At 69.1% G+C, this 55283-nt stretch carries 53 protein-coding genes; 26 read left to right on the top strand and 27 right to left on the bottom strand.

Features of this window, described 5'->3' with window-relative positions:
• The first annotated feature begins 199 nt into the window (after positions 1–199).
• Positions 200–898 (top strand): chloramphenicol phosphotransferase CPT family protein, encoded by a 699-nt coding sequence (locus HWX00_RS31395; protein WP_226194305.1) that lies wholly within the window; start codon positions 200–202, stop codon positions 896–898.
• A 139-nt stretch (positions 899–1037) separates the two neighbouring features.
• Here HWX00_RS31395 and HWX00_RS31400 read toward each other — a convergent pair whose 3' ends face one another.
• Positions 1038–2414: a nucleobase:cation symporter-2 family protein gene (locus HWX00_RS31400; RefSeq protein ID WP_034190516.1), complete on the bottom strand. Its 1377-nt coding sequence runs from the start codon at positions 2412–2414 to the stop codon at positions 1038–1040.
• 439 nt (positions 2415–2853) lie between these two features.
• Here HWX00_RS31400 and HWX00_RS31405 point away from each other — a divergent pair, with 439 nt between their 5' ends.
• The 3 genes from HWX00_RS31405 to fghA all read left to right on the top strand — a co-directional run bounded on the left by HWX00_RS31405 (position 2854) and on the right by fghA (position 6517).
• A complete protein-coding gene (locus tag HWX00_RS31405; protein ID WP_175868173.1) occupies positions 2854–4320 on the top strand; it encodes a xylulokinase in 1467 nt (488 codons plus the stop codon).
• Positions 4321–4545: 225 nt separating this feature from the next.
• Complete coding sequence (locus HWX00_RS31410) at positions 4546–5652, top strand: S-(hydroxymethyl)glutathione dehydrogenase/class III alcohol dehydrogenase (protein WP_124609875.1); 1107 nt, start codon at positions 4546–4548, stop codon at positions 5650–5652.
• Between the two features lie 16 nt (positions 5653–5668).
• Complete coding sequence (gene fghA / locus HWX00_RS31415; protein ID WP_034190518.1) at positions 5669–6517, top strand: S-formylglutathione hydrolase; 849 nt, start codon at positions 5669–5671, stop codon at positions 6515–6517.
• Positions 6518–6630: 113 nt separating this feature from the next.
• On the opposite strand, the gene HWX00_RS31420 is transcribed toward fghA, so the two are convergent.
• Genes HWX00_RS31420 through HWX00_RS31435 form a run of 4 tightly spaced genes read right to left on the bottom strand, consistent with a single transcriptional unit; the run spans position 6631 to position 9739 of the window.
• Entirely contained in the window at positions 6631–7413 is a 783-nt protein-coding gene (locus HWX00_RS31420) for a metal ABC transporter permease (RefSeq protein ID WP_034190519.1), read from the bottom strand.
• Entirely contained in the window at positions 7406–8290 is an 885-nt protein-coding gene (locus HWX00_RS31425) for an ABC transporter ATP-binding protein (protein ID WP_049033512.1), read from the bottom strand. The genes HWX00_RS31420 and HWX00_RS31425 overlap by 8 nt, the downstream gene beginning before the upstream one ends.
• A 14-nt stretch (positions 8291–8304) precedes the next feature.
• Positions 8305–9231 carry a metal ABC transporter solute-binding protein gene (locus HWX00_RS31430; protein WP_175029260.1) on the bottom strand — a complete coding sequence of 309 codons (927 nt, stop codon included), beginning with the start codon at positions 9229–9231 and terminating at the stop codon, positions 8305–8307.
• 46 nt (positions 9232–9277) lie between these two features.
• The gene (locus tag HWX00_RS31435) at positions 9278–9739 is read right to left on the bottom strand and encodes a Fur family transcriptional regulator (RefSeq protein ID WP_011546084.1); all 462 of its coding nucleotides are present in this window, start codon (positions 9737–9739) and stop codon (positions 9278–9280) included.
• 330 nt (positions 9740–10069) lie between these two features.
• On the opposite strand from HWX00_RS31435, the gene HWX00_RS31440 reads away from it, so the two are divergent.
• The 8 genes from HWX00_RS31440 (at position 10070) to HWX00_RS31475 (ending at position 18413) form a co-directional block, all read left to right on the top strand.
• Positions 10070–10846, top strand: coding sequence for an L-iditol 2-dehydrogenase (locus tag HWX00_RS31440; protein WP_034190522.1), 777 nt, complete (start codon positions 10070–10072; stop codon positions 10844–10846).
• A gap of 78 nt (positions 10847–10924) precedes the next feature.
• Positions 10925–11881, top strand: a complete 957-nt coding sequence (locus HWX00_RS31445) for a sugar kinase (protein ID WP_175029259.1) — start codon at positions 10925–10927, stop codon at positions 11879–11881.
• Positions 11869–13230 (top strand): D-tagatose-bisphosphate aldolase, class II, non-catalytic subunit, encoded by a 1362-nt coding sequence (locus tag HWX00_RS31450; protein ID WP_175029258.1) that lies wholly within the window; start codon positions 11869–11871, stop codon positions 13228–13230. Before HWX00_RS31445 ends, HWX00_RS31450 begins: the two co-directional genes overlap by 13 nt.
• A gap of 68 nt (positions 13231–13298) precedes the next feature.
• Entirely contained in the window at positions 13299–14624 is a 1326-nt protein-coding gene (locus HWX00_RS31455; RefSeq protein WP_034190525.1) for an ABC transporter substrate-binding protein, read from the top strand.
• Positions 14625–14736: 112 nt separating this feature from the next.
• Complete coding sequence (locus HWX00_RS31460; protein ID WP_006496497.1) at positions 14737–15690, top strand: carbohydrate ABC transporter permease; 954 nt, start codon at positions 14737–14739, stop codon at positions 15688–15690.
• On the top strand, positions 15687–16538 hold the full coding sequence (locus tag HWX00_RS31465) for a carbohydrate ABC transporter permease (RefSeq protein ID WP_034190527.1): 852 nt from the start codon (positions 15687–15689) through the stop codon (positions 16536–16538). Before HWX00_RS31460 ends, HWX00_RS31465 begins: the two co-directional genes overlap by 4 nt.
• A complete protein-coding gene (locus HWX00_RS31470) occupies positions 16535–17248 on the top strand; it encodes an HAD family hydrolase (protein WP_059560232.1) in 714 nt (237 codons plus the stop codon). Before HWX00_RS31465 ends, HWX00_RS31470 begins: the two co-directional genes overlap by 4 nt.
• A gap of 55 nt (positions 17249–17303) precedes the next feature.
• Positions 17304–18413, top strand: a complete 1110-nt coding sequence (locus HWX00_RS31475) for an ABC transporter ATP-binding protein (protein ID WP_034190529.1) — start codon at positions 17304–17306, stop codon at positions 18411–18413.
• Positions 18414–18432: 19 nt separating this feature from the next.
• Here HWX00_RS31475 and HWX00_RS31480 read toward each other — a convergent pair whose 3' ends face one another.
• Positions 18433–19317, bottom strand: a complete 885-nt coding sequence (locus HWX00_RS31480) for a LysR family transcriptional regulator (RefSeq protein WP_034190530.1) — start codon at positions 19315–19317, stop codon at positions 18433–18435.
• Between the two features lie 163 nt (positions 19318–19480).
• On the opposite strand from HWX00_RS31480, the gene HWX00_RS31485 reads away from it, so the two are divergent.
• Positions 19481–20692, top strand: coding sequence for an MFS transporter (locus tag HWX00_RS31485; protein WP_175868174.1), 1212 nt, complete (start codon positions 19481–19483; stop codon positions 20690–20692).
• Between the two features lie 19 nt (positions 20693–20711).
• Here HWX00_RS31485 and HWX00_RS31490 read toward each other — a convergent pair whose 3' ends face one another.
• From HWX00_RS31490 to kynB, 6 genes are all read right to left on the bottom strand, one after another.
• A complete protein-coding gene (locus HWX00_RS31490; RefSeq protein ID WP_175028952.1) occupies positions 20712–21725 on the bottom strand; it encodes a sugar-binding transcriptional regulator in 1014 nt (337 codons plus the stop codon).
• Between the two features lie 47 nt (positions 21726–21772).
• Entirely contained in the window at positions 21773–23254 is a 1482-nt protein-coding gene (xylB, locus tag HWX00_RS31495; RefSeq protein WP_175028950.1) for a xylulokinase, read from the bottom strand.
• Positions 23255–23337: 83 nt separating this feature from the next.
• Complete coding sequence (dalD, locus tag HWX00_RS31500; protein ID WP_175028949.1) at positions 23338–24732, bottom strand: D-arabinitol 4-dehydrogenase; 1395 nt, start codon at positions 24730–24732, stop codon at positions 23338–23340.
• A 255-nt stretch (positions 24733–24987) separates the two neighbouring features.
• A complete protein-coding gene (gene kynA, locus HWX00_RS31505) occupies positions 24988–25911 on the bottom strand; it encodes a tryptophan 2,3-dioxygenase (protein WP_034190535.1) in 924 nt (307 codons plus the stop codon).
• Between the two features lie 68 nt (positions 25912–25979).
• Positions 25980–27233, bottom strand: a complete 1254-nt coding sequence (gene kynU, locus HWX00_RS31510; RefSeq protein ID WP_034190536.1) for a kynureninase — start codon at positions 27231–27233, stop codon at positions 25980–25982.
• 25 nt (positions 27234–27258) lie between these two features.
• A complete protein-coding gene (gene kynB, locus HWX00_RS31515; protein WP_034190537.1) occupies positions 27259–27900 on the bottom strand; it encodes an arylformamidase in 642 nt (213 codons plus the stop codon).
• Between the two features lie 130 nt (positions 27901–28030).
• Between kynB and HWX00_RS31520 the strand changes: the two genes are divergently transcribed.
• Positions 28031–28531, top strand: coding sequence for an Lrp/AsnC family transcriptional regulator (locus tag HWX00_RS31520; RefSeq protein ID WP_006477992.1), 501 nt, complete (start codon positions 28031–28033; stop codon positions 28529–28531).
• Here HWX00_RS31520 and HWX00_RS31525 read toward each other — a convergent pair.
• From HWX00_RS31525 to HWX00_RS31535, 3 genes are all read right to left on the bottom strand, one after another.
• The gene (locus HWX00_RS31525) at positions 28518–29027 is read right to left on the bottom strand and encodes a flavin reductase family protein (RefSeq protein ID WP_069707051.1); all 510 of its coding nucleotides are present in this window, start codon (positions 29025–29027) and stop codon (positions 28518–28520) included. The two genes, HWX00_RS31520 and HWX00_RS31525, sit on opposite strands and share 14 nt — an antisense overlap.
• Before the next feature lie 281 nt (positions 29028–29308).
• Positions 29309–29974, bottom strand: coding sequence for a hypothetical protein (locus HWX00_RS31530; RefSeq protein WP_034190539.1), 666 nt, complete (start codon positions 29972–29974; stop codon positions 29309–29311).
• A complete protein-coding gene (locus HWX00_RS31535) occupies positions 29971–31377 on the bottom strand; it encodes a selenium-binding protein SBP56-related protein (protein ID WP_124609882.1) in 1407 nt (468 codons plus the stop codon). Before HWX00_RS31535 ends, HWX00_RS31530 begins: the two co-directional genes overlap by 4 nt.
• A gap of 589 nt (positions 31378–31966) precedes the next feature.
• Between HWX00_RS31535 and msrA the strand changes: the two genes are divergently transcribed.
• Positions 31967–32527 carry a peptide-methionine (S)-S-oxide reductase MsrA gene (gene msrA / locus HWX00_RS31540; RefSeq protein ID WP_175028948.1) on the top strand — a complete coding sequence of 187 codons (561 nt, stop codon included), beginning with the start codon at positions 31967–31969 and terminating at the stop codon, positions 32525–32527.
• A 38-nt stretch (positions 32528–32565) separates the two neighbouring features.
• Here the strand turns inward: msrA and HWX00_RS31545 are convergent, their stop codons facing one another.
• From HWX00_RS31545 to pdxH, 3 genes are all read right to left on the bottom strand, one after another.
• Entirely contained in the window at positions 32566–33867 is a 1302-nt protein-coding gene (locus tag HWX00_RS31545; protein WP_049029782.1) for a DUF72 domain-containing protein, read from the bottom strand.
• A gap of 23 nt (positions 33868–33890) precedes the next feature.
• Positions 33891–35111, bottom strand: coding sequence for an SAM-dependent methyltransferase (locus HWX00_RS31550; protein WP_034190543.1), 1221 nt, complete (start codon positions 35109–35111; stop codon positions 33891–33893).
• 121 nt (positions 35112–35232) lie between these two features.
• Positions 35233–35877, bottom strand: coding sequence for a pyridoxamine 5'-phosphate oxidase (gene pdxH, locus HWX00_RS31555; protein WP_124670948.1), 645 nt, complete (start codon positions 35875–35877; stop codon positions 35233–35235).
• A gap of 128 nt (positions 35878–36005) precedes the next feature.
• On the opposite strand from pdxH, the gene HWX00_RS31560 reads away from it, so the two are divergent.
• Entirely contained in the window at positions 36006–36863 is an 858-nt protein-coding gene (locus HWX00_RS31560) for a tRNA threonylcarbamoyladenosine dehydratase (protein WP_034190545.1), read from the top strand.
• Between the two features lie 109 nt (positions 36864–36972).
• On the opposite strand, the gene trxA is transcribed toward HWX00_RS31560, so the two are convergent.
• Positions 36973–37821 carry a thioredoxin gene (gene trxA, locus HWX00_RS31565; protein ID WP_034190546.1) on the bottom strand — a complete coding sequence of 283 codons (849 nt, stop codon included), beginning with the start codon at positions 37819–37821 and terminating at the stop codon, positions 36973–36975.
• Positions 37822–37873: 52 nt separating this feature from the next.
• Positions 37874–38755: a pirin family protein gene (locus HWX00_RS31570; RefSeq protein ID WP_175028947.1), complete on the bottom strand. Its 882-nt coding sequence runs from the start codon at positions 38753–38755 to the stop codon at positions 37874–37876.
• A gap of 227 nt (positions 38756–38982) precedes the next feature.
• Here HWX00_RS31570 and HWX00_RS31575 point away from each other — a divergent pair, with 227 nt between their 5' ends.
• Positions 38983–39861: an EamA family transporter gene (locus tag HWX00_RS31575; protein WP_175028951.1), complete on the top strand. Its 879-nt coding sequence runs from the start codon at positions 38983–38985 to the stop codon at positions 39859–39861.
• Between the two features lie 45 nt (positions 39862–39906).
• On the opposite strand, the gene HWX00_RS31580 is transcribed toward HWX00_RS31575, so the two are convergent.
• Together HWX00_RS31580 and tsaE are read right to left on the bottom strand one after the other, a co-directional pair.
• Positions 39907–41430: an N-acetylmuramoyl-L-alanine amidase gene (locus HWX00_RS31580; protein WP_034190549.1), complete on the bottom strand. Its 1524-nt coding sequence runs from the start codon at positions 41428–41430 to the stop codon at positions 39907–39909.
• Complete coding sequence (gene tsaE, locus HWX00_RS31585) at positions 41412–41963, bottom strand: tRNA (adenosine(37)-N6)-threonylcarbamoyltransferase complex ATPase subunit type 1 TsaE (protein ID WP_175028946.1); 552 nt, start codon at positions 41961–41963, stop codon at positions 41412–41414. Before tsaE ends, HWX00_RS31580 begins: the two co-directional genes overlap by 19 nt.
• 17 nt (positions 41964–41980) lie before the next feature.
• On the opposite strand from tsaE, the gene queG reads away from it, so the two are divergent.
• The 3 genes from queG to xerD all read left to right on the top strand — a co-directional run bounded on the left by queG (position 41981) and on the right by xerD (position 44698).
• Positions 41981–43216: a tRNA epoxyqueuosine(34) reductase QueG gene (queG, locus tag HWX00_RS31590; protein WP_034190551.1), complete on the top strand. Its 1236-nt coding sequence runs from the start codon at positions 41981–41983 to the stop codon at positions 43214–43216.
• Positions 43217–43280: 64 nt separating this feature from the next.
• A complete protein-coding gene (locus HWX00_RS31595) occupies positions 43281–43748 on the top strand; it encodes a methylated-DNA--[protein]-cysteine S-methyltransferase (RefSeq protein ID WP_034190552.1) in 468 nt (155 codons plus the stop codon).
• Positions 43748–44698: a site-specific tyrosine recombinase XerD gene (gene xerD, locus HWX00_RS31600; RefSeq protein WP_034190553.1), complete on the top strand. Its 951-nt coding sequence runs from the start codon at positions 43748–43750 to the stop codon at positions 44696–44698. The genes HWX00_RS31595 and xerD overlap by 1 nt, the downstream gene beginning before the upstream one ends.
• 35 nt (positions 44699–44733) lie before the next feature.
• On the opposite strand, the gene HWX00_RS31605 is transcribed toward xerD, so the two are convergent.
• Positions 44734–46296 (bottom strand): class I adenylate-forming enzyme family protein, encoded by a 1563-nt coding sequence (locus HWX00_RS31605; RefSeq protein ID WP_175028945.1) that lies wholly within the window; start codon positions 46294–46296, stop codon positions 44734–44736.
• A 237-nt stretch (positions 46297–46533) separates the two neighbouring features.
• On the opposite strand from HWX00_RS31605, the gene ybaK reads away from it, so the two are divergent.
• A complete protein-coding gene (ybaK, locus tag HWX00_RS31610) occupies positions 46534–47025 on the top strand; it encodes a Cys-tRNA(Pro) deacylase (protein WP_034190555.1) in 492 nt (163 codons plus the stop codon).
• A 116-nt stretch (positions 47026–47141) separates the two neighbouring features.
• On the top strand, positions 47142–47780 hold the full coding sequence (gene plsY, locus HWX00_RS31615) for a glycerol-3-phosphate 1-O-acyltransferase PlsY (protein ID WP_034190556.1): 639 nt from the start codon (positions 47142–47144) through the stop codon (positions 47778–47780).
• Positions 47781–47859: 79 nt separating this feature from the next.
• Here plsY and HWX00_RS31620 read toward each other — a convergent pair whose 3' ends face one another.
• Positions 47860–48345, bottom strand: a complete 486-nt coding sequence (locus tag HWX00_RS31620) for a YajQ family cyclic di-GMP-binding protein (RefSeq protein WP_011885818.1) — start codon at positions 48343–48345, stop codon at positions 47860–47862.
• Positions 48346–48482: 137 nt separating this feature from the next.
• On the opposite strand from HWX00_RS31620, the gene murB reads away from it, so the two are divergent.
• Complete coding sequence (gene murB, locus HWX00_RS31625; protein ID WP_175028944.1) at positions 48483–49532, top strand: UDP-N-acetylmuramate dehydrogenase; 1050 nt, start codon at positions 48483–48485, stop codon at positions 49530–49532.
• A 93-nt stretch (positions 49533–49625) separates the two neighbouring features.
• Here the strand turns inward: murB and argF are convergent, their stop codons facing one another.
• Entirely contained in the window at positions 49626–50555 is a 930-nt protein-coding gene (gene argF / locus HWX00_RS31630; RefSeq protein ID WP_034190558.1) for an ornithine carbamoyltransferase, read from the bottom strand.
• Positions 50556–50968: 413 nt separating this feature from the next.
• Between argF and HWX00_RS31635 the strand changes: the two genes are divergently transcribed.
• Entirely contained in the window at positions 50969–51289 is a 321-nt protein-coding gene (locus tag HWX00_RS31635) for a DUF3579 domain-containing protein (protein WP_011546046.1), read from the top strand.
• Between the two features lie 152 nt (positions 51290–51441).
• Here the strand turns inward: HWX00_RS31635 and rpsT are convergent, their stop codons facing one another.
• Positions 51442–51714, bottom strand: coding sequence for a 30S ribosomal protein S20 (rpsT, locus tag HWX00_RS31640; RefSeq protein WP_006482211.1), 273 nt, complete (start codon positions 51712–51714; stop codon positions 51442–51444).
• A gap of 304 nt (positions 51715–52018) precedes the next feature.
• On the opposite strand from rpsT, the gene murJ reads away from it, so the two are divergent.
• Both murJ and HWX00_RS31650 read left to right on the top strand, forming a co-directional pair.
• A complete protein-coding gene (murJ, locus tag HWX00_RS31645; protein ID WP_034190559.1) occupies positions 52019–53569 on the top strand; it encodes a murein biosynthesis integral membrane protein MurJ in 1551 nt (516 codons plus the stop codon).
• An 8-nt stretch (positions 53570–53577) separates the two neighbouring features.
• Complete coding sequence (locus HWX00_RS31650) at positions 53578–54420, top strand: SirB1 family protein (protein WP_034190561.1); 843 nt, start codon at positions 53578–53580, stop codon at positions 54418–54420.
• Between the two features lie 65 nt (positions 54421–54485).
• Here HWX00_RS31650 and HWX00_RS31655 read toward each other — a convergent pair whose 3' ends face one another.
• Complete coding sequence (locus HWX00_RS31655) at positions 54486–55244, bottom strand: SDR family NAD(P)-dependent oxidoreductase (RefSeq protein ID WP_059560268.1); 759 nt, start codon at positions 55242–55244, stop codon at positions 54486–54488.
• Between the last annotated feature and the right edge of the window lie 39 nt (positions 55245–55283).

A 55283-nucleotide genomic window follows, 5' to 3' on the forward strand; every position in this document is an offset into this window, starting at 1 on the left:
TGGACGAACCTGGTCGACCTGTACCGCGCGTTGGGCGGCGGCTGGATCCAGCACGCAGGCGAAACGCCGCGCGCGCCGGATGCGCCGGTCGACTACGACAAGGCGGCTGCTCCGGCCGCTGCGTCGGCGGCCGCGACGAACGGGTAAGTGCAACGAAGGGCAGGGGCGGCCAGCCGCGCCTGTCCCTGGAACCGGCTGTATGCGGAAACGAGAACGCCACGGGCCACAATCCGTGGCGTTTTCTTTTTTGTGTCCGCGCCGACGTGCCGGCAATCGCATCGGCGTTCCGCCCACCCGTCCGGCGTCGTTCAACACGCGCAGGTACACTCGCTGCATGAAAACGACCCGGATCATCCTGCTCAACGGCGCGGGCAGTTCAGGCAAGACGTCGCTCGCGCATGCGCTCCAGGCGCTGCTGGCCAGCCCGTACCTGCACGTCCGGATGGATGCGTTTCTCGACATGCTGCCCGCGCGCTATCTGAACGACGCGGCCGGATTCACGTTTTCGTCGTTCGTCGAGGACGGCAGGAACGTGGTGTCGATCAGCAGCGGGCCGGTTGCCCGGCGAGCGATGCAGGGGATGCGCCACGCGATCGTCGCGCTGGCGGAGCAGGGCAACAATCTGATCGTCGACGAGGTGCTGCTGGGCGACGAGAAGGCCGAGTACGCCCGTTTGCTGGCGCCGTTTACGGTCAGCCTGGTCGGCGTCCACTGTCCGCTGGAGGTGCTCGAGGAACGGGAGCGGCGACGGGGCGATCGTCTCGCGGGGCTCGCGCGCTGGCAGTACGACAGGGTGCATGCGGGCATGACCTGCGATGTGAGCGTCGATACCAGCACGGCCACGCCGGAGGCCTGCGCGCGAAACATCATGCGGGCGCTGGCGTTGCACGGAGGCTGACGCGCGGCGCCTCGCGGGGGCGCGTACGTGGCGTCCACGGCGCCACGGCCGCGTGGGCCCAGCCGGGAACAAGCAAAACGCCACGGCATGCCGTGGCGTCTTGCGTTATCGCGTCGCGCCGTCGTCCGGCGCGGGGCGATCAGTGGTGCACGTCGGCGGGACGTCCGTCGAAGTCGTGTCCGGCGCGGCGGATCTCGCAGCGCGCATCCTTCTCGCCTTTCACGCCGTTGAACACGATGTTCAGGATCACGGCCGATGCCGACGCCAGCAGGATGCCGCTGTGCAGGATCGGCGCGAGCGCGGGCGGCAGCTTCGAGAAGAAGTGCGGCGACACGACCGGCACGAGGCCCATGCCGACGCTCACGGCGACGATGAACAGGTTGTGCGCGTTGTTCACGAAGTCGACCTTGGACAGTACCTTGATGCCGTTCGCGGCCACCATCCCGAACATCACGATGCCCGCGCCGCCGAGCACGAACGGCGGCACCGACGCGACGACCTGCGCCATCTTCGGGAACAGGCCGAGCAGCACGAGGATCACGCCGCCCGTCGCACACACGAACCGGCTCTTCACGCCCGTCACGCCGATCAGGCCGACGTTCTGCGAGAACGACGTATGCGGGAACGAGTTGAAGATGCCGCCGATCAGCGTGCCGAGGCCGTCGACGCGCAGGCCGCGCACCAGGCGCTCCTGGTTGACCGGGCGGTCGACCATGTCGCCGACCGCGAGGAACATGCCGGTCGATTCGATGAACGTGACGAACATCACCGTGACCATCGTCACGATCGACAGCGGGTCGAAGTGCGGCAGGCCGAAGTGGAACGGCATCACGAAGCCGACCCACGGCGCGTGTGCGACGCCGTCGGTATTCACGCGGCCGATCGCGAACGCGATCGCGAAGCCGGCGACGATGCCGAGCAGCACCGAGATGTTCGCGACGAAGCCGCGGCCGTACTTGTTGATCAGCAGGATCAGCGTCAACACGAGCAGCGACAGGCCGAGATAGACCGGGCTGCCGTACTCCGGGTTGCCGACGCCGCCGGCCGCCCAGTTGATGCCGACTTCCATCAGCGACAGCCCGATCACCGCGATCACGGTGCCGACGACCACCGGCGGGAAGAACCGCAACAGCTTGCCGATCATCGGCGCGAGCACGATGCCGATGATGCCGGCCGCGATCGTCGAACCGAAGATGTCGAGAATGCCGAGGCCGGGGTTCGTGCCGATCGCGATCATCGGGCCGACCGCCGCGAACGTGCAGCCCATGATGACGGGCAGGCGGATCCCGAAGATCCACAGGCCCAGCGTCTGGATCAGCGTGGCGATACCGCACGAAAACAGGTCGGCGCTGATCAGGAACGCGATCTGGTCTTTCGGCAGCTTGAGTGCGGCGCCAACGATAAGCGGCACGGCAACGGCGCCGGCGTACATGACGAGGACGTGCTGCAGGCCAAGCGTTACCAGCTTGCCGGTCGGCAGCACCTCATCGCACGGATGGACCGTGTTCGATTGCATCTGTCTCACTCCATGATCTTGTTTTCGGGGTGATACGAAGTTATGCGGAATGAATCCACGCAACAAGAGCGCTGGGTACTATTCCGTTCTTTGCTGGTTCGATATGCCGTTTCGGCATGGAGCAGGGTGTCGATCATCGGGAAACTGCCGCAGGAGTGAGGTTCCCCGGTTTTATAGCCCTTCAAAATAGCGCTGACCCCCGTGCCAAATATGCGCTGCTTTATGGTCTGTATCGGGCGGGCCGCATAGTGGCAAAAAGGACCGATGCAAATTCGTGCCGGGTTAACCCGCTAACGCCCGCTTTTGCGTGCGGGTTGCGGCCCGGTGAAACCGGTCGGCCGGCCGCATGTCCGGCGCGCCGGCGTGGCGGCAAAAGCCGGGGCGCACATCGCGATCCCGTTATCATCGACATCCGTTCATTCGAATTCGCCTACCCGTCATGCGCCTGCTCGGAATCGACCTCGGCACCGGCTCCATCAAACTTGTCACGCTCGATGCAGATGGCGTCGAGCGGGCAGTCGCGAGCGAACCTTATGCGCTGTCGTCGCCGCAGCCCGGCTGGGCCGAGATCGCGCCCGATACGTGGTGGCAGGCGCTCGTGCGCGCGGCCGCGCGGCTGCCGGCCGGCGAGCGTGCGCAGGTCGCGGCGATCGGCTTCTCGGGCCAGATGCACGGCGTCGTGCTGATCGACGCGGCCGGACAACCGGTGCGGCCCGCGCTGCTGTGGCCCGACACGCGCGCGGCGCGCGAAGCGGACGCGGCCGGCTGGCCCGTCGCCGGAGTGCCCGTCGCCGGATTGCCCGTCGCCCCGAACCCCGTCGCGCCCGGCATGGCCGGCCCGCTGCTGCGCTGGCTGGCCGCGCACGAACCCGATGCGCTGCGCGCCGCCCGTCGGGCCGTGCAGCCGAAGGACTGGCTGCGCATCGCGCTGGGCGGCGACGTCGCGGCCGACCCGAGCGACGCGTGCGCGACCGCGCTCGCGACGCCCGATGGCGCGTGGGATCGGGCATTGATCGAGGCGCTCGGCTTGCCGGCCGACTGCCTCGCGCCGGTGCGCGCGTCGACCGCGCGCGGCGGCACGCTCGGCGCGCAGGCCGCCGCGGCGCTCGGCCTGCCCGCCGGCGTGCCGCTGGCGACGGGCGCGGCCGACACGGCGTGCGCGGCGCTCGGCAGCGGATTGGTTGCCGCGGGCGACGCGCTGCTGACGACCGGCAGCGGCGGCCAGATCGTCGTGCTCGCGGATACGCTGCCGCCCGCGCGGCGCGGGCTGCACCGCTATCGCACCGCGGCCGGCGGCGGCTACTACACGATGGCCGCGATGCAGAACGTCGGGCTCGCGCTCGAAGCCGTTCGCGGCTGGCTGGGTTATGCGGGATGGGCCGACGCGTATGACGATGCGTTCGCGCGGCCGGCGTCCGAACGGCTGTGCTTCCTGCCGTACCTGACGGGGGAGCGTTCGCCGTGGATGAACCCCGACGCGCGCGGCGGCTGGCTCGGCCTCGGGCTCGGCGACACGCGCGGTGCGATGATGCGCGCGGCGTTCGAAGGCGTCGCGTTCGCGTTGCGTGCGGGGCTCGATGCGATCCGCGATGCCGACCGCCGCGACCCGGTGACGACGCTGCGTCTCGCGGGCGGCGGCTCGGTCGATCCGCGCTGGCGCCAGCTGCTCGCCGACGCGCTCGGCGCGTCGCTGCACGCGATCGACTGCCCGAATGCCGCGACGCGCGGTGCGGCGCTGCTCGCGGGCGTCGCGATCGGGCACTGGCGGGAAGACGCGTTGCGCGCGCTGGCGCCCGCCGCGTCGCCCGTCGCCGCGCCGCGCGAGGACCGCTCGCTGGCCGCGCGTCACGCGCGCTTCATCGATCTGTACGCGCGCACGGATGCATGGTTCACGACGGGCGTTTAAACTCGAACACTTGTTCTTTTGCGTCAGCCATGACGCATCGTGGCAAGCCGACGACCGTTTCCCGCACGCGGTGCGTGCCGGGAGCGGCGATCATGGCGAGCACGGGATTCCGTTGCGGTGCCGCGCACGATGCCGCGCGGCACGGCTTCGACAGCTTTGCATGGAACCCGGCGGGCGCCGCAGCGCGCACCCGGGCCGACCTCACAGACAGACAGGAGTGACACGATGAAAACGAAAGCCGCGATTGCATGGAAGGCGGGTGCGCCGCTGACGATCGAGGAAGTCGATCTCGAAGGGCCGCGCGCCGGCGAAGTGCTGATCGAGGTGAAGGCCACCGGCATCTGCCACACCGACTACTACACGCTGTCGGGCGCCGATCCGGAAGGGATCTTCCCGGCGATCCTCGGCCATGAAGGCGCGGGCGTGGTGGTCGACGTCGGCCCCGGCGTCGGCACCGTGCGCAAGGGCGATCACGTGATTCCGCTCTATACGCCCGAATGCCGCGAGTGCAAGTTCTGCCTGTCGCGCAAGACCAACCTGTGCCAGAAGATCCGCGCGACGCAGGGCAAGGGCCTGATGCCCGACGCGACGTCGCGTTTCTCGCTCGACGGCAAGCCGCTGTTCCACTACATGGGGACGTCGACGTTCTCGAACTACATCGTCGTGCCGGAAATCGCGGTGGCGAAGGTGCGCGAGGACGCGCCGTTCGACAAGATCTGCTACATCGGCTGCGGCGTGACGACGGGCGTCGGCGCGGTCGTGTACTCGGCGAAGGTCGAGGCGGGGGCGAACGTCGTCGTGTTCGGTCTCGGCGGGATCGGCCTGAACGTGATCCAGGGCGCGAAGATGGTCGGCGCGGACAAGATCATCGGCGTCGACATCAACCCGAAGCGCGTGGCGCTCGCGAAGAAGTTCGGGATGACGCACTTCATCAACCCGAACGAAGTCGAGAACGTCGTCGACCACATCGTGCAGTTGACCGACGGCGGCGCCGACTACTCGTTCGAATGCGTGGGCAACGTGAAGCTGATGCGCCAGGCGCTCGAGTGCACGCACAAGGGCTGGGGCCAGTCGTTCATCATCGGCGTGGCCGCGGCGGGCGAGGAAATCAGCACGCGTCCGTTCCAGCTGGTGACGGGCCGCGAGTGGAAGGGCTCGGCGTTCGGCGGCGCGCGCGGCCGCACCGACGTGCCGAAGATCGTCGACTGGTACATGGAAGGCAAGATCAACATCGACGACCTGATCACGCATACGCTGCCGCTCGAGCGGATCAACGAAGGCTTCGACCTGATGAAGGCCGGCGAGTCGATCCGTTCGGTCGTGCTGTACTGAGCGGGAGCGCACCGTCATGCTCGAACTCGTTTCCTCGCATGCGTGCCACGGCGGCGAGCAGCGCTTCTACCGTCACGATTCGGCGGCCATCGGCCTGCCGATGAAGTTCTCGGTGTACCTGCCGCCGCAGGCGGCGCACGGCCGCGTGCCGGCGCTGTTCTACCTCGCGGGCCTCACGTGTACCGACGAGACGTTCGCGATCAAGGGCGGCGCGCAGCAGTACGCGGCGCAGCACGGCATCGCGCTCGTGATGCCCGATACGAGCCCGCGCGGCGCGGGCGTGCCGGGCGAGACCGATGCGTGGGATTTCGGCGTCGGCGCGGGCTTCTACGTCGATGCGACCGAGGCGCCGTGGTCCGCGCATTACCGGATGGAGTCGTACGTGACGGGCGAGCTGCGCGCGCTCGTCGCGGCCGAGCTGCCGATCGACGGCGCGCGGCTCGGGATCTTCGGCCACTCGATGGGCGGGCACGGCGCGCTGACGCTCGCATTGCGCCATCCGGGCCTGTACCGGTCGGTGTCGGCGTTCGCGCCGATCGCCGCGCCGACGCGCTGCCCGTGGGGCGAAAAGGCGTTCTCGGGCTACCTCGGCGACGATCGCGACGCCTGGAAGGCGCACGATGCGAGCGAGCTCGTCGCGCGCGCCGATGCGCCGAAGTTCGCGGAAGGCATCCTCGTCGACCAGGGGCTGGCCGATCAATTCCTCGCGAACCAGCTGAATCCCGACGTGTTCGAGGCCGCCTGCGCGAAGGCCGGCCAGCCGCTGACGCTGCGTCGTCATCCGGGCTACGACCACGGCTACTACTTCATCTCGACGTTCATCGCCGATCACATTGCGCATCATGCGCGTGTGCTGGTTGGGTGAGCGGAGAGGGAAGCCGGTCGCGCACGGGGCGCGCCGCACGAATTCGCGGGCAATAAAAAACGCCGGCGCTGCCTTCGGGCACGCCGGCGTTTTGACTTTGCGTCGGGCGGCGGTCAGTTGCGCCGCAACAGGCTCGCGCCGTACACGAGCGCCGACAGCGCGGTGATCCAGAAGCTCGTCGGCCAGTCGGTGTGATACGCGAGCACGATGCCGGCCCACGCCTCGAACAGTGCGAACAGCGCGGCGAGCAGCACGCCCGTCGACAAGCGCGTCGACACGTTCTGCGCGGCCGCGGCCGGCCCGACCAGCAGCGTGAACACGAGCAGCACGCCGACGATCTGCGTCGCCGCGGCCACCGCGAGCGCGCACACCGCGAGGAACAGCATCGACACCGTGCGCAGCGACACGCCCTTCGCTTCGGCCAGCTCGGGCTGCAGCGACGCGAACAGCAGCGGGCGCGCGATCAGCGCGAGCGCGGCGAGGCTCACCGCGCCGATGCCCGCGAGCACCGCGAGCGTGTCGTGGCTGACCGCGAGCACGTTGCCGAACAGCAGCGCGGTGACCTGCGTCGCGAACGACGTATAGAAATGCAGGAACAGCAGGCCGAAGCCGAGCGCGCCCGACAGGATCACGCCGATCGCGACGTCGCGGCCCGCGAGCTTTTCGCCGAGCGCGCCCATCCCGATCCCGGCCGCGAGCGTGAAGCCGACCATTCCCCAGATCGGCGAGATGCCGAGCAGCACCGCGCCGGTCGCGCCGGTGAAGCCGACGTGCGACAGCGCGTGGCCGGCGAAGGTCTGCCCGCGCAGCACCAGGAAGTAGCCGACGATGCCCGCGAGCACCGCGACGATCCCCGACGCCGCGAAGGCGTTGATCATGAAGTCGTAGTCAAACATCGTGCGAATGCCCGGGATGGGCGTGTCCGTGGTGGTGATGGCCGTGGCCGCCGCCGTGCGAGTGGCCGTCGTCGTCCTCGTGTTCGTGGTCGTGCTTCTCGATCTCGACGTCGCCCGACATCACGAAGATCTTGCCGTTCACGCGCATCACGTCGATCGGCGACCCGTAGAGCCGCGACAGCACGGGCTTCGTGATCACCTCGTCGACGGTGCCGAGCGCCGCGACGCCGTTGCCGAGATACAGCACGCGATCGAGCGCGTTCAGCAGCGGATTCAGTTCGTGCGCGGAGAACAGCACGGTGATGCCGAGCTCGCGCTGCACGGTGCGCACGAGCTCGACGACGCCGCGCTGGTGGTTCGGGTCGAGGCTGATCAGCGGCTCGTCGAGCAGCAGCAGCTTCGGATTGCCGAGCAGGCATTGCGCGAGCAGCAGGCGCTGCCGTTCGCCGCCCGACAGCTCGGACAGCGGCCGGCGCGCGAGCGTCGGGCCGCCGACGAGATCGAGCACGCGGTCGACGTCGCGGCGCGTGGCCGCGTTCGTGTGCGGCAGCCCCCAGCGGTGGCCGTCGGCGGCCATCGCGACGAAGTCGTAGCCGCGCATCCGGCGGTTCGCGAGGCCGCTCCTGATCTGCGGCATGTAGCCGATCGACGGATTGCCGCGCACGACCGGCACGCCGCCGACGGACAGCGTGCCGGCCGACACGGGCACGAGCCCGAGCACCGCGCGCATCAGCGTCGTCTTGCCCGCGCCGTTCGGCCCGAGCACGCCGACGAATTCGCCGGGCTCGATCGAGAAGCTGACGTCGCGCAGGATCGTGCGTCCGCCCAGTTCGAGCGTGACGCGATCGACGGCGAGTGCATGGGGAGTGGCGGTCATGTCGTTACGGTCGTTTATGGCTTGCCGGCGGAAAGCGCGGCGCCGAGCGCGTCGAGCTGGCCGGCCATCCATTGCTGGAAGGTCTTGCCGGCCGGCTGCGTCTCGGTGACGCTGACGGTCGGCACGCCGCCGTCGCGCGCGATCTTCAGCATGCGCCTGGTCATCGGTTCTTCGGCCTGGCTGTTGTAGATCAGCACGCGCACCTGCTTCTTGCGCAGGTCGTTCTCGAACGCGGCGACGTCCTGCGCGCTGGCCTCGGTGTCGTTCATCGTCGCGAGCTGGAACCGCTGGTTGCGCATGTCGAGACCGATCGCGTCGGACATGTAGCCGAATACCGGCTCGGTGGCCGTCACGGGCACGCCCTTGTACTTCGCGCGCAGCGCGGCGACCTGGTCGTCGACGGGCTTCAACGACGCGACGAACTTCTGCAGGTTCGCATCGTATTCGGCCTTGTGCGCCGGATCGGCACGGCCGAGCTCGGCGGCGATCGCGCGCGCGGCGGCGGGCATCGTCGCCGGGTCGTACCACAGGTGCGGGTTGTCGCCGGCCTTCTTGCCGACGAGGTCGGCGACGACGATCGTCGCGCGCTTCGCCTGTTTCGACGCACCGAGCAGCTTGGCCATCCACGGGTCGTAGTCGGCGCCGTTGTAGATCACGACCTGTGCGTGCTGCAGCGCGCGAGCCGTCTTCGGGCTCGCTTCGAACAGGTGTGGATCCTGGTCGGGATTGCTGAGGATGCTCGTGACCGCGACGCGGCTGCCGCCGATCTGCGTCGCGACGTCGCCGTAGAAATTCTCGGCGGCGACGACGTTGACGGTCGCGGCCTGCGCGAACGCGGGCGCCGCGAGCGACAGCGCGGCGAACGTGGCGAACGCGGCGGCGACGCGGCGAACAGGCGACAGGGCACGCCGCGGCGTGCGGCGCTTCAGGGCAATGGACATGGAACTCCTCGTTGGAAGGGCGGCGCGTGCGCCGCGCGATTCGGCGTCAGCGCTGCGCGGGCTTGCGCTTGCAGTGTCCGCACAGGCCGCTCAGCTCGACGACCTGGTGGTGAACTTCGAAACCGTGCGCGGGTTCGCTCGCGGACAACTGCTTCGCGAGGTCGCCGCCGGGAATCTCGACGGTGTCGCCGCACGAATCGCAGATCAGGAACTGGCCTTCGTGCGGCACGCCGATCTCGCAGCATGCGAAGAACGCGTTCTTCGATTCGATCCGGTGGATGAAGCCGTGCTCGACGAGGAAATCCAGCGCGCGATAGACGGTCGTCGGCGGCACGCGGCCGCGTTGCGGTTCGAGTTCGGCGAGCAGGTCGTACGCGCCGATCGGGCGCTGCGCGGCCAGCACGCGCTCGTAGACCTGGCGGCGCAGCGGCGTCCACGCGAGCCCGTGCTCGGCGGCGAATGCGTCGGCCCGGGACAGCCGGGCGTCAATGGACGATGAGGTAGCCATGGCGTAAAGCAGGGCGATGAAACACAGTATCGCGATGATATAACGTATCGTCGCGCCGTGCAGCGTGAATTCCCCGTTTCCTGCCTCGCTCCGTCCCCTTCACCGTCGATCCCACTGCGCCGCACCGCGTGCGCGGCGCCTTGCCGGGCGTGCGCGACGGGCCGCCGTCGAGCGCGGTTGTGCCGCAGCGCGTCATAGAAAGCCGTCGCGTCGCCTTGACAGCATGAATCGCGTATCCGATCATTCGATCACAAACAGAGCAATTGATCGGTTTGCGAGCGTTCGCTCACCTCGCGACCGTCGTACAGCAGAACAAACCGGAGACAGCCAGTGAGACTGGAAGACAAGGTCGCGATCCTGACGGGCGCCGCAAGCGGCATCGGCGAGGCGGTCGCGCAACGCTATCTGGACGAGGGCGCGCGCTGCGTGCTGGTCGATCTGAAGCCCGCCGGCGGCTCGCTCGCGCGGTTGATCGAGGCGAACCCCGGCCGCGCGGTGGCCGTCACCGCGGACGTCACGCGCCGCGACGACATCGAGCGGATCGTCGCCACGGCGGTCGAGCGCTTCGGCGGCGTCGACATCCTGTTCAACAATGCGGCGCTGTTCGACATGCGGCCGCTCCTCGACGAATCGTGGGACGTGTTCGACCGGTTGTTCTCGGTCAACGTGAAGGGGCTGTTCTTCCTGATGCAGGCCGTCGCGCAGCGAATGGTCGAGCAGGGCCGCGGCGGCAAGATCGTCAACATGTCGTCGCAGGCCGGCCGTCGCGGCGAGGCACTCGTTTCGCACTACTGCGCGACCAAGGCCGCGGTGATCAGCTATACGCAGTCGGCCGCGCTCGCGCTCGCGCCGCACCGGATCAACGTGAACGGGATTGCGCCGGGCGTGGTGGACACGCCGATGTGGGAGCAGGTCGATGCGCTGTTCGCGCGCTACGAGAACCGGCCGCTCGGCGAGAAGAAGCGGCTCGTCGGCGAAGCCGTGCCGCTCGGCCGCATGGGCGTGCCGGGCGACCTGACGGGCGCCGCGCTGTTCCTCGCGTCGGCCGACGCCGATTACGTCACCGCCCAGACGCTGAACGTCGACGGCGGCAACTGGATGAGCTGACGTGATGTCGCTCGCACGCGCAACCTGCCGGCCGGCCCGCGACGACGCGGCCGCGGTCGGACGAGGAGGGCACGCCTGATGGCCGAGATCGTCGTGGCCGGCGAACTGCTCGCCGAATTCGTCGCCGCCGAGCGCGGCCAGGGTTTCGATACGCCGGGCCTGTTCGCGGGGCCGTTCCCGAGCGGCGCGCCGGCGATCTTCGCCGACCAGGCCGCGCGGCTCGGCGCGCGCGTCGCGTATGCGGGCTGCGTCGGCCGCGACGCGTTCGGCGACGCGATCGTCGCGCGGCTCGAACGCGACGGCGTCGAGGTTGCGCGCATCCGCCGCGTCGCGCGCCCGACCGGCACCGCGTTCGTCGCGTACCGCGACGACGGCTCGCGCAGCTTCGTCTTCACGCTGTCCACCAGCGCGGCCGCGTGCGTCGATGCGTCCGACGTCGATGCCGCGATGTTCGACGGCTGCCGTTACTTCCACGTGATGGGCTCGTCGCTGACGAGCGAATCGGCGATCGCGGCCGTGCAGCGCGGCGTGATCGAGGCCGCGCGCGCCGGCGCGAAGGTGTCGTTCGATCCGAACGTGCGCCCCGAGATGCTGAGCTTTCGCCCGATGCGCGCGGCGCTCGACGAGATGCTCGCCGCGTGCCACCTGTTCCTGCCGAGCGAGGCCGACCTGCCGTTCTTCTGCGGGCCGCAACCGGCCGAGCGCGCGATCGCGGGCCTGCTCGCGACGCACCCGTTGCTCGAGCGCGTCGTGCTGAGGCGCGGCGCGCAAGGCAGCGTCGCGTTCGATCGCGCGAACCGCGTCGACGCGCCGGCCTTTCCGGTCGACGAAGTCGACCCGACCGGTGCCGGTGACTGCTTCGGCGGCACGCTCGTCGCGAGCCTCGTCGCGGGCGTGCCGATCGATGCCGCGTTGCGCCGCGCGAACGCGGCCGGCGCGATCGCGGTGACGCGGCGCGGCCCGATGGAGGGCAACAGCGATGCGGCCGAGATCGACCGTTTCCTGACCGAACGAGGTATCGCATGTCCGGCCTGACGACCCTTGCCGACCGTCCGCGCACCGCGCACGCGGACGCGGTGCTGCGGATGATCTTCGACGCGAACCGCGCCGACGCGCAGCGCGGCATCTATTCGATCTGCAGCGCGCACCGGCTCGTGCTGGAGGCCGCGTGCGAAGCCGCGCGCGCGGACGGCTCGCCGCTCCTGATCGAGGCGACCTGCAACCAGGTGAACCATCTCGGCGGCTATACGGGCATGACGCCCGCCGATTTTCGCCGCGACGTCGATGCGATCGCCGCGCGTTGCGGGCTCGCGCCGTCGGCGCTCGTGCTCGGCGGCGACCATCTCGGCCCGAACCCGTGGCGGCACCGCCGCGCGGCCGACGCGATGCGCGAGGCGGTCGCGATGGTCGCCGCGTATGTCGAAGCCGGCTTCGAGAAGATCCACCTCGACGCGAGCATGGCGTGCGCGGACGATCCGGTGCGGCTCGACGATCGCACGATCGCCGCGCGCGCGGCCGAGCTGTGCCGCGCGGCGGAAGACGCGGCGGCGCGTGCCGGTCTCGCGCCCGTCTACGTGATCGGCACCGAGGTGCCGACGCCGGGCGGCGAAGTGAGCGGCGGCGCGAACGAAGCGGACGATGCGGCGATCGCGCGGATCTCGGTCACGCGCAGCGACAGCGTCGCGGCGACGCTCGACGCGCACCGCCGCGCGTTCGCGGCGGCCGGCCTCGACGACGCATGGACACGCGTGGTCGCGGTCGTCGCGCAGCCGGGCGTCGACTTCGACGATCGCCACGTGCTCGACTACGACAGCGCGAAGGCGGCGTCGCTCGGCGCGAGTATCCTGCAGACACCGCGCCTCGTGTTCGAGGCGCACTCGACCGATTACCAGACCGAAGGCGCGCTCGCCGCGCTCGTGCGCGACCACTTCGCGGTGCTGAAGGTCGGCCCGGCGCTGACGTTCGCGCTGCGCGAGGCGCTGTTCGCGCTGACGTTCATCGAGGAGGCGCTGATCGACGACGTCGCGCAGCGCTCGCGGCTGCGGGAGGTCGTCGACGCCGCGATGCGCGCGCAGCCCGAGCACTGGGCGCCGTACTACCGCGGCGACGAGGCCGAGCAGCGGCTCGCGCGCCAGTTCAGCTACAGCGACCGGATCCGCTACTACTGGCTGCAGCCGGCCGTCGCGGCCGCGGTCGAGCAGCTGTTCGGCAACCTCGCGCGGCAGCCGGTGCCGGAGACGCTCGTCGCGCAGTGGCTGCCGGACGTCTACGCGGCGTGCCGCGCGGGCGGCCTCGCGCAGGAGCCGCGCGCCTGGGTGCGCCACCGGATACGCGACGTGATCGCGCACTATGCGCGCGCGTGCGGGATGCAGCGGCCGGCATGACGGGCCGCGAAGGAAACGACGCAACACGCAACACCGACGACACTTCGAACAAACACAGGAGACATGCCATGCAACGAAAGATGCTCGACGCCGCCGCACGCTGCCTTGCCGGAGCCGCGCTCGCGACGGCGGCCTGCGCCGCGTCCGCCGGCACGCTGACGATCGCGACGCTGAACAACCCCGACATGATCGAGCTGAAGAAGCTGTCGCCGGCGTTCGAGAAGGCGAACCCCGACATCAAGCTGAACTGGGTGATCCTCGAGGAGAACGTGCTGCGCCAGCGCGCGACGACCGACATCACGACCGGCAGCGGCCAGTTCGACGTGATGGCGATCGGCACCTACGAGACGCCGCAGTGGGGCAAGCGCGGCTGGCTCGCGCCGATCACCGGGCTGCCCGCGGACTACGACCTGAACGACATCGTGAAGACCGCGCGCGACAGCCTGTCGTACAACGGCCAGCTCTACGCGCTGCCGTTCTATGTCGAAAGCTCGATGACGTTCTACCGCAAGGACCTGTTCGCGGCGAAGGGGCTGAAGATGCCCGACCAGCCGACCTACGACCAGATCGCCGAATTCGCGGACAAGCTCACCGACAAGGCGAAGGGCACCTACGGGATCTGCCTGCGCGGCAAGGCCGGCTGGGGCGAGAACATGGCGTACGTGTCGACGGTGGTGAACACGTTCGGCGGGCGCTGGTTCGACGAGAACTGGAACGCGCAGCTCACGTCGCCCGAATGGAAGAAGGCGATCTCGTTCTACGTGAACCTGCTGAAGAAGGACGGCCCGCCGGGAGCGAGCTCGAACGGCTTCAACGAGAACCTGACGCTGACCGCCTCGGGCAAGTGCGCGATGTGGATCGACGCGACGGTCGCGGCCGGCATGCTCTACAACAAGCAGCAGTCGCAGGTGGCCGACAAGATCGGTTTCGCGGCCGCGCCGGTGGCCGCCACGCCGAAGGGTTCGCACTGGCTGTGGGCATGGGCGCTGGCCGTGCCGAAGACGTCGAAGCAGCAGGACGCCGCGCGCAAGTTCATCGCGTGGGCGACGTCGAAGCAGTACATCGAGATGGTCGGCAAGGACGAAGGCTGGGCATCGGTGCCGCCGGGCACGCGCGCGTCGACGTACCAGCGCCCCGAGTACAAGGCCGCCGCGCCGTTCTCCGACTTCGTGCTGAAGGCGATCGAGACGGCCGACCCGAACGATCCGTCGCTGAAGAAGGTGCCGTACACGGGCGTGCAGTACGTCGGGATTCCTGAATTCCAGTCGTTCGGCACGGTGGTCGGCCAGTCGATCGCGGGCGCGGTCGCGGGCCAGATGACGGTCGACCAGGCGCTCGCCGCCGGGCAGGCCGCCGCCGACCGCGCGGTGCGGCAGGCCGGCTACAAGAAGTAACGCGCCGGCAGTCACGCGGCCCGCGGCGTGCGCCGTTGCACACCGCGGGCCGGCGAAGCCGAAAGGCGGGCAGGCCGTTCGCGCCCGCGCATCAACCGGAGGGACTCCGATCATGCGTCACCTGCGTCTTCCCCTGAGTCACGCCCACGCGCCGTCGGTCGGCGACGCGTCGTCGCCGCCGGGCGCGCCGCGCCGCGCGCGCGGCGGCGCGAGCTGGCTCGTGTCGCCGTCCGTCGCGGTGCTGCTGCTGTGGATGTCGATTCCGCTCGCGATGACGATCTGGTATTCGTTCTCGCGCTACAACCTGCTGAATCCGGACGTGAAAGGTTTCGCCGGGTTCGACAACTACCGCTTCCTCGCGACCGATCCGTCGTTCCTGCCCGCGATCTGGCACACGCTCGTGCTGATCGGCGCGGTGCTCGCGATCACGGTGGTCGGCGGCGTGCTGATGGCCGTGCTGTTCGACCGCAAGTTCTACGGGCAGGGCGTCGCGCGGCTGCTCGCGATCGCGCCGTTCTTCGTGATGCCGACGGTCTCCGCGCTGATCTGGAAGAACATGATCCTGCACCCGGTGTACGGGCTCGTCGCGAACGCGATGCGCGCGCTCGGGATGACGCCGATCGACTGGTTCGCCGACTACCCGCTCACCGCGGTGATCATCATCGTCGCGTGGCAGTGGCTGCCGTTCGCGTTCCTGATCCTGTTCACCGCGATCCAGTCGCTCGACCAGGAGCAGAAGGAAGCCGCGCGCATCGACGGCGCGGGCCCGATCGCGATGTTCTTCTACATCACGCTGCCGCACCTGAAGCGTGCGATCGCCGTGGTCGTGATGATGGAGACGATCTTCCTGCTGTCGATCTTCGCGGAAATCTATACGACGACGGGCGGCGGCCCGGGCGACGCGACGACCAACCTGTCCTACCTGATCTACGCGCTGGGCCTGCAGCAGTTCGACGTCGGCCTCGCGTCCGCGGGCGGCATCATCGCCGTGGTGGTCGCGAACGTCGTGTCGTTCTTCCTCGTGCGGATGCTCGCGCGCAACCTGAAGGGAGAGTACGAGAAATGAGCGACCTGACCTTCGAAGGCCGGCGCGGGCCGGCCGTGTTCGACCTCGTGCGGCGCGCGTTGCCCGGCACGCTCGCGTGGCTGATCGCGCTGCTGCTGTTCTTCCCGATCTTCTGGATGGCGATCACCGCGTTCAAGACCGAGCAGCAGGCCTACGCGTCGACGCTGTTCTTCATGCCGACGCTCGACAGCTTCCGCGAGGTGTTCGCGCGCAGCAACTACTTCGCGTTCGCGTGGAATTCGGTGCTGATCTCGGCCGGCGTCACGGTGATCTCGCTGCTGTTCGCGGTGCCGGCCGCCTACGCGATGGCGTTCTTTCCGAACCATCGCACGCAGAAGGTGCTGCTGTGGATGCTGTCGACGAAGATGATGCCGTCGGTCGGCGTGCTCGTGCCGATCTATCTGCTGTGGAAGAACGCGGGGCTGCTCGATACGGTATCGGGGCTCGTGATCGTCTACACGCTGATCAACCTGCCGATCGCGGTGTGGATGACCTTCACGTACTTCAACGAAATCCCGAAGGACATCCTGGAGGCCGGGCGCATCGACGGCGCGTCGACGTGGCAGGAGATCGTCTACCTGCTGATGCCGATGGCGCTGCCGGGGCTCGCGTCCACCGCGCTGCTGCTCGTGATCCTGTCGTGGAACGAGGCGTTCTGGAGCATCAACCTGTCGAGTTCGAACGCCGCGCCGCTGACGGTGTTCATCGCGTCGTACTCGAGCCCCGAAGGGTTGTTCTGGGCGAAGCTGTCCGCCGCTTCCCTGCTCGCGGTCGCGCCGATCCTGATCGTCGGCTGGCTGTCGCAGAAGCAGCTCGTGCGCGGGCTCACGTTCGGGGCGGTCAAATGAGCGCGGCCGGCGAAGGGGCTGCCGGCCACGCCGCGAACGTCCTGATCTGCGATTGCGACGGCGTGCTGATCGACAGCGAGGCCGTGGCCGCCGACGTGATCGTGCGCGAACTCGATGCGCGCTGGCCGGGCGTCGACGCGCGGCCGGCCGTGATGCCGCTGCTCGGGCTGCGCATCGAGCGCGTGCTGGCCGGTGCCGGCGAGGCCGTCGGCCGCACGCTGTCGGCCGCCGACGTCGACGCGATCCGCCGCGCGGTCGAGGCGGCGGCCGTCAATGCGCCGATGGTCGACGGCATCGACACCGCGCTGGCCGCGATCCCGTTGACGACGGCCTGCGCGAGCAACAGCTACCGCGCATACGTCGAGGCGGCGCTCGCGCGCACGGGCCTCGCGCGCTTCTTCGGCGACCGGCTGTTCTGCGCGGATGCCGTCGCGCGGCCCAAGCCCGCGCCCGACGTGTACCTCGCGGCCGCGCACTCGCTCGGCGCGGCGCCCGCGCACTGCCTCGTGGTCGAGGACAGCGTGACGGGCATCACCGCGGCGGCCGCGGCCGGCATGACCGTGCTCGGCTTCGTCGGCGGCGGGCACGCGTCGGCGGCCCAGATCGACGCGCTGCGCGGGATCGGCGCGCGTCACGTATTCGACGACATGCACGAGTTGCCCGGCTACGTCGCGCGCTGGCAGGCGACGGGCGCGGTGCTGCCGAACTAGCAACGATTGCGCGCCGCCGGCGAGGCGGCGCATCACGAACGAACGGAGACAGATCATGGCAAGCGTGCTCCTGCGCAACATCGCGAAGCGCTACGACGACACCGAAGTGCTGCGCAACGTCAACCTCGACATCGCCGACGGCGAATTCGTCGTGTTCGTCGGGCCGAGCGGCTGCGGCAAATCCACGCTGATGCGGATGATCGCGGGCCTCGAGGATATTTCGAACGGCGACCTGCTGATCGACGGCGCGAAGGTCAACGACGTGCCGAGCGCGAAGCGCGGCATCGCGATGGTGTTCCAGTCGTATGCGCTGTACCCGCACATGACGCTGTACGACAACATGGCGTTCGGCCTGAAGCTCGCGGGCGCGAAGAAGCCCGAGATCGACCAGGCCGTGAAGCAGGCCGCGAAGATCCTGCACATCGATCACCTGCTCGACCGCAAGCCGAAGCAGCTGTCGGGCGGCCAGCGGCAGCGCGTCGCGATCGGCCGCGCGATCACGCGCAAGCCCAAGGTGTTCCTGTTCGACGAACCGCTGTCGAACCTCGACGCCGCCTTGCGCGTGAAGATGCGGCTGGAATTCGCGCGGCTGCACGACGAGCTGAAGACGACGATGATCTACGTGACGCACGACCAGGTCGAGGCGATGACGCTCGCGGACAAGATCGTCGTGCTGTCGGGCGGCGCGGTGCAGCAGGTCGGCACGCCGAACACGTTGTATCACGCGCCGGCGAACCAGTTCGTCGCGGGCTTCATCGGCTCGCCGAAGATGAACTTCCTGAAGGGCACGGTCGAATCGGCCGACGCGGGCGGCGTGCTCGTGCGCTTCGACAGCGGCGAGACGCAGCGCGTGGCGGTGGACGCGAGCGCGCTGCAGCGCGGCGCCGCGGTGACCGTCGGCGTGCGGCCCGAGCACCTGCTGGTCGACGCCGCCGCGGACGGGGTGGCCGCGCGGACGATGGCGGTCGAGTCGCTCGGCGATGCCGCCTATCTGTATGCGGAGTCGGCCGCCGCGCCGGACGGACTGATCGCGCGGATTCCGCCGCTCGACACGTACCGCACCGGCGAGGCGCTGCGCGTGCATGCGCAGGCCGAGCACTGCCACCTGTTCGACGAGCAAGGCCACGCGTTCCGCCGGCTGAGCGCGCACGCGAAGGCCGCGTGACGACCGGCGACCGCGCCGCTCAGATGCGCAGGTGGTCGGCCAGGTAGTCGACGAACGCGCGCAGCTTCGGCGTCGGGTGCCGGCCCGACGGCCACAGCACATGGAACGGCGTGCGGCTCGCGACGTGCTCGTCGAGCACCGTGCGCAGCGTGCCGTCGGCCAGCGCGTCGTGCACGAAGAACTCCGGCAGGCACGCGATGCCGCGCCCGCGCAGCACGAAGCACAGGCGCGCTTCCGCGCTGTTGCTGACCATCGTGACCGGCACCTCGGGCGGCGGGCCGTGACGCGGCACGCGCAGCGGCCAGGTCTGGAGCCGGCCGCTGCTCGGGAAGCGGTAGTGCAGGCAGCGGTGACGCGCGAGATCGGCCGGCGTGCGTGGCGTGCCGTGCCGGTCGAGATAGGCGGGCGACGCGACGAGGTGCTGGCGGAAATGGCCGAGCAGCCGCGACGACAGCCGCGAGTCCGACGGCTGGCCGGTGCGCAGCACCGCGTCGAATCCTTCGTCGACGACGTCGACGAGCCGGTCGCTGAAATCGATGTCGAGCTCGATCTCCGGATACGCGGCCATGAAATCGGCGAGCACCGGCAGCAGCAGCGTGCCGATCGTCGGCAGGCTCACGCGCAGCCGCCCGCGCGGCGCTTCGGCACTGTGCGTCAGTTCCTGTTCGGCCGCGTCGAGCTCGGCGATCACGCGCCGGCACCGTTCGAGAAAACGCGCGCCTTCGGCCGTCAGCGTGATGCTGCGCGTGCTGCGGTGAAAGAGCCGCACGTTCAGGCGCGCCTCGAGCCGCGCGATGCGCTTGCCGATCGCCGATGCCGACAGCCCGAGCGCGCGGCCGGCCGCGACGAAGCTGCGCGTTTCCGCGACCTGAACGAACACGACGAAGCCGCCCAGATTTTCCATGCCGGTTCCCGATTGCGGACATCGATGTCCGGATTGTCCGGAACTCTACCCCGGTTTTTCTTCCCGCGCCGGCTCCCTACGATGGGCGTTCCTTCACCGTTCGAGGTCACGCCATGTCATTCCTGCCTGTCACAGCCCGTCGCGTCGAAACCGGGGGCGCGTCATGAGCGATTGCCCGTCGATGGACAGCCGCGTTGCCGGCCGCCCGGTGCAGGCGGCCGAGCGCCTGCCGGTCGCGAACCTGCTGGCGCTCGCCACCGCCGCCTTCATCACGATCCTCACCGAAGCGCTGCCGGCCGGCCTGCTGCCGTTGATGAGCGCCGACCTGCGCGTGCCCGAGGCGCTGATCGGCCAGCTCGTGACCGTGTATGCGCTCGGCTCGATCGTCGCGGCGATCCCGCTTGTCGCCGCGACGCGCGCGATGCGCCGGCGCCGCCTGCTGCTCGCGGCGCTCGCCGGCTTCGTCGTGTCGAACGCGCTGACGGCCGTGTCGCCGTACTACGCGCTCACGCTCGTGGCGCGCTTCGTCGCCGGCATGGCGGCGGGGCTGCTGTGGGCGCTGCTGGCCGGCTACGCGAGCCGGATGGTCGATGCGTCGCTGCGCGGCCGTGCGATCGCGGTGGCGATGCTCGGCGCGCCGGTCGCGATGTCGGTCGGCATTCCGGCCGGTACCGCGCTGGGCGCGGCGCTCGGCTGGCGCGTCGCGTTCGCGCTGATCACGCTGGCGGCGCTCGCGTTGATCGGCTGGATCCGCCTGCGCGTGCCCGATTACGCGGGGCAGCCCGCCGGCGCGCGCGAGCCCGTGCTTGGCGTGATGATGCTGCCCGGCGTGCGGCCGGTGCTGACCGTGATGTTCGCGTACGTGCTCGCGCACAACATGCTGTACACGTATGTCGCGCCGTTCCTGGCAGGGGTGCGGATGGGCACGCAGGTCGATGTGGTGCTGTTCGTGTTCGGCCTCGCGTCGCTGGCGGGCATCGCGCTGACGGGCGCATGGATCGGCGCCGCGCAACGACGGCTGACGCTCGCCAGCATCGCGCTGTTCGCGCTCGCGGCGCTGATGCTCGGCGCCGGGTCCGGGATGGCGATCGTCTATGCGGGCGTCGCGCTGTGGGGGCTCGCGTTCGGCGGCGCGCCGACGCTGTTCCAGACGGCCGCCGCGAACGCGGCGGGGGAATCGGCCGACGTCGCGCAGTCGATGCTCGTGACGGTGTGGAACCTCGCGATCGCCGGCGGCGGCATCGCGGGCGGGATGCTGCTCGGCGCGACGGGCGCCGGCGCGATTCCGTGGGCGCTCGTCGCGCTGCTGGCGGCCGCGTGGATCGGCGCGTGGCGCGCGCGCCGGCACGCGTTCCCGGCGCCGCGCGCGGCCTGAGCGGGCGGCACCGGCGGCGTCAGGCTGCCTTCGCGGCGAGCGCGGCGCGCGCGCAGGTTTCGTCGGTGACGAGCCCCGACAGCCAGCCGCCGCGCAGCGCGGCGATCACCGCGTCATGTTTCTTCGGGCCGCCGGCGAACGCGATCGTCGGCAGCTTCGGCGGCGTCGCGAGCGCGACGCTCGTCACGCGCGCGCTGGTCGACACCGTGATCTGCGTACCCTGCGCGTCGATCGGCACGCCGAGCAGCTCGGCCACCGCGCCGAGCGCGGTCATCTCGTCGCGTTCCTGTTCGGTGATGAAGCCGTCTTCGTAGAGCGGGCAGTGCGGCCCGATGTTGCCGATCCCGACGAACGCGACGTCGGCCTGGCCCGACAGCGCCTCGACGATCCGGTACAGCCGGTGATTGCACCACTGCGCGCGCTCGGCGTCGCTGTCGGCGAACAGCGGCGCGGGCAGCAGGAAATGCTTGCTGCCGGTTTTCTCGGAGATGTACTGCGCGACGTCGTAGCGGTTCGACGAACCGTCGGCCGCGATCGCGCCCACCATCGACACGAGCCGGTGCTGCGGGCGGTCGATCTGCGCGATCTGCGCGACCGCCGCCTTCAGCGTGCGGCCGCTGCTGACCGCGATCACCATCGGCCGCGTTTCGTTCAGGTAGCGCTCCATTACCTGCGCGCCGGCGACCGCGAGCTTGCGGTCGATCGCGTCGGGCGCATCGGCATCGACGGGCACGACTTCGCACATCGCGAGGCCGTAGCGTTTCGACAGCTGCGCGCCGAGATCGAGGCAGTCGGCGAGCCGGTGATCGACGCGCACGCGGATCAGGTTCTTCTCGACCGCGAACGCGACGAGGCGCTGCGCGACCGGGCGCGAGACCTGCAGCTTCTCGGCGATTTCGTTCTGCGTGTCGCCCGCGACGTAGTAGAGCCACGCGGCACGGGTGGCGAGATCGAGTTTTTCTGAGGACTTGGACACGATAGCGATTCGGTTTGGATCAGGGGGCCGCCCCGCGGGCCGGCCGACAGGCCGCACGACGGCGTCCACTGTAACGCATGTCGTGCGCTGCCCCGCGGTCGCGCCTATGCGAGCCGCGTGCGCGACGGTTCGTACAGCGGTTGCACGTGACGGTACAGCGAGCGGAATGCGTCGAGGCGTTCGCGCAGCCGTGCATGGCGGGCGGTGTCCGGCGCGTATTCGGCACGCACCGGCGGCTTGGTCAGCACCGTGTGCGGATCGCCGCCGACGGCCAGCCAGCCGAGCCGCGCCGCACCGAGCGCCGCGCCCGTTTCGCCGCCGCCGATCTGGCGCGTGCGCACGTTCAGCGCGTCGGCGAGCAATTGCGCCCAGAACGCGCTGCGCGCGCCGCCGCCGATCAGCGACAGCTGGTCGGTTTCGACGCCGGCCGCATGCAATGCGTCGAGGCCGTCGGCGAGGCCGAGCGTCACGCCTTCGAGCACCGCGTAGCCGAGATGCGCGCGCTCGGTCGCATGCGTCATGCCGAAGAACACGCCCTGCGCATACGGGTCGTTGTGCGGCGTGCGTTCGCCGGACAGGTAGGGCAGGAACAGCGGCGCCGTCGCGAGCGCGTCGGCGTCGAGCGCTTCGACTTCGGCGAGCAGCGCGGGCTCGTCGGTGCCCGTCAGCTTGCAGACCCAGCGCAGGCAGCTCGCGGCCGACAGCACGACGCTCATCAATTGCCAGCGATCGGGAATCGCATGGCAGAACGCATGGACGGCGGACGCGGGGTTCGGCATGAAACGGTCGCCGACCACGCTCAGCACGCCCGACGTGCCGAGCGACACGAAGCCGTCGCCCGCGTGGATCGCGCCGATGCCGAGCGCGCTCGTCGCGTTGTCGCCGCCGCCGCCCGCGACCACGACGGCCTCCGACAGCCCGAGCGCGCGTGCGACGTCCGCGCGCAGCGTGCCGGACGGCGCGTTGCCCTCGACGATGCGCGGCATCTGGTCGCGCGTCATGTCGCAGGCGGCCAGCAACGCGTCGGACCAGTCGCGGCGCGCGACGTCGAGCCACAGCGTGCCGGCCGCGTCCGACGGGTCGGACACTTTCGCGCCGGTCATCCGGAACCGCAGGTAGTCCTTCGGCATCAGCACGCACGCGGTGGCGGCGAACACGTCGGGTTCGTGCTTCGCGACCCACAGCAGTTTCGGTGCGGTGAAGCCCGGCATCGCGAGATTGCCGGCCAGTGCATGGAGATCGGGCGCGCGCTCGGTGAGCAGCGCGCATTCGTCGGCGCTGCGCATGTCGTTCCACAGGATCGCCGGGCGCAGCACGCGATCGTCGCGGCCGAGCAGCACGGCGCCGTGCATCTGCCCCGACAGGCCGATGCCGCGCACCTGCGCGAACGCGTGCGGGTGCCGCTCGCGCAACGTGGCGAGCGCGGCGAGCGTGCCTTGCCACCAGTCGTCCGGATGCTGTTCCGCCCAACGCGGATGCGGCCGCGACACGGTGAACGGCGTGCCGGCCGTGCCGACGACCGTGCCGTCGGGGGCCAGCAGCAATACCTTCACTTCCGAGGTGCCGAGGTCGATGCCGAGATACATGAGCGATCCGTTCCGTCAGTGGGGAGTCGCTACTTTAGCCGCGCGGCAGCGCACGTGCCAAGGCAGGTTCGCCCGGATGCGCGTCAGCGCTGCGCCAGCCATGCGTCGACCCGCGCGAGCGCGCCGCGCAGCGCCTCGAACAGCGCCGCGTTGCCGGCGAGCGAGCCCCACAGCGCGCGGCTCGCGCCCAGCGCGACGACCGGGTCGTCGGCTTCGGCGATCGCCCGCGCGGCGTCGTCGTCCATCACGCCGTCCTGGTACGCATACGGCAGCAGGCCGCGCGCCCAGCGTTCGAGAAAGCGCAGGAACAACGCGGGCAGCACCGCGGTGGCCACCGGCGCCGCGCCGCGTGCGAACGATTCGACGAGCGTCGGCGCGATGAAGCCGGGGATCTTCGAGAAGCCGTCGGCCGCGACGCGCTGGTTGGTGTCGAGCACGTACGGGTTGCCGAAGCGTTCGAGCACGACGTCGCGGTAGCGCGCGAGATCGAGCGGGCTCGGGCTCAGGCACGGGATCACGTCCTGCGTCACGTAGTCGTGCGCGAAGCGGCGGATCGCCGCGTCGTGCGTGCCTTCGTGAATGTAGGTGTAGCCCGCGAGCGTGCCGGCCCACGCGATGCAGCTGTGCGTCGCGTTGAGGATGCGGATCTTCGCTTCCTCGTACGGGTGCACATCGTCGACGAGTTCGGCGCCGGCCAGTTCCCAGCGCGGCCGGCCGGCCGCGAAGCGGTCCTCGATCACCCACTGGATGAACGATTCGCCCATCACCGGGCATGCATCGTCGATGCCGGTGGCCGCGCGCACGCGTTCGCGCACGTCGGCGGTCGGGCGCGGCGTGATGCGGTCGACCATCGCGCTCGGCGTCGCGACGTGCGCGTCGAACCACGCGAGAAGGGCCGTTTCGCCCCGCCGTTCGAGAAATTCGCGCATCCCCGCGCGAAAGCGCGCGCCGTTGTTGCGCAGGTTGTCGCAGCTCTGCAGCGTGAGCGGGCCCGCGCCGCGCTTCACGCGTTCGGCGAGCAGCGCCGCGAGCGCGCCGTACAGCGTCGTGCGCGCGCCCTGCAGGTCGGCCGCCAGATCGGCGTTCGCGATGTCGAGCCGGTTGTGTTCGTCGAGGTAGTAGCCGCCTTCGGTGACGGTGAACGACACGATCCGGCAGGCCGGATCGGCGCCGGCATCGACCAGCGCGGCGAGGTCGATCGACCACGGCAGCACGCGCGTGATCGCGCGGATCGTCTCGTACGCGCGCTCGCCTTGCGGCGTGACGGTTTCGAGCGTGTAGGCGCCGTGCTGTGCGGCGAGCGCGTCCATCGTCGCGCGCATGTCGTCGCGGATGTTGCCGACGGTCAGCGACCAGCGTTCGTCGGCCGGGACGGCCGCGTTCACGCGATGCAGATACCACGCCTGGTGCGCGCGGTGAAACGAGCCAGCGCCGATGTGCAGCAGCACGGGCGCGCGGGCGGAGGGCGATTCGCTCATCCGTTGTCTCCTGTTCGTGCCAGTCTTCTCAGTCGAATACGATCATTTGCTCTTTATGTGAGCGAATGATCGTATTCGGGCGAGCGAAAGTCAAGGCGGGGAAACGGCATTTCGATGGTGCACTGCGGCGGCGCGGGCACGGCGCGGGAACCGCGCACGCAAAGGGCCGGATGGGAAAACGGTGTCGGCGGCGTGCGGCCGCATGAAGGCAGGGGCGGCCCGCACGTCGTCGTGACGGCGGGCCCATGACGGGCGTTACAGCGTGGTGCGCACGTGCCAGAGTTCGGGGAACAGCACGACGTCGAGCATCTTGCGCAGGTACGGCGCGCCGCTCGTGCCGCCCGTGCCCTGCTTGAAGCCGATGATGCGCTCGACCGTCGTCACGTGACGGAAGCGCCACTGGCGGAACGCATCCTCGAGATCGACGAGTTCCTCGGCCATCTCGTACAGCTCCCAGTGCTGCTGCGGGTGGCGATACACCTCGAGCCATGCGGCTTCGACCGTCTCGTCGTGCCGTGTCGGCTGCGTCCAGTCGCGATCGAGTCGTTGCGCCGCGATCGGGAACCCGCGCCGCGCGAGCAGGCGCACGACTTCGTCGTAGAACGACGGCGCTTCGAGCGTCGCGCGCACCTGTTCGAGGAGGTCGGGCCGGTGCGCATGCGGCTGCAGCATCTGCGCGTTCTTGTTGCCGAGCAGAAATTCGAGCTGGCGATACTGGTACGACTGGAAGCCCGACGACTGGCCCAGGTACGGGCGCATCGCCGAGTATTCGGATGGCGTCATCGTCGACAGCACGTTCCACGCCTGCACCAGTTGCTCGAGGATGCGCGACACGCGCGCGAGCATCTTGAACGCGGGCGGCAGCGCGTCGGTGCGCACCGCGTCGAGCGCGCCGCGCAGCTCGAACAGCGCGAGCTTCATCCACAGCTCGCTCGTCTGATGCTGGATGATGAACAGCATCTCGTTGTGATCGGGCGACAGCGGATGTTGCGCATCGAGGATCGAATTCAGCGACAGGTAGTCGCCATAGCTCATCGACTTCGAGAAATCGAGTTGCGCGTTGTGCCAGCCGGCATCGCCGGGCACGTGCGGCGCTTCGTGCGCGGCCGGTGCCGGTTGGGGGGCGCGTGCGCCCGAGAACGGGCAACCCGCCGGCGCGTCGCCGCCGGGTGGCTGCATATGACCAGAATTCACGACTCTCTCCAGATTTGAATGACGAACGCGCGGCGCGCGCCGGGTAATGACGGTCAGGTCACCGCGCCGCGTTCGGCGAACTCGGGCGCCTTCCACGCGTCGGTGGCGAGGATGTCGCGCAGCGTTTCGACGGCGTCCCACACGTCGGCGAAGCGCGTATAGAGCGGCGTGAAGCCGAAGCGCAGCACGTACGGCTCGCGGTAGTCGCCGATCACGCCGCGCGCGATCAGCGCCTGCATCACTTCGTAGCCGTGCGGATGTTCGAAGCTCGCCTGCGAGCCGCGCTGGTGATGCGCGCGCGGCGTGACGAGCTTCAGCGACAAGCCCGCGCAGCGTGCTTCGACGAGCGCGATGAACGCATCGGTCAGCGCGAGCGACTTGCGGCGGATCGCCTGCATGTCGGTCTGCAGGAACACGTCGAGCCCGCATTCGACCATCGACATCGACACGATCGGCTGCGTGCCGCACAGGAAGCGCGCGATGCCCGGATCGGGCGCGAAGCCCGGCTGCATCGCGAACGGCGCGCGGTGGCCCCACCAGCCGGACAGCGGCTGCGAGAAATGCGCGTGATGGCGCTGCGGCACCCACACGAACGCGGGCGAGCCCGGGCCGCCGTTCAGGTACTTGTACGTGCAGCCGACCGCGCCGTCCGCGCGCGCGCCGTTCAGGTCGACCGGCACCGCGCCGGCCGAGTGCGCGAGATCCCACAGCATCAGCGCGCCCGCGTCGTGCACGAGCTGCGTGACGGCCGGCATGTCGTGCATGTAGCCGGTGCGGTAGTTCACGTGCGTGATCATCGCGACGGCCGTGTCCGCGCCGAGCGCGGCCGGCAGGTCGGCCGGATCGTCGATCAGGCGCAGCTCGTAAGCGCCGCCGAGCTGTTCGATCAGCCCCTGCGCGATATACAGGTCGGTCGGGAAGTTCGAGCGTTCCGACACGATCACGCGGCGTTCGGGCGCGCGCCCGGCCTGGTGGCGCAGCATCGCCGACAGCAGCTTGAACAGGTTGATCGAGATGGTATCGGTGACGACCGTTTCGCCGGGCGCGCCGCCGATCAGCGTCGCGAGCTTGTCGCCGAGACGGCGCGGCAGCGCGAACCAGCCGGCCGTGTTCCAGCTGCGGATCAGGCCTTCGCCCCATTCGGCGCCGATCACCTGCTGCGCACGCGCGGCCGACGCGCGGGGCTGCGCGCCGAGCGAGTTGCCGTCGAGGTAGATCACGCCGTCGGGCAGCGAGAACTGGTCGCGCAGCGGGGCAAGCGGGTCGTCGCGGTCGAGCGCGAGCGCGTCTTCACGGGTCTTGATCATGATGTGGGGTCGTGGGTCGGGGTAATCAGGAAGCATGCGCGGGCAGCGCGCGCAGCACCGCGCGCACGGGGCTCGCGTCGAGCGTCGCGAATTTCAGCGGCAGCGCGATCAGTTCGTAGTCGCCGGGCGGCACGTCGTCGAGCACGATGCCTTCGAGGATCGCCATCCGGTGCGCGCGCACGCGGTGATGCGCGTCCATCGTCTTCGATTCCTGCGGATCGAGCGACGGCGTATCGATGCCGATCAGCTTCACGCCGCGGGCGGCGAGCAGGTCGACGGCCGCGGGCGCGACCGCGCAGAAATCGCTGTCCCACTGCTCGACGCTGGCGCGCGCACAGGTGCGCAGCAGCACGCGCGGCGGCACGCCGTCGAGCGCGGCCGCGATGTCGGCCGGCTGCACGACCGGCGATGCGCCGATGCAATGGATCACGCGGCACGGGCCGAGATAGGTGTCGAGCGGCACGGCGCCGATCGGCGCGCCGTCGGCGTCGTAATGCAGCGGCGCATCGCAGTGCGCGCCGGTGTGCGGCGACAGCGTCACGCGCGCGACGTTGACCGGCGAGCCGGCCTCCATCCGCCATACGCGTTCGACGGAAACCGGCGTATCGCCCGGCCACACGGGCGTGGCGGGGCTGACAGGCGGCGAGATGTCCCAGAGGGTGTCCATGGCATGACGAGTCGGTGAGTCGATGCTTCGAATGATAGGTGGACGCTCGCAGAAAGTGCTTGCGAAATAAACATGGACAATCCGCCGGATTGGCAGATAATTCGACTGAGAGGGAAAACGGGGACCAAAAATGCACGCGATCACGCTCGATGCCACCGACTGCCGGATTCTGGCGGTACTGCAGGAGGAGGGCAGAATCAGCAATCTCGACCTGGCGGAACGCATTTCGCTTTCGCCATCCGCCTGCCTGCGCCGCATGCGCCTGCTCGAGGAGCAGGGCGTGATCGAGCACTATCGCGCGTGCCTGAGCCGCGAGAAGCTCGGCTTCGAGCTCGAGGCGTTCGTACAGGTGTCGATGCGCAACGAAGAGAATCAATGGCACGAGCGCTTCGCGGAAGCGCTGCGCGAATGGCCGGAGGTGGTCGGCGCGTTCGTCGTGACCGGCGAGAGCCACTATCTGCTGCGCGTGCTCGCGCACAACCTCAAGCACTATTCGGATTTCGTGCTGAACCGGCTCTACAAGGCGCCGGGCGTGATGGACATCCGTTCGAACATCGTGCTGCAGACGCTGAAGGATGAAGCCGGCGCGCCGGTCGGGCTGGCGCGCACGGGGGCGATCAAAGCGGTGTGAGGCCGTGGAAGCCGCCGCCGTGGAACACCAGCGGCGGGGTCGCGTCCGATACCGCACGCACGCCGCAGCGTTCGACTTCGCCGACGAAGATCACGTGGTCGCCTTCGTCGTAACGGCTGCGGTTGTGACATTCGAACCACGCGAGCGCGCCGTCGAGCACCGGCATCCCCGAGTTGCCGGCCGCATGCGCGATCCCTTCGAAGCGGTCGCCCTTGTAGGTCGAGAAGCGCTTGCACAGGTCGAGCTGCGACGCCGCGAGCACGTTCACCACGTAATGACTGTTGCCGCGGAACACGGGCGTCGACGCCGATTTGTGCGCGAGACTCCACAGCACCAGCGGCGGATCGAGCGAAACCGAGTTGAACGAGCTCGCGGTGATGCCGATCAGCTGCCCGGACGGTGCGCGCGTCGTGATCACCGTCACGCCCGTCGCGAACTGGCCGAGTGCCTGCCGGAAGGCGGCCGCGTCGAAATCCGGCGGGTTGGCGCGGCTCATCGGGCCACCATCCGGAACGAGACAGGCAGGCGCGGCGCGACGCGGGTGGCGCGGGCACGGCGGACGAAAGGCGACAAGGCGGTCGATTGGGAAGGGGTGCGCATGGCCCGATTTTAGCGGAATCGGGGCTGGCGGGCCCGGCCGGACGGCGCATCGCGGGGGCAGGGTGGCATAGCGAACACTGCGTCGCGCGGCGGGATGCGCTGCCGCGGGCGGGCGGCCTGGCCGTCGTGCCCGTTCGGGTGCGGCGCCGGCGCATCCCGCCGGCCGTCGCTCCCGCGCTATCGCGCCGCCGCCAGTCCGAGCGACAGCGCGCCCGTCACGATCAGGCTCGATGCCCACACGGCATCGAGATTGAACCAGCTCCGCGACACGAACTTCAGCCCGAGATAGCGGTACACGAGCCATGCGAGCCCGCCGCCCGCGGCGATCATCGCGGCCGCGTGCACGGCCGCGACGACGAGTGCCATCCCGAGATGCGCATCGACGAGCACGGTCGCGGCGCGGTGGCCCGCATCGCGGTCGAGGCCGCACAGCCCGAGGTAGACCGGCACCAGCATCAGCCCCGCGCCGTGCGCGATCGCGACCGCGAACGACCACAGGCCGAGTCGCGCCGGCGGGATTCGCGCGAGCGCGCGCGGGTGCCGGCGCCGGATCAGCAGCACGGCGCCGAAGCCGATCACGAGCGCGCTCGCGCCGATCCGGATCGCCGACTGCCACGCGAGCAGCGCGGCGAGCAGCCCGAACGGCAGCATCACCGCGAAGACCGCGAGCGCATGGCCGAGCGCGAGATAGCCGAGCGCCGCGACGAGCGCGGTGCCGCGGCGCGTCATCAGCGCGTTCGATACCGCGAGCGGCCAGCCCATCGCGGGATTGAGCCCGTGATAGACGCCGCTCGCGAGCACGGCCGCCCACAGGGCGACCTGCGCGTGCAGGCCGGCGTTCAACGCCTGACCGACGGATAGCAGAACGAGTCGGTCGAGCAGTCGCCGCCTTCGAGCCGGATCTGGTGCGCGCGATAGCCGTCGGGGAATTCGACCCAGTAGTCGTCGGCGAGCGTCAGCCCGCCGTCCGGCCCCGCATGCGCGAGCACCTGCGCGCCCGGCACGCCGTCCGGATAGAACTGGTCGTCCCACGTCGAATACAGCGAATTGGTCCAGTACACGCGCCGGCCGTCGCGGCTGATCTCGACCATCTGCGGGCCGCCTGCGAACCGGCGGCCGTTCGTGTGCGGCGCACGGCGCGCGATGCCGCCGATGCGTACCGACCCCGCGAGCACCGGGTGGTGCGGATCCGACACGTCGTACTGGCGCATCTCGCCGGTGCCCCAGCACGACACGTACAGGAAGCGGTCGTCGAGCGACAGGTCGATGTCGGTCACGAGCGGCGGCACCGCGCCGAATCCCTGCAGCAGCGGCGGCAGCTCATCGGCCGTGGCCGGCTCGGCGGGAATCGTCGCGGTCTTCTTCACATGGAACTTGCCGTCCTCACGCCACCAGGTCCAGATCGAGCCTTCGAGGTTGGTCGTGTCGACCACGACGCCGACGAACCCGTATTCGCGCGCCGGGTCGTGCGCGGGCCGTACCTCCAGCGCCATCTGGTGCTGCGCGCCGAGATCGATCGTCTGCACGTTGCGCCGCGCGCGCAGGTCCCAGAAATGCAGCCGGTGCCCGTACTTGTTCGCGAGCAGGTCCTCGGGGACGATGCCGTTCTCGAACTGCGGCGGCAGCGCCCATTCGCTCGACACCATGTAGTCGCGCAGCAGGTTCCACCAGAAGTCGTAGTGCTTGTCCTGCGAGCCGCGGTCGATCTCCCAGCGGCCGAGCACGTCGAACGTCTCGCAATCCATGATGAAGATGCCGGGCGCGCCGTCGGTGCCGTCCTTGCCCGCGCCGCCGAGCGTGCTCACGTAGATGCCTTCGGGGCCGCAATGCACGGTGTGCGGGCGCGAGTAGCCGGTCTTCGCGAAGATCTCGTCGGGCTCGATGATCTTGTGGATGCGCGCCTGCGTCGGGTGCGGCTTCGTATCGATCACGTAGATGCGCGACGAGCGCAGGCCCGGGATGATCAGGAAGCGGCGCTCGAGGAACGCATGGCCGGTCAGCGGCGACAGCGACGACGAGCACGCATTCCAGCCGAAGTGGTGAAACTCGTCGCCGGTGTTCGGCATCGTCACCGTATGCACGATTTTTCCGTAGGTCGGCGATCCGGGCTTCACGTCGATCACGGCGAGCGCGTCGGGTCTGGAAAAATCGGGGCTCAGCAACAACGTATAGGCAAATTCCTCCGCCGGCGCCTGCATCGCAAGCTCGGGTGAAGCATGAAACGTCGGGTCAGGCCGCATGCTCATGGTGATGCCCTCTCGATGGGTTCGGATCGTGAACGCACGGCCGTTCGTTGCGGGCGTGCGGGTCGGGATGGCCGCGCGGCGCGCATCGTGCCGGCGGATGCGATCGGCAGGCGGACGCACGTGTCGGTGCCACGCGCGTTGCCATGCATCAGATCGTGAAAGCGGGGAAAGCCGGTAAAGGCAATACGCGGGATCGCCGCGCCGGGGGCGGGACGGACGCGTGGCCTGGCGTTGGTACGGTTGAAGCGGCGGCCCGCGGCGCGACGCCGGCCAGGCGGGCGACGCAGGCGAATTCTGTTAAGGCGTGCATATCGATGTTCCGGCGGATGATGTTTGCATCAGGGTCGGGCATGCATCGGGCGCTGCGTGCGCGGCGACGGGTTTGCCGCCGCTCGCGCGTGCCTCAGTGTAGACGAGAAACGTGCGGCGAGTCGTGCGCGGCACCTGTGCAATCTGCCAGGTTCGCGCGCGAGTGAGATACTTGCCGGAGTGTCGCCGTGCCCCGCATCGCGGGCCGCGCGGCGGCGGGATGGAACGGCGGCAGCCGGCACGGGCGTGCCGCGGCCGTCATCAACGAGGGTCTGAATTCATGGGGAACGAGATGCTTGAAACCGCGACTTTGGGAGGCGGGTGTTTCTGGTGCACGGAGGCCGTGTTTCTCGACGTCGACGGCGTGACGGCCGTCCAGTCGGGTTATGCGGGCGGCCATACGCGCAATCCGGGCTACCGCGAAATCTGCGAAGGCGACACGGGCCACGCGGAAGTCGTCAACGTGACGTTCGATCCGGCGCGCATCGCGTATCGCGAGATCCTCGAGATCTTCTTCGCGACGCACGATCCGACCCAGCTGAACCGGCAGGGCAACGACGTCGGCACGCAGTACCGGTCGGTCGTGTTCACGCATTCGGATGCGCAGCGCGACACGGCGCTCGACGTGATCCGCGAGCTCGAGCGCGAGCAGGTGTTCGGCCAGCCGATCGTCACGCAGGTCGTGCCGCTCGACGGCAACTACTGGCCGGCCGAGGACTATCACCAGAACTATTACGCGCGCAACCCGGGGCAGGGCTACTGCTCGGTCGTGATCGGGCCGAAGCTCGCGAAATTCCGGCAGAAGTTCTCGCACCGGCTGAAGTCGCTGCGCGGCGCGTAAGCGGGTAGCCGGCCGGGCCGGGCGTTACGCCCCCTCCGTTACGCCGCCTCGTTGCGCCACTGCGCGCACGCGGCGGCGATTTCGCGCGCGAGCGCGATGCACGACAGCGGCGCGGAGCCTTCCGCCTTGTTGTTGATCGTGATGATCACCGGCTGCCCGGCCAGCGCGTAGCGCGCGGCCAGTTCGGCGAGCGCCGAGCGCGTGGCCGGATCCTCGTCGACGAGTTTGTCGAACGGCTCGTATTTCGCTTTTGCCTGTTCGTACTTGAAGCCGCCGTGCAGGCTCCAGCGCACGATCAGCGGGCCCGGTGCGTCGCCGTCGAGCAGCGCGAGCGCGGCGGCCTGGCGCAGCGGGTCGGGCATTCGCGCGTGCAGCCCGACGCAGTAGCGCACGCCGAGCGACGCGAGCGCGCGGATGAAGCGCGGCGTGAGCAGGCTCGCGTCACGGATCTCGATCGCGTAACGCGGGCCGTCGGCTGCCGGCGCGAGCGGCGGGAGCGCCGCGAAGAACGCGGTCAGCCGGTCGATCAGCGCGGCCGGTTCGGCAAGCAACGGGTCGGGCAGCGGCGAGAACTGGAACACGAGCACGCCGGCTTTCCGGCCGAGCCCTTCGAGGCATGGCTGCACGAATTCGCGGGTCGCGAGCGCGGCGTCGAGGAAGGTCGGGTTCGGTCCCGACGGTTCGCCGCGGCGGCCGCGGATCACCGCGTCGGTCACCGACGCCGGCGCCTTCACGACGAAACGGAAGTCGTCGGGCACCTGCTGCGCGTAGCGCAGGTAGTCGGCCACCGACAGCGGGCCGTAGAACGACCGGTCGAGGCTCACGCTCCTGAGGAGCGGATGCGCGCCGTACGCTTCGAGCCCTTCGCGCGACAGCTTCGTCTGCGCGAAATCGCCGTCGTAGACGATGCCGTTCCAGCCGGGGAAATACCACGACGACGTGCCGAGCCGGACGTTCGGCGGCAGGCCGGCCGCGGCGTCGGCAACGTCCGCCGAGATCGGCGCGGGCAGCACGCCGCGCTTGCGCCGGCCCTTCTTCGGCGGCGCGGCGGGCGGCGACGGTTCGTCCCACAGCAGCCCCGAGGACGGTGCCGGTTCGTCGTCGGCCGCGCGGGAGGGGGCCCGGGCACGCGGTGCCGGCGACGCTTCGTCCTGCGCCTGCGGCGTCACGGGTTCATCGGTGCGGGCGGGGCGGGGGTCGTCAGTGGGTGACGGCGACGCGCGTGCCGCGTCCGCCGGCACGCCGAACAGGTCGAATTGCCCGTCGGCGTGCGACCCGTCCGTGTCGTCGCGCTGCTGTCGTTCCGGCGGCGTCTTGCGCCGCGTCCTGCCGTCACCCATGCATGCCCAGCGTGAAGCGCCGCCTAGCGCGGCAGCGCGTGTTCGTACATATAGCGCCGCGACCACGGCAGCGTTTTCGCGCTGCGTCCGGCCTTGCGGCACACGATCTGGAAGATCGACACGTCGTCGTGCTCGAATGCATACGCGCAGCCGGCAAGATACACGCGCCAGATGCGGAATTTTTCGTCGTCGACGAGGGCTTTCGCCTGGTCGGCCTTCGCCTCGAAGTTTTCCGTCCAGATGTCGAGCGTGCGCGCATAGTGCCGGCGCAGGCTTTCGACGTCAACCGCTTCGAGCCCGCCGCGCTGCGCCGCTTCGAGCGCGAGGCTGATGTGCGGCAGCTCGCCGTCCGGGAACACGTAGCGGTCGATGAATTCGCCGCCGCCGAGCGCCGTCTCGCCGCTTTCCGCGTCGGTCGACGTGATCCCGTGGTTCATCGCGATGCCGTCGTCGGCGAGCAGGTCATGGATGCGCGAGAAGTAGAGCGGCAGGTTCTTGCGGCCGACGTGCTCGAACATCCCGACGCTCGTGATGCGGTCGAACTGGCCTTCGATCTCGCGGTAATCCTGCAGACGAATCTCGATCCTGTCTTCCAGCCCCGCGGCCTTTACACGCGCGGTCGCCAGGTCGAACTGGTTCTGCGACAGCGTCACGCCGAGACACGTCGCGCCGAACTTCTGCGCGGCGCGCAGCACGAGCGCACCCCAGCCGCAGCCGATGTCGAGCAGGCGCTGGCCGGGCTCGAGCTGGATCTTCGTCAGGATGTGGTCGATCTTCTTGATTTGCGCGGTGGCGAGATCCTCGTCGCCGTTCTCGAAATACGCGCACGAGTACACCATGTTCTCGTCGAGCCACAACTGGTAGAACGCGTTCGAGACGTCGTAGTGGTACTGGATCGCCTTCTTGTCGGTGCTCTTCGAATGATTGAAGTAGCGTTTCACGCGCGCGAGCTTGCTCGCGCTCGTCACGGTGCTGCGGGCGAGCGAGTAGCCGATGTTGATGATGTCCGACAGCTTGCCTTCGATGTCGATCTTGCCCTTCACGTACGCCTCGCCGAGATTGTCGAGGCTCGGTTCGAGCAGCAGCGGCAACGCCGACGCGCTGTTTACCTTCAGCGTGACCTGCGGTGCGCTGAAGGTGCCGAAATCGAGTTGCTCGCCGTTCCACAGCACGAGGCGCGCCGGTATGTTCGCTTTCGCCCGTACTTCGTCCGCCCACTGTGCCAGCTTCTTTTCCCAGAACATTTGGATTCTCCGTTTGTTCGTTGAATCGAATACAGCCAAGTATCTTGACCGGCGCCCGCCGCTTGCGAAGCGGGCGCCCGGATGCAACACGAGACACGACCGGCGTGCGCCGGCGCCGCGCTTACGGCGACAGGCGCGAGATCGTCCAGCCCGCCGCCGTCGAGGCGTCGCGCGTATAGAGCAGGCGGTCGTGCAGCCGCGACGGGCGCCCTTGCCAGAACTCGATCGAGTCGGGCACGAGGCGGTAGCCGCCCCAGTGCGGCGGGCGCGGCGGGTTGTCGCCGTAGCGTTCGCTGACGGCCTGTTCGCGCGCTTCGAGCGTCGCGCGGCTGTCGATCACGGTGCTCTGGTCGGACGCCCATGCGCCGATGCGCGAGCCGAGCGGGCGCGACGCGAAATAGCGGTCGCTTTCTTCCGCACTGGTTTTCTCGATCCGGCCTTCGATGCGCACCTGGCGTTCGAGCTCGATCCAGTAGAACAGCAGCGCGGCTTGCGGATGCACGGCGAGATCGTGCCCCTTGCGGCTTTCGTAATTGGTGAAAAAGACGAACCCGCGCTCGTCGACGCCCTTGATGAGCACGATCCGCGCCGACGGCCGGCCGTCGGCGCCGACGGTCGCGAGCGTCATCGTGTTCGGCTCGGGCAGCTTGGCGGCGAGCGCCTCCTTGAACCAGCGATCGAACTGGGCGAAAGGGCTGGGGGCGGCATCGGCTTCGTCGAGCGAAGCGCGTGAATAGTTGATGCGGAGATCGGCGAGAGTCGTCATGTTATGCAAACGCTTCAATCTGGGGCCAGTATAGCGAACGCGCGGGAATCGTGCGTGCACAGTGGCGCGTGCGAGCGGGGAGTTCAGGCAAAATAGAGGGCTGCACGACTTACGTTTTCCTTGCTGCCATGTCCGCTGCCGACGCTGCCCCGCCCAGTTCTTCTGATCTTACCCCGACCCCGCAAATCCAGCTTGACGTGGATCGCGCGCGGCGCTTCGGCGGCGTCGCGCGCCTGTACGGCGCGCCGGCGGCCGCCGCGTTCGAGCGCGCGCACGTCGCGGTGATCGGCATCGGCGGCGTCGGGTCGTGGGTGGCCGAGGCGCTCGCGCGCAACGCGGTCGGCACGCTGACGCTGATCGATCTCGACAACGTCGCGGAAAGCAATACGAACCGGCAGATCCACGCGCTCGACGGCAATTACGGCAAGCCGAAGGTCGACGCGATGGCCGAGCGGATCGCGTTGATCGATCCCGCGTGCCGTGTGAACCGGATCGAGGATTTCGTCGAGCCCGACAACTTCGACGCGCTGCTCGGCGGCGGCTTCGACTACGTGATCGATGCGATCGACAGCGTGCGCACGAAGGTCGCGCTGATCGCATGGTGCGTCGCGAAGCGGCAGCCGCTGATCGTCGTCGGCGGCGCGGGCGGCCAGCTCGACCCGACGCGCATCCGCATCGACGATCTCGCGCTGACGATCCAGGATCCGCTGCTGTCGAAGGTGCGTGCGCAGTTGCGCAAGCAGCACGGTTTTCCGCGCGGGCCGAAGGCGCGTTTCAAGGTCAGCGCCGTGTATTCGGACGAGCCGCTGATCTATCCGGAAGCGGCCGCGTGCGACCTCGAGGACGGTGCCGAGCCGTCCGCGGCTGCGCATGTCGCGGGGCTCAACTGCGCGGGATTCGGCTCGAGCGTGTGCGTGACCGCGAGCTTCGGGTTCGCGGCCGCCGCGCATGCGCTGCGCGCGATCGCGGCGCGGGCCGCCGGCTGAGCGCGCGACGCGCGCGCATCGACGGTTGAGGGTGCGGCGCGGGTCGTGCGCCGCAAGCGATCCGGCGTCCGGCCGGGCCGTGGCGGCCCGGCTGAATCGCCGTATCGGGTCAGTTGAGCGCCATGCTCAGCTTGCGTCGCCACCCGGCGACGAGATCGGGGCGATCGCCGGCCAGCTCGAACACGGAGATCAACGTGCGGCGGCCGAGATCGTCGCCGTACGCGCGGTCGCGCTTGACGATTTCCAGCAACTGCTCCACCGCGCCTTCGTACGCGCGCCGCGCGATCAGGCTCTGCGCGAGGTCGAAGCGCGCGTCGAGGTCGGCCGGGTTCGCCGCGATGCGGGCTTCGAGCGCGTCGGTCGGCGGCAGGTCGGCCGTGGCGTCGAGCGCGTCGAACCGGGTCTTGATCGCCTGGTAGCGCGGATCGCCGTTCTGCACCGTTTGCGGCGACAGGCGCTCGGTCTCGGCGCGCGCGGCGTCGACCTGGTTGTGCGCGAGCAGCAGTTCGATCAGGTCGAGGCGCGCGTCGTCGAAGCCGGGGTTCAGCGCGAGCGCCGCTTCGAGGTGCGTGAGCGCATCGTCGTAGCGCTGCTCGGCGATCGCGTATTGCGCGGCGCGGCGCTCGGCTTCCTCGGGCGCCGGCAGCAGCCGGTCGAGGAACGCGCGCAACTGGCCTTCGGGCAGGACGCCGACGAATTGATCGACCGGGCGGCCGTCGGCGAACGCGATCACGTGCGGGATGCTGCGCGTCTGGAAGTGCGCGGCCAGTTCCTGGTTCTCGTCGACGTTGACCTTCACGAGCTTCCAGCGGCCTTCGTAGTCGGCTTCGAGCTTTTCCAGCAGCGGGCCGAGCGTCTTGCAGGGGCCGCACCACGGCGCCCAGAAGTCGACCAGCACGGGCGTGTCCAGCGACGCCTCGATGACGTCTTTCTCGAAAGTGGCAAGCGTGGTGTCCATGTCGTTCTCTTCGGTTCGAATATCGTCAGGATGGGGGCGGCGCGCCCCTTTTTCAACGCGGCTTCGGCTCGGGCAGCGGAATCCACTCGGTCTCGCCCGGCACCGTGCCCAGTTCCTGGCGCGTCCACGCTGCTTTCGCGCGCTCGATCGCGTCGCGGCTGCTGGCGACGAAATTCCACTCGATGAAGCGTTCGCCGTCGATCTTGTCGCCGCCGAGCAGCATCGCGCGCGCGCCGCTGCCGCTCGTCAGCGTGACCGTGGCGCCCGGCGCGAGCACGGCCATCTGTTCGGCCGGCACCGGCGTGCCGTCGATCGCGAGCTCGCCGTCGACCACATAGACCGCGCGCTCCTCGTGCGACGCATCGAGTTCGAGCCGGCCGCCGGCCGCGAATTCGGCCGCGACGTACAGCGTGCGCGAGAACGTCGTGACGGGCGAGCGCAGCCCGAATGCGTCGCCGGCGATCACCGTCAGCGCCACGCCGTCTTCGTTGCGCTTGGGCAGCGTGTCGGCCGCATGGTGCTCGAACGACGGCTCGGTCGTCTCGTGCGCCTGCGGCAGCGCGACCCAGGTCTGGATGCCGTGCACCGTATGGCCGCTGGCGCGCTGCGCATCGGGCGTGCGTTCGGAGTGGACGATCCCTCGGCCGGCCGTCATCCAGTTCACGTCGCCCGGCACGATTTCCTGCAGCGAGCCGAGGCTGTCGCGGTGCAGGATCGCGCCGTCGAACAGGTAGGTGACGGTCGCGAGCCCGATGTGCGGATGCGGGCGCACGTCGAGCCCCGTGCCGGCCGGCAGCGTGGCCGGCCCCATGTGATCGAAGAAGATGAACGGGCCGACGAGACGCGCGGCGAGTGCGGGCAGCGTGCGGCGCACCTGCAGGTTGCCGATGTCGCGCACGTGCGGCTTCAGCAGGGCTTTGATCGAGTCGGTCATGGCGGCTCCAGTGGGGCGGCGGGGGATGCCGGTCATTGTACTGGGCGCCCGCCGTCGATTCCATGCGCGCCGCGCGGGTATCGGGCCGCGCGGCGAAACCCGGTAGACTGACGCGCTTCTCGGGAAAACGCCGGGCCGCCCCAGGTTTTCCCGACCCCCTCGGGGGCTGGCGCGAAGCGACAGGACGGGGGCTTTGCACAACGATTCGAATCGAGGAGACGCCGATGATGGCCCCGAAGGACTTGCTGCTTGCGCTGGTCGTGATCCTTGCGTGGGGTGTGAACTTCGTCGTGATCAAGGTCGGCCTGCACGGGATGCCGCCGATGCTGCTCGGCGCGCTGCGCTTCACGCTCGCGGCCGTGCCCGCGGTGTTCTTCGTGCGCCGGCCACGGATTCCGTGGCGCCTGCTGGTGTTGTACGGCGCGACGATCCAGCTCGGCCAGTTCGTGTTCCTGTTCACCGGCATGTACGTCGGCATGCCGGCCGGCCTCGCATCGCTCGTGCTGCAGTCGCAGGCGTTCTTCACGCTCGTGTTCGCGATGCTGTTTCTCGGCGAGCGGCTCCGTGTGCAGAACCTGGTCGGGCTCGCGATCGCCGCCGGCGGGCTCGTCGTGATCGCCGCACAGGGCGGCCGCGCGATGACGCTCGCGGGCTTCCTGCTGACGATCTGCTCGGCCGCGATGTGGGCGTTCGGCAATATCGTCACGAAGAAGGTCGGGAAGGCGAACCTCGTGTCGCTCGTCGTGTGGGCGAGCCTCGTGCCGCCCGTGCCGTTCTTCCTGCTGTCGCTGTGGTTCGAGGGGCCGCAGCGCATCGCGACCGCGCTCGCCGGGCTCGACCGCGCATCGATCTTCGCGGTCGTCTATCTCGCGTTCGTCGCGACGCTGCTCGGCTACGGGCTGTGGAGCCGCCTGCTGTCGCGTTACCCGGCCGCGCAGGTCGCGCAGTTCTCGTTGCTGGTGCCGGTCGTCGGGCTCGCGTCGTCGGCGCTGCTGCTCGACGAACATCTGACGCGCACGCAGCTGATCGGCACCGTGCTCGTGATGGGCGGGCTCGCCGTGAACGTGTTCGGCGGGAAAGTGCTGCGCCGCTTCGCGGCGTCGTGACGCGCCGGCACGCCACGCGTGCCGGCGGCAGGGAAGGGGCGGCCGTCAGGCCATCCGGTTCTTCGCGAGCGGCGGATTCGCGGCGAAGTAACGCTTGATGCCGCGGAAGATCGCGTCGGCCATCTCGTCGCGATAGCTGTCGTCGTTGAGCCTGCGCTCTTCGTCGGGGTTGCTGATGAACGCGGTCTCGACGAGGATCGACGGAATGTCGGGCGCCTTCAGCACCGCGAACCCGGCCTGCTCGACCGAGCCCTTGTGCAGCTTGTTGATGCCGCCGACTTCCTTCAGCACGTAGTTGCCGTAGCGCAGCGAGTCGCGGATTTGCGCGGTCGTCGACATGTCGAACAGCGCGCGGTTCACGGCCGCGTCCGCCGTCTTGATGTTGATGCCGCCGATCAGGTCCGACGAGTTCTCCTTGTTCGCCATCCAGCGCGCCGCGGCGCTCGTCGCGCCGTGGTCGGACAGCGCGAACACCGACGAGCCGCGCGCGGACGGCGTCGTGAACGCGTCCGCGTGAATCGATACGAACAGGTCGGCGCCGACGCGGCGCGCCTTCTGCACGCGCACGTTCAGCGGTACGAAGAAGTCGGCGTCGCGCGTCATCATCGCGCGCATGTTCGGCGCGCCGTCGATCTTCGCGCGCAGCTTCTTCGCGATATCGAGCGCGATGTGCTTCTCGTACGTCCCGGCGCCGCCGATCGCGCCCGGATCCTCGCCGCCGTGGCCCGGATCGATCGCGACCGTCAGCAGGCGTACCGTGCCGCCCTTGCCGGATTTCGGCGCGGTGAACTTGTAGGTGTCGCCGTCGTCGTCGCTGTCGTCGCGGCGCGCGATGACGGGCGGCGGCTTGACGGCCGGCTTCGGCGGTGCCGAAGGCGTGCCGGCGGCCGGCGGCGTGTGCGGCGCGGCCGGCGTGTTCTGCGCGAAACGCTGGAAGAACGCGTCGCTGTTGTCGCCCGTGGAGGGCGGCGTGCCGGGGCCGGACAGCGTGGTCGGCGGTTGCATCTGCTGCGCGCGCGTCGTGTCGTTGAGCGCCTGCTCCTTGCGTTCCGTCTGCGCGATCAGGTCGGACAGCGGATCGGGCGCGACGGCCGGATACAGGTCGAACACGAGCCGGTACTTGTAGGTGCCGACGGGCGGCAGCGTGAACACCTGCGGCTTCACCGAGCCCTTCAGGTCGAACACCATCCGCACGACGTGCGGCTGATACTGGCCGACCCGCACCGACTGGATCTGCGGGTCGTTCGGCGCGATCTTCGACACGAGGTCGCGCAGCGCCTGGTCGAGATCGAGGCCGGTCAGGTCGACGACGAGACGGTCGGGACCCTGCAGCAGCTGTTGGCTATTCTGCAGCGGCTGGTCGGATTCGATCGTGACGCGCGTGTAATCGCGCGCGGGCCACACGCGCACGCCGAGCACCGACGACGCGTGCGCGAGCCGCGGCGCGACGAGACCGAGCACCAGCGTCGACGCGCCCGCGCGCAGGATCTGGCGGCGCCGCCAGTTGTGCGTCGCGGTGGCCGCCGATTCGATCGAGCGGAACGGTTTGATCAACATCTTTCGAGACATGCCTTTCCTGAAGCGCTGTACGCCCGGACGGTGAGGGCGCGGCCGTCGCCATCCACGTCGAGCGAGAAAACCAGATCGGGCACGCCGAGCAGGGCGCCCGCCTGTTGCGGCCATTCGACCAGGCAGATCGAGCTCGAATTGAAATATTCGCGAAAGCCTGCGTCGGACCATTCGGCCGGATCGTTGAATCGATACAGATCGAAGTGATAGACCTCGAGTTCCCCATCGCTGCGTTCGAGCGCGTACGGCTCGACGAGCGTGTAGGTCGGGCTGCGCACGCGGCCCTGATGGCCGAGGCCGCGCAGGATCGCGCGCACGAGGGTCGTCTTGCCCGCGCCGAGATCGCCGACCAGCTGGATCTGGAGCCCGTCGAACGCATGCGCGCGATCGAGCGCGATGCGCGCCGCGTCGAGCGCGTGCGCGAAGCGGGTGCCGAATGCCTCGGTCGCCGCTTCGTCGGCGAGTGCGATCACGCGCTCCGCGAGCGGGGCGGGCAGCGTGGTGGCGTGAGGCGTATGGGACGTGGCTGGCATTCTCGTAAAATAGTGCGATGAACCGATTACCGGAACTCGCCGCATCCGACAGGCCTTCGACTCGTGCCGAAGGCGCGGCGCCGTGCGCGCTCGACGATGCGGCGTTGACTGCGCTCGCCGCGCGCATCAGGGCGTGGGGGCGCGAATTGGGTTTCGGGGCGATCGGCATCAGCGATACCGATCTCTCGGATGCCGAAGCAGGCCTCGCCGCCTGGCTGGAAGCCGGATACCACGGCGAAATGGATTATATGGCGAAACATGGGATGAAACGCGCGCGCCCGGCCGAACTTGTGGCCGGTACGCGACGCGTGATTTCCGTGCGGCTCGCCTATTTGCCGGCCGAAACGCTCGCCGGCGATGCGCGCGGCGGCGCGCCCGGCGCGCTCGTGCCGCACGACTGGCGCGCACGCGAGCGCGCCCGGCTCGACGATCCGCAGGCGGCCGTCGTGTCGATCTATGCACGCGGCCGCGATTATCACAAGGTGCTGCGCAACCGGCTGCAGACGCTCGCGGAGCGCATCGAGCACGAGATCGGCGCGTTCGGCTACCGCGTGTTCACCGATTCGGCGCCGGTGCTCGAGGTCGAACTCGCGCAGAAGGCCGGCGTCGGCTGGCGCGGCAAGCACACGCTGCTGCTGCAGCGCGATGCCGGTTCGCTGTTCTTCCTCGGCGAGATCTACGTCGACCTGCCGCTGCCGACCGACGCGCACACGGCGCCCGACGCCGCGCCCGAGACGCCCGGCGCGCACTGCGGCAGCTGTACGCGCTGCATCGACGCATGCCCGACCGGCGCGATCGTCGAGCCGTATCGCGTCGATGCGCGCCGCTGCATCTCGTACCTGACGATCGAACTGAAAGGCAGCATCCCCGAAGCGCTGCGGCCGATGATCGGCAATCGCGTGTACGGCTGCGACGACTGCCAGCTCGTCTGCCCGTGGAACAAGTTCGCGCAGGCCGCGCCCGTCGCCGATTTCGACGTGCGGCACGGTCTCGACCGCGCGACGCTCGTCGAGCTGTTCGCGTGGGATGCGGACACGTTCGATACGCGGATGCAGGGCAGTGCGATCCGGCGCATCGGTTATGAAAGCTGGCTGCGCAATCTCGCGGTCGGGCTCGGCAATGCGCTGCGCGCGGGCGCGGACCGGCTCGCGCCGCCGGCGCGCGACGCGATCGTCGCCGCGTTGCGCGCGCGGGCCGACGATCCGTCGCCGGTCGTGCGCGAGCACGTCGAATGGGCGCTGCGGGCCGCGTGAAGGCAGCGTAAAGTGTCGTCGGCGCGCGGCAGCGACGCGCGCATTCATCGGTCAGGAGAGGGCAATGTTCAACGCAGTCATCGACGCGCCGTTCGGCAAGGTCGGCATCCGCACGGACGCCGCGGTGGTGCGCGAGATCGTCTATCTGCCCGAATCGGTGAAGTCGGTCGATCCGGATTCGCCGCTCGCGAAGCGTGCGGTCAAGCAGATCGAACGTTATTTCGAGCGTGCGTCGGCGCGCTTCGACCTGCCGCTCGCCGAAGTCGGCAGCGCGTTCCAGCACCGCGTGTGGGACGTGATCAGCGATATCCCGCCCGGCACGGTGCTGACCTACGGCCAGGTCGCGAAGCGGATCGGCAGTGCGCCGCGCGCGGTCGGCCAGGCGTGCGGCGCGAACTACTTCCCGCTCGTGATCCCGTGCCATCGCGTCGTCGCGGCGGGCGGCCTCGGCGGCTTCGCGAACCACGACGACAACGGTTATTACCAGAAAGTGAAGCGCTGGCTGCTGGCGCACGAAGGCGTGCCGTACTGATGAGCGAACCCCTGATGACTTCCGACGCCGACGGCGAGGTCGCCGCGGCCTCGCCCGCGCTGCTCGCGAGCCGCGCGTCGATCGACGTGTTCTGCGATGCGCTGTGGCTCGAGCACGGGCTGGCGCGCAATACGCTCGACGCCTACCGGCGCGATCTGGTGCTGTTTTCACAATGGCTGGCCGAGACGCACGACGCGCCGCTCGACAAGGCCGACGAGGCGATGGTGACGGGCTACATCGCCGCGCGCAGCGACGGCAAGGCGACGTCGTCGAACCGGCGGCTGTCGGTGTTCCGTCGCTATTACGGGTGGGCCGTGCGCGAGCATCGCGCGAGCGCCGACCCGACGCTGCGGATCACGTCCGCGAAACAGGCGGCGCGGTTTCCGTCGACATTGTCCGAGGCGCAGGTCGAGGCGCTGCTCGGCGCCCCCGACACCGGCACGCCGCTCGGCCTGCGCGATCGCACGATGCTGGAACTGATGTACGCGAGCGGGCTGCGCGTGAGCGAGCTCGTGACGCTGAAGACCGTCGAGGTCGGCCTGAACGAAGGCGTCGTGCGCGTGATGGGCAAGGGTTCGAAGGAGCGGCTCGTGCCGTTCGGCGAAGTGGCGCACGGCTGGATCGAGCGTTACCTGCGCGACGCGCGGCCGGCGCTGCTCGGCGCGCGCGCGGCCGATGCGCTGTTCGTGACCGCGCGCGGCGACGGGATGACGCGCCAGCAGTTCTGGAACATCATCAAGCGTCACGCGCGGCAGGCCGACGTGCGCGCGCACCTGTCGCCGCACACGCTGCGGCACGCGTTCGCGACGCACCTGCTGAACCACGGCGCCGACCTGCGCGTCGTGCAGATGCTGCTCGGCCACAGCGACATCTCGACCACGCAGATCTACACGCACGTCGCGCGAGAGCGGCTGAAGACGCTGCACGCGCAGCACCACCCGCGCGGCTAGCGCGCGGTGCGTGCCGCCAGGCGCGCCGGCCGGCGTCAGGCCAGGTCGCGCAGCTTGTGTTTCAGCACCTTGCCGGTCGACGCGGCCGGCAGCGCGTCAAGCACGCGGATGCGGGCCGGGCGCTTGTAAGGCGTGAGCCGCTCCGCGCACCACGCGTGCAGCACCGCTTCGTCCGCACTCGCGCCCGGCACCAGCTCGACGAACGCCAGCACTTCCTCGTTGCCTTCGACCGCGCGGCCGATCACGGCCGCCTGCACGACGTCCGGATGGGCGTTCAGCACCTGCTCGACCTCGACCGGATACACGTTGAAACCCGACCGGATGATCAGCTCCTTGCTGCGGCCCGCGATCGTCACCGCGCCGTCGGCCCCCTGCCGCGCGAGATCGCCGGTGCTCAGCCAGCCGTCCGGCGACACGGCCGCCCGCGTCGCGTCCGCGTTGCGGTAGTAGCCGAGCATCACGTTCGGCCCGCGCACGCGAATCTCGCCGACTTCGCCCGGCGGCACGTCGGTGCCGTCCGGCGCGACGATCCGCAGCTCGACGCCCGGAATCGGCACGCCGACCGAACCGTCGACGCGCGGCGCGTCGAGCGGCGTCTGCGTGATCGTCGGGCTGCTTTCGGTCATCCCGTAGCCGTTGTGGAGCGGCACGCCGTACTGGCGCTCGACGCGCGCCTTCAGGTTCGCGTCGAGCGGCGAGCCGCCCGAATACGCGAAGCGCAGGCGCGGCGCGTGCCACGCGTGGCCGTGCGTGTGCAGGTGTTCGAGAAGCTTCGCGTGCATCGCGGGCACGCCCTGGAAGATCGTGACGCCTTCGTCGGCGAGCGCGACGCGCACGGCTTCCGGCGAGAAGCGCGGCGCGAGCCGCAGCGTCGCGCCGGCGTAAAGGCTGCCGAGGCAGACCGACGCGAGCCCGTACACGTGCGATACGGGCAGCACCGTGTAGACGACGTCGTCGGGCGACACGCGGCGCAGCGCGCTCGACGTAGCCGCGATGAACAGCAGGTTGCGGTGCGACAGCATCACGCCCTTCGGCGTACCCGTCGTGCCGGTCGTATAGATCAGCGCCGCGCATTGCGCGGCGCTGTCGGCGGCGACCGGTTCGGCGGGCGCGCCTGCGTCGACGCGATACGACCACGCGCCGATGTCGACCGGCAGCGCGCCGGCGGGCGTCGCGCCGAGCCGCGCGGCATGCGCGCGCGCGTCGGGCGATGCGTCGGTCGTGAACGCGACCAGCTTCGGGCGCGCATGCGCGGCGATCGCGTCGAGTTCGCCGGCCGACAGCCGCGCGTTCGACACGAGCGCCCATGCGTCGAGGCGGGCGACCGCGAACAGCAGCACGATCTGCGCGATGCAGTTTTCCGCGACGATCATCACGCGGTCGCCGCCTTGCACGCCGAGGCTCGCGAGTCGCGCGGCCGCCGCATCGACGGCCTGCGCCAGCTCGCCGTACGACAGTCGGCGCGCATCCTCGATCAGCGCCGGGTGCGCGGGCGCCTGCGCGGCCCAGCGCGCGGGCACGTCGGCGATGCGGCGCGGCAGCGCGGCGAGCAGGGCGTCGACGTCGAGCGACTCGGATGAACGGATGGGCGAGGGCATGGCGTCTCCAGAAAAGGGGCCGGGCGGCGGCTTGACGATGTTTGCGAACGATCGTGCCATGACGGCGCGCGCGCCACAATCGGCCAATCGGGCAATAGCCCTTCGCGATGTCCGCAATGATGACGGGCGCAATGGCGGCGGCGCAGGCGGCCGCCCGGCGGAAAACGGGCGGCGAGTATACCGTCGGCCGCGCACATCGCCGCCCGCCTGCTGGTCGTTCGCCATTAAAATGCCGCCATGAGCAAATCCAGACACGTGTCCGAAACCCCGGCGACCCAGCTGTTGCGCCGTCATGGCGTTGCGTTCGGCGAGCATCCGTACGACTACGTCGAGCATGGCGGCACCGGCGAATCGGCGCGCCAGCTCGGCGCGGACGAGCACTGCGTCGTGAAGACGCTCGTGATGGAAGACGAGCACGCGAAGCCGCTGATCGTGCTGATGCACGGCGACCGCACCGTGTCGACGAAGAACCTCGCGCGGCAGATCGGCGCGAAGCGCGTCGAGCCGTGCAAGCCGGAGGTCGCGAACCGCCATTCGGGTTATCTCGTCGGCGGTACGTCGCCGTTCGGCACGCGCAAGACGATGCCCGTCTATGTCGAGGCGTCGATCCTCGAGTTGCCGACGATCTACCTGAACGGCGGCCGCCGCGGCTACCTCGTCAGCCTTGCGCCGGCGGTGCTCGTGTCGCTGCTCGGCGCACGGCCCGTGCAGTGCGCGAGCGTCGACTGAGGGTTTCACCTTCGTGGCACCCCGCGCCCGTTCGGTAGAATGGGCGCCGTTTCGGCTCGCCGGCTTGCCGCGCACGGCCGTCCCTTTACCGATACGTTGAAAGAAGAGTCCTCCGCATGCAGATCCTGCTCGCCGCCCTCGTTGCCTACCTGATCGGTTCGGTGTCGTTCGCCGTCGTCGTCAGCGCCGCGATGGGCCTGGCCGACCCGCGCTCGTACGGGTCGAAGAATCCCGGCGCGACCAACGTGCTGCGCAGCGGCAACAAGAAGGCCGCGATCCTGACGCTCGTCGGCGACGCGTTCAAGGGCTGGATTGCCGTCTGGCTCGCGCGGCGCCTGGGCTTGCCCGATGTCGCGATCGCATGGGTCGCGATCGCCGTGTTCCTCGGCCATCTGTATCCGGTGTTCTTCCGCTTCCAGGGCGGCAAGGGCGTCGCGACCGCGGCGGGCGTGCTGCTCGCCGTGCACCCGGTGCTCGGGCTCGCGACCGCGCTGACCTGGCTGATCGTCGCGTTCTTCTTCCGCTATTCGTCGCTCGCGGCGCTGGTGGCGGCCGTGTTCGCGCCGGTGTTCGACGTGTTCCTGTTCGGCACGGGTCACAACCCGGTCGCATGGGCCGTGCTCGCGATGAGCGTGCTGCTTGTGTGGCGTCACCGCGGCAACATTGCGAAGCTGCTCGCGGGGCAGGAGAGCCGGATCGGCGACAAGAAGAAGGCGGCCGCGGACGGCGGCGCGCAGGACGGCGGGCAAGCCTGAGAAAGCGCGGCGGCTGCCGCGGGCCGGGCGCGCCGCGTGCGCGGGGCCCGGCAGGATGACGTGACGGATCGGCCGGCGATCAGTCGCGGAAGTTGTTGAAGTCGAGCGGCGTGTCGGTCACGTCCTTGCGCAGCATCGCGATCACGCTCTGCAGGTCGTCGCGCTTCGTGCCGGCCACGCGCACCGCGTCGCCCTGGATGCTTGCCTGCACCTTGATCTTGCTGTCCTTCACGAGGCGCACGATCTTCTTCGCGAGATCGCCGGTCACACCTTTCTTCACGGTGACGATCTGCTTGACCTTGTCGCCGCCGATCTTCTCGACCTTGCCGTAGTCGAGGAAGCGCACGTCGACGTTGCGCTTGGCCAGCTTGCCGATCAGCACGTCCTTGACCTGGCCGAGCTTGAAATCGTCATCGGCGAACAGCGTGAGCTCGCGTTCCTTCTGCTCGACGCGCGCGTCGGAGCCCTTGAAGTCGAAGCGCGTCGAAATTTCCTTGTTCGACTGCTCGATGGCGTTCTTCACTTCGATCATGTTCGCTTCGGAAACGACGTCGAACGATGGCATGGCATTCTCCCTTGAGGTGCGGGCACCCGGCTGGCGCGCGGGCACTCGCTATAATTGCGGACTGTTTGCCATTTTACCGATGCCCCTCCGTTTGCCCAAGGCCGGCCGTCTGCCGGCCCGGGGCGACGTGACCGCGAATGCCGATGCCTCCTGACGATTCCGCCCTGTCGCTGCTCCCCGACCATCCGCTCGCTGCCCACAACACGTTCGGCATCGCCGCGAACGCGCGCTTCGCCGCACGCATCACGCATGCGGCGCAGTTCGAGGCGCTGCACCGCGACGCGCGCGTCGCGCACCTGCCGCGGCTCGTGCTCGGCGGCGGCAGCAACGTCGTGTTCACGCGCGATTTCGACGGCATCGTGCTGCTCGACGAGATCGCCGGCCGCCGTGTCGTGCGCGAGGACGACGACGCGTGGTACGTCGAGGCCGGCGGCGGCGAGAGCTGGCACGGGTTCGTCGCGTGGACGCTCGAGCACGGGATGCCGGGTCTCGAGAACCTCGCGCTGATTCCCGGCACCGTCGGCGCCGCGCCGATCCAGAACATCGGCGCGTACGGCCTCGAAATGAAGGCGTATTTCGACTCGCTGGTCGCGGTCGAACTGGCGACGGGGCGCCGCGAGCGCTTCGACGCCGCGCGCTGCGCGTTCGGCTACCGCGACAGCTTCTTCAAGCGGGACGGGCGCGGCCGGTTCGCGATCGTGTCCGTGACGTTCCGGCTGCCGAAGCAATGGGCGCCGCGGCTCGGCTACGCGGACGTCACGCGCGAGCTCGACGCACGCGGCATCGCGCCCGATGCGGCGACGCCGCGCGACGTGTTCGACGCGGTCGTCGCGATCCGCCGCGCGAAGCTGCCCGATCCGCTCGTGCTCGGCAATGCGGGCAGTTTCTTCAAGAATCCGGTGATCGGCGCCGCGCAGTTCGAGGCGCTGTGCGCCCGCGCACCCGAGGTCGTGTCGTATCCGCAGCCGGACGGGCACGTGAAGCTCGCGGCCGGCTGGCTGATCGACCGCTGCGGCTGGAAGGGCCGCGCGCTCGGTGCGGCGGCCGTGCACGACCGCCAGGCGCTCGTGCTCGTCAATCGCGGCGGTGCGACGGGCGCGGACGTGCTCGCGCTGGCGCAGGCGATCCAGGCCGACGTGCGTGCGCAATTCGGTGTCGAGCTGGAGGCCGAGCCGGTCTGCCTGTAACGCGGGCTTCGCGCCGTTTCCCGCACGCCCAAACAAAAAGCGCCGATCGACGATCGGCGCTTTTTCATGCGGGTGCGTTCCGGCGGATCGGTATCAGTGCTTGAGGCGGCCGAGCAGCAGGAACTCCATCAGCGCCTTCTGCACGTGCAGCCGGTTTTCCGCCTCGTCCCACACGACGCTCTGCGGGCCGTCGATCACGCCGGCCGTCACTTCCTCGCCGCGGTGCGCGGGCAGGCAGTGCATGAAGAGGGCGTCCGGGTTCGCATGGCCCATCATTTCCTCGTCGACGCACCAGTCGGCGAACGCCTGCTTGCGGGCCTCGTTCTCGGCCTCGAAGCCCATGCTCGTCCACACGTCGGTGGTGACGAGGTCGGCGCCCTTGCACGCTTCGTTCGGATCGTCGAACACCTCGTAAAACGGCGCGCTGTCGGGCGACACGAGCTTCATGTCGAGCGCATAGCCGGGCGGCGTGGACAGGCGCAGCTTGAAGCCGAGGATCTGCGCGGCCTCGATCCACGTGTAGAGCATGTTGTTCGCGTCGCCGACCCATGCGACGGTCTTGCCGGCGATCGGACCACGGTGCTCGTAGTACGTGAAGATGTCGGCGAGCACCTGGCACGGGTGGTACTCGTTCGTCAGGCCGTTGATCACCGGCACGCGGGAGTTGTCCGCGAAGCGCTTGATGACCTCCTGCTCGAACGTGCGGATCATGATGATGTCGACCATCCGCGAGATGACCTGCGCGGAATCCTCGACCGGTTCGCCGCGGCCGAGCTGCGTGTCGCGCGTGCTCATGAAGACGGCGTGGCCGCCGAGCTGGAAGATCCCGGCCTCGAACGACAGGCGCGTGCGCGTCGAGCTCTTCTCGAAGATCATCGCGAGCGTGCGGTCGTGCAGCGGGTGGTAGGTCTCGTAGTTCTTGAACTTGCGCTTCAGGATACCCGTGCGCTCGAGCACGTACTCGTAATCTTCCAGCGAGAAATCCTTGAACTGCAGGTAGTGACGAATGGTTTTGGCGGTCATGAAGCGAAATACGGCGGGTTTCACCCGGCAGCGAGGCCGGACGGCGCCGCCGTCGGGTGTGGATAACTCAAAGCAGCATAAAGGATTTTCTGTGCTTTGACGAGCCGCGGAGCGAAGCGGGGCACGATCGAGGCGGGCGGCGGACAGCACGGGAAGGGGGCGGTCGGGACGACGCGCGATGGCGCGCTGCGGTATAATCCAAAAGTTTTCTTCAGCCCGGCAGGCAAGGCTTTTCGCGCTCTGCCGGACACAAGCCGTGCGCTGCACAAATCCGGTGCAGTCCGCCGGCGGCGCGCACCGGCGTCCCGTTTTCGGGATATCGGAACGCTTGTGCCGCCGTCCGTTCCAGCTTTGTGTTCGCGTATCCAGGCGCTGTTGCCTGGACATCGCCGGGCCGTCACTTGGGTAACCACATGGCTGAAACCCCTCCGACCGAATTCTTCATCCAGGGCATCACGAAAGACGGGAAAAAGTTTCGCCCGAGCGACTGGTCGGAACGTCTGGCCGGTGTGATGGCCTGCTTCGGGCCGGGGGCGAGTGGGCCGAATGCGCGTCTCAAGTATTCGCTGTACGTGCGCCCGACGATGCTCGGCGACCTGAAGTGCGTGATTCTCGATTCGCGGTTGCGCGACATCGAACCGATGGCTTTCGATTTCGTGCTGAATTTCGCGAAGGACAACAACCTCGTCGTCACCGAGGCGTGCGAGCTGCCGGACTACAACACGAAGAAGTGATGCCGGCAGGCGAGGGCGCAGGCTGCGCCCGCCGCGGCAAGACCCGCCGCCCCGCGTGATGCGCGGGCGACAGGCAACAAAAAAGCCCGCCTAGGCGGGCTTTTTTGCGATCGCAGGAAACAGGAACGCCCGCGCGAGCGGGCGCACCGGATTTACGCTGCTGCCTGCAGACCCTTGACGGCTGCGGCGAGGCGGCTCTTGCTGCGAGCGGCCTTGTTCTTGTGAACGATCTTCTTGTCGGCGATCGTGTCGATCGTCTTCACGGCAGCCTTGAACAGCTCGGCAGCCTTTGCTTGGTCGCCGGCTTCAACAGCCTTGCGAACCGACTTGATCGCGGTACGGAATTTCGAGCGCAGCGCCGAGTTGTGCGAGTTTGCCTTCGCGGCCTGGCGGGCGCGCTTGCGTGCTTGTGCGGAGTTAGCCATGACGGTTCCTTATCCTGTCCTGTTTCCAGAGCTTGGAGCCTGACGGCCAAGCGCTGCTTTTCGATCCGTCCCCTGAGAACGATTGCCCAGGGGCGCATAAAAAAACGGTGATTTTAACCGAGGCAGGGACATGAAAACGGCAGTTGCCGCGCATGTACGAGCCCAGAAACCGGCGATTATAGCAACAAAATCAAGCGAGTGGCAAGTTCGAAGTGATACCCGCGGGACGAGGCGCCGGCTGCCGCTGCGCTTTTCGGCGTCGGCCGCTGGCCGGGTCGCGCAACGTCCGTATAATAAGCGCCCCATGAATCTATTCCGAGCCCTGCTGACGGTCAGCGGCTTCACGCTGCTGTCGCGCGTGACCGGACTGGCCCGCGAGACGCTGATCGCCCGTGCGTTCGGCGCCAGTCAATACACCGACGCGTTCTACGTCGCCTTCCGCATTCCGAACCTGCTGCGCCGCCTGTCCGCCGAAGGCGCGTTCTCGCAGGCGTTCGTGCCGATCCTCGCCGAGTTCAAGAACCAGCAGGGGCACGATGCGACGAAGGCGCTCGTCGACGCGATGTCCACCGTGCTCGCGTGGGCGCTTGCCGTGCTGTCGGTCGTCGGGATCGCCGGCGCGTCGTGGGTCGTGTTCGCGGTCGCGTCCGGCCTGCACACCGACGGCCAGGCGTTTCCGCTCGCGGTCACGATGACGCAGATCATGTTCCCGTACATCGTGTTCATCTCGCTGACGACGCTCGCGTCCGGCGTGCTCAACACGTACAAGAGCTTCTCGCTGCCCGCGTTCGCGCCGGTGCTGCTCAACGTCGCGTTCATTGCCGCGGCCGTGTTCGTCGCGCCGCACCTGAAGGTGCCGGTCTACGCGCTCGCGTGGGCCGTCATCGTCGGCGGCGTGCTGCAGTTCCTCGTGCAGCTGCCGGGGCTGAAGAAGATCGACATGGTGCCGCTGATCGGCCTGAACCCGCTGCGCGCGCTGCGTCACCCGGGCGTGAAGCGCGTGCTCGCGAAAATGGTGCCCGCGACGTTCGCGGTGTCGGTCGCGCAACTGTCGCTGATCATCAACACCAATATCGCGTCGCGGCTCGGGCAGGGCGCCGTGTCGTGGATCAACTACGCCGACCGCCTGATGGAATTCCCGACGGCGCTGCTGGGTGTCGCGCTCGGCACGATCCTGCTGCCGAGCCTGTCGAAGGCGCACGTCGACGCCGATTCGCACGAATATTCCGCGCTGCTCGACTGGGGGCTGCGCGTCACGTTCCTGCTCGCGGCGCCGAGCGCACTCGCGCTGTTCTTCTTCGCGACGCCGCTCACCGCGACGCTATTCAACTACGGCAAGTTCGACGCGCATACCGTCACGATGGTCTCGCGCGCGCTCGCGACCTACGGGATCGGCCTTGTCGGCATCATCCTGATCAAGATCCTCGCGCCGGGCTTCTATGCGAAGCAGGACATCAAGACGCCCGTGAAGATCGCGATCGGCGTGCTGATCGTCACGCAGCTCTCGAACTACGTGTTCGTGCCGCTGATCGGCCACGCGGGCCTCACGCTGAGCATCGGCGTCGGCGCGTGCCTGAACTCGCTGCTGCTGTTCTTCGGGCTGCGCAAGCGCGGCATCTACCAGCCTTCGCCGGGCTGGCTGCGCTTCTTCATGCAGCTCGTCGGCGCGGCGCTCGTGCTCGCGGGCCTGATGCACTGGTGCGCGATCAGCTTCGACTGGACCGGGATGCGCACGCAGCCGCTCGAGCGCATTGCGCTGATGGCGGCGTGCCTCGTGCTGTTCGCTGCACTATATTTCGGTATGTTGTGGGTGATGGGCTTCAAATACGCTTACTTCAGAAGGCGCGCAAAGTGACGACCGCAATGACCCGCGTCCTCGACTACTTCAGCACGCTCGTGGCGGACGACGACAGTCTGCCCGTCACGGAAACCGCGCTGTCGCTGGCGCAGGACGCGTATCCCGACCTCGACCTGCAGGGCACGCTGGCCGAACTCGACATGCTGGCGGCGCGATTGCGCCGGCGGCTCGCCGACGATGCGGACCTGAAGGGCCGCGTCGCCGCGCTGAACGATTTCTTCTTCCGCGAACTCGGCTTCGCCTGCAATCACAACGATTACTACGACCCCGATAACAGCCACCTGAACGCCGTGCTGAAGCGGCGGCGCGGGATTCCGATCTCGCTGTCGGTGCTGTACCTGGAGCTCGCCGAGCAGATCGGCGTGCCGGCGCGCGGCGTGTCGTTCCCCGGCCATTTCCTGCTGCGCGTCACGCTGCCGGACGGCGATCTGATCATCGATCCGACCAACGGCCATTCGCTGTCCGAGGCCGAGATGGTCGAGATGCTCGAGCCGTACGTCGCGCGCGCGGCCGGCGCGGTCGACAGCGCGTTGCGCGCGCTGCTGCAACCGGCGACGAGCCGCGAGATCATCGCGCGGATGCTGCGCAACCTGAAGACGATCTATCTGCAGACGGAACGCTGGCAGCGGCTGCTCGCGGTACAGCAGCGGCTCGTGATCCTGTTGCCCGAGCAGCTCGACGAGGTGCGCGACCGCGGCTTCGCGTATGCGCGGCTCGACTACCTGCGCCCCGCGCTCGAGGATCTCGAGCAGTATCTGGGCGAGCGGCCGGAGGCGGACGACGCGACCGTCGTCGAATCGCAGGTCACCGAATTGCGGCAGCGGATGCAACGCGACGGCGAGGACTGAGCCGCCGTCGCACCGTTGCAGGAACGAGCAAGAACGCCCGCATCGCGGGCGTTTTTCTTGTGCGCTTACTTCGGCTGCATCCGGATCGCGCCGTCGAGGCGGATCACTTCGCCGTTGAGCATCGGATTCTCGACGATCTGGCGGACCAGCATCGCGTATTCGGCCGGTTTGCCGAGCCGCGGCGGGAACGGCACCATCGCGCCGAGCGCGTCCTGCACGTCCTGCGGCATGCCGAGCAGCATCGGCGTCTCGAACAGGCCGGGCGCGATCGTCATCACGCGAATGCCGCTGCGCGACAGGTCGCGCGCGATCGGCAGCGTCATGCCGGCGACACCGGCCTTGGATGCCGCGTACGCGGCCTGGCCGATTTGTCCGTCGAAGGCGGCGACCGACGCGGTGCTGACGATCACGCCGCGCTCGCCTTCCGCGGTCGGCGCGGTCGCGGCCATCGCGGCGGCCGCGAGCCGGATCATGTTGAACGTGCCGACGAGGTTCACGTTGATCGTCTTCGCGAACACGTCGAGCGGATGAGCGCCGTCCTTGCCGACGGTTTTCGCGGCCGGCGCGATGCCCGCGCAGTTCACGAGGCCGCGCAGCGTGCCCGCGCGTGTCGCCGCGTCGACGGCGGCCTGTGCGTCGGCCTCGCTCGACACGTCGCAGCGTACGAATATGCCGCCCAGTTCGGTCGCGAGCGCGGTGCCGGCCGCTTCGTTCAGGTCGGCGAGCACGACCGTGCCGCCGGCCTGCGCGAGCATTCGCGCGGTGCCGGCGCCGAGGCCCGATGCACCGCCCGTGATCAGAAACACGTTGCCGCGAATTTCCATGACTGTCTCCGTGTCGACCGCCCTTGGCGCTTCAGCGCC

The sequence above is a fragment of the Burkholderia seminalis DSM 23518 genome, assembly GCF_902832885.1.
Lineage (GTDB): Bacteria > Pseudomonadota > Gammaproteobacteria > Burkholderiales > Burkholderiaceae > Burkholderia > Burkholderia seminalis.

Excerpts from the sequence above, each read along its gene's own strand:
- HWX00_RS31395 (WP_226194305.1), top strand. The coding sequence starts at position 200 with ATGCGGAAACGAGAACGCCACGGGCCACAATCCGTGGCGTTTTCTTTT.
- HWX00_RS31400 (WP_034190516.1), bottom strand. The coding sequence starts at position 2,414 with ATGCAATCGAACACGGTCCATCCGTGCGATGAGGTGCTGCCGACCGGC.
- HWX00_RS31405 (WP_175868173.1), top strand. The coding sequence starts at position 2,854 with ATGCGCCTGCTCGGAATCGACCTCGGCACCGGCTCCATCAAACTTGTC.
- HWX00_RS31410 (WP_124609875.1), top strand. The coding sequence starts at position 4,546 with ATGAAAACGAAAGCCGCGATTGCATGGAAGGCGGGTGCGCCGCTGACG.
- fghA (WP_034190518.1), top strand. The coding sequence starts at position 5,669 with ATGCTCGAACTCGTTTCCTCGCATGCGTGCCACGGCGGCGAGCAGCGC.
- HWX00_RS31420 (WP_034190519.1), bottom strand. The coding sequence starts at position 7,413 with ATGTTTGACTACGACTTCATGATCAACGCCTTCGCGGCGTCGGGGATC.
- HWX00_RS31425 (WP_049033512.1), bottom strand. The coding sequence starts at position 8,290 with ATGACCGCCACTCCCCATGCACTCGCCGTCGATCGCGTCACGCTCGAA.
- HWX00_RS31430 (WP_175029260.1), bottom strand. The coding sequence starts at position 9,231 with ATGTCCATTGCCCTGAAGCGCCGCACGCCGCGGCGTGCCCTGTCGCCT.
- HWX00_RS31435 (WP_011546084.1), bottom strand. The coding sequence starts at position 9,739 with ATGGCTACCTCATCGTCCATTGACGCCCGGCTGTCCCGGGCCGACGCA.
- HWX00_RS31445 (WP_175029259.1), top strand. The coding sequence starts at position 10,925 with ATGGCCGAGATCGTCGTGGCCGGCGAACTGCTCGCCGAATTCGTCGCC.
- HWX00_RS31450 (WP_175029258.1), top strand. The coding sequence starts at position 11,869 with ATGTCCGGCCTGACGACCCTTGCCGACCGTCCGCGCACCGCGCACGCG.
- HWX00_RS31455 (WP_034190525.1), top strand. The coding sequence starts at position 13,299 with ATGCAACGAAAGATGCTCGACGCCGCCGCACGCTGCCTTGCCGGAGCC.
- HWX00_RS31460 (WP_006496497.1), top strand. The coding sequence starts at position 14,737 with ATGCGTCACCTGCGTCTTCCCCTGAGTCACGCCCACGCGCCGTCGGTC.
- HWX00_RS31465 (WP_034190527.1), top strand. The coding sequence starts at position 15,687 with ATGAGCGACCTGACCTTCGAAGGCCGGCGCGGGCCGGCCGTGTTCGAC.
- HWX00_RS31470 (WP_059560232.1), top strand. The coding sequence starts at position 16,535 with ATGAGCGCGGCCGGCGAAGGGGCTGCCGGCCACGCCGCGAACGTCCTG.
- HWX00_RS31475 (WP_034190529.1), top strand. The coding sequence starts at position 17,304 with ATGGCAAGCGTGCTCCTGCGCAACATCGCGAAGCGCTACGACGACACC.
- HWX00_RS31480 (WP_034190530.1), bottom strand. The coding sequence starts at position 19,317 with ATGGAAAATCTGGGCGGCTTCGTCGTGTTCGTTCAGGTCGCGGAAACG.
- HWX00_RS31485 (WP_175868174.1), top strand. The coding sequence starts at position 19,481 with ATGAGCGATTGCCCGTCGATGGACAGCCGCGTTGCCGGCCGCCCGGTG.
- xylB (WP_175028950.1), bottom strand. The coding sequence starts at position 23,254 with ATGTATCTCGGCATCGACCTCGGCACCTCGGAAGTGAAGGTATTGCTG.
- dalD (WP_175028949.1), bottom strand. The coding sequence starts at position 24,732 with ATGAGCGAATCGCCCTCCGCCCGCGCGCCCGTGCTGCTGCACATCGGC.
- kynA (WP_034190535.1), bottom strand. The coding sequence starts at position 25,911 with ATGCAGCCACCCGGCGGCGACGCGCCGGCGGGTTGCCCGTTCTCGGGC.
- kynU (WP_034190536.1), bottom strand. The coding sequence starts at position 27,233 with ATGATCAAGACCCGTGAAGACGCGCTCGCGCTCGACCGCGACGACCCG.
- kynB (WP_034190537.1), bottom strand. The coding sequence starts at position 27,900 with ATGGACACCCTCTGGGACATCTCGCCGCCTGTCAGCCCCGCCACGCCC.
- HWX00_RS31520 (WP_006477992.1), top strand. The coding sequence starts at position 28,031 with ATGCACGCGATCACGCTCGATGCCACCGACTGCCGGATTCTGGCGGTA.
- HWX00_RS31525 (WP_069707051.1), bottom strand. The coding sequence starts at position 29,027 with ATGAGCCGCGCCAACCCGCCGGATTTCGACGCGGCCGCCTTCCGGCAG.
- HWX00_RS31535 (WP_124609882.1), bottom strand. The coding sequence starts at position 31,377 with ATGAGCATGCGGCCTGACCCGACGTTTCATGCTTCACCCGAGCTTGCG.
- msrA (WP_175028948.1), top strand. The coding sequence starts at position 31,967 with ATGGGGAACGAGATGCTTGAAACCGCGACTTTGGGAGGCGGGTGTTTC.
- HWX00_RS31545 (WP_049029782.1), bottom strand. The coding sequence starts at position 33,867 with ATGGGTGACGGCAGGACGCGGCGCAAGACGCCGCCGGAACGACAGCAG.
- HWX00_RS31550 (WP_034190543.1), bottom strand. The coding sequence starts at position 35,111 with ATGTTCTGGGAAAAGAAGCTGGCACAGTGGGCGGACGAAGTACGGGCG.
- pdxH (WP_124670948.1), bottom strand. The coding sequence starts at position 35,877 with ATGACGACTCTCGCCGATCTCCGCATCAACTATTCACGCGCTTCGCTC.
- HWX00_RS31560 (WP_034190545.1), top strand. The coding sequence starts at position 36,006 with ATGTCCGCTGCCGACGCTGCCCCGCCCAGTTCTTCTGATCTTACCCCG.
- trxA (WP_034190546.1), bottom strand. The coding sequence starts at position 37,821 with ATGGACACCACGCTTGCCACTTTCGAGAAAGACGTCATCGAGGCGTCG.
- HWX00_RS31570 (WP_175028947.1), bottom strand. The coding sequence starts at position 38,755 with ATGACCGACTCGATCAAAGCCCTGCTGAAGCCGCACGTGCGCGACATC.
- HWX00_RS31575 (WP_175028951.1), top strand. The coding sequence starts at position 38,983 with ATGGCCCCGAAGGACTTGCTGCTTGCGCTGGTCGTGATCCTTGCGTGG.
- HWX00_RS31580 (WP_034190549.1), bottom strand. The coding sequence starts at position 41,430 with ATGTCTCGAAAGATGTTGATCAAACCGTTCCGCTCGATCGAATCGGCG.
- tsaE (WP_175028946.1), bottom strand. The coding sequence starts at position 41,963 with ATGCCAGCCACGTCCCATACGCCTCACGCCACCACGCTGCCCGCCCCG.
- queG (WP_034190551.1), top strand. The coding sequence starts at position 41,981 with ATGAACCGATTACCGGAACTCGCCGCATCCGACAGGCCTTCGACTCGT.
- HWX00_RS31595 (WP_034190552.1), top strand. The coding sequence starts at position 43,281 with ATGTTCAACGCAGTCATCGACGCGCCGTTCGGCAAGGTCGGCATCCGC.
- xerD (WP_034190553.1), top strand. The coding sequence starts at position 43,748 with ATGAGCGAACCCCTGATGACTTCCGACGCCGACGGCGAGGTCGCCGCG.
- HWX00_RS31605 (WP_175028945.1), bottom strand. The coding sequence starts at position 46,296 with ATGCCCTCGCCCATCCGTTCATCCGAGTCGCTCGACGTCGACGCCCTG.
- ybaK (WP_034190555.1), top strand. The coding sequence starts at position 46,534 with ATGAGCAAATCCAGACACGTGTCCGAAACCCCGGCGACCCAGCTGTTG.
- plsY (WP_034190556.1), top strand. The coding sequence starts at position 47,142 with ATGCAGATCCTGCTCGCCGCCCTCGTTGCCTACCTGATCGGTTCGGTG.
- HWX00_RS31620 (WP_011885818.1), bottom strand. The coding sequence starts at position 48,345 with ATGCCATCGTTCGACGTCGTTTCCGAAGCGAACATGATCGAAGTGAAG.
- murB (WP_175028944.1), top strand. The coding sequence starts at position 48,483 with ATGCCGATGCCTCCTGACGATTCCGCCCTGTCGCTGCTCCCCGACCAT.
- argF (WP_034190558.1), bottom strand. The coding sequence starts at position 50,555 with ATGACCGCCAAAACCATTCGTCACTACCTGCAGTTCAAGGATTTCTCG.
- HWX00_RS31635 (WP_011546046.1), top strand. The coding sequence starts at position 50,969 with ATGGCTGAAACCCCTCCGACCGAATTCTTCATCCAGGGCATCACGAAA.
- rpsT (WP_006482211.1), bottom strand. The coding sequence starts at position 51,714 with ATGGCTAACTCCGCACAAGCACGCAAGCGCGCCCGCCAGGCCGCGAAG.
- murJ (WP_034190559.1), top strand. The coding sequence starts at position 52,019 with ATGAATCTATTCCGAGCCCTGCTGACGGTCAGCGGCTTCACGCTGCTG.
- HWX00_RS31650 (WP_034190561.1), top strand. The coding sequence starts at position 53,578 with ATGACCCGCGTCCTCGACTACTTCAGCACGCTCGTGGCGGACGACGAC.
- HWX00_RS31655 (WP_059560268.1), bottom strand. The coding sequence starts at position 55,244 with ATGGAAATTCGCGGCAACGTGTTTCTGATCACGGGCGGTGCATCGGGC.